Source organism: Erythrobacter sp. 3-20A1M (genome assembly GCF_018636735.1).
In the GTDB taxonomy this organism is placed as follows: Bacteria; Pseudomonadota; Alphaproteobacteria; order Sphingomonadales; family Sphingomonadaceae; genus Alteriqipengyuania.
The window spans coordinates 841801-894741 of the sequence record NZ_CP045200.1 but is presented as its reverse complement, the minus strand read 5'-3'; the positions used below and the strand labels follow the sequence as shown (position 1 = coordinate 894741).

General features: G+C 66.9%; 64 protein-coding genes and 1 pseudogene (2 of these 65 cut by a window edge). 26 read left to right on the top strand and 39 right to left on the bottom strand.

Features of this window, described 5'->3' with window-relative positions:
- From F7D01_RS04405 to F7D01_RS04345, 13 genes are all read right to left on the bottom strand, one after another.
- On the bottom strand, nt 1-1236 hold the 5' portion of the coding sequence (locus F7D01_RS04405; protein WP_215229017.1) for a TonB-dependent receptor. The gene continues 1233 nt to the left of window position 1, outside the view; the window shows 1236 of its 2469 coding nt (coding positions 1-1236); the start codon lies at nt 1234-1236; its stop codon lies off the left edge, out of view.
- Nucleotides 1237-1446: 210 nt separating this feature from the next.
- Nucleotides 1447-1794 (bottom strand): YbaN family protein, encoded by a 348-nt coding sequence (locus tag F7D01_RS04400; RefSeq protein ID WP_215229016.1) that lies wholly within the window; start codon nt 1792-1794, stop codon nt 1447-1449.
- A 2-nt stretch (nt 1795-1796) separates the two neighbouring features.
- Nucleotides 1797-2204, bottom strand: coding sequence for a SufE family protein (locus F7D01_RS04395; protein WP_215229015.1), 408 nt, complete (start codon nt 2202-2204; stop codon nt 1797-1799).
- A 58-nt stretch (nt 2205-2262) separates the two neighbouring features.
- Nucleotides 2263-2439 carry a hypothetical protein gene (locus F7D01_RS04390; protein WP_215229014.1) on the bottom strand — a complete coding sequence of 59 codons (177 nt, stop codon included), beginning with the start codon at nt 2437-2439 and terminating at the stop codon, nt 2263-2265.
- Complete coding sequence (locus tag F7D01_RS04385; RefSeq protein WP_215229013.1) at nt 2436-2675, bottom strand: hypothetical protein; 240 nt, start codon at nt 2673-2675, stop codon at nt 2436-2438. The genes F7D01_RS04390 and F7D01_RS04385 overlap by 4 nt, the downstream gene beginning before the upstream one ends.
- Before the next feature lie 32 nt (nt 2676-2707).
- Nucleotides 2708-2950, bottom strand: coding sequence for a hypothetical protein (locus F7D01_RS04380; protein ID WP_251567060.1), 243 nt, complete (start codon nt 2948-2950; stop codon nt 2708-2710).
- A gap of 11 nt (nt 2951-2961) precedes the next feature.
- A complete protein-coding gene (locus F7D01_RS04375; protein ID WP_371819708.1) occupies nt 2962-3294 on the bottom strand; it encodes a hypothetical protein in 333 nt (110 codons plus the stop codon).
- The gene (locus F7D01_RS04370; protein WP_215229010.1) at nt 3294-3605 is read right to left on the bottom strand and encodes a hypothetical protein; all 312 of its coding nucleotides are present in this window, start codon (nt 3603-3605) and stop codon (nt 3294-3296) included. Before F7D01_RS04370 ends, F7D01_RS04375 begins: the two co-directional genes overlap by 1 nt.
- A 28-nt stretch (nt 3606-3633) precedes the next feature.
- Nucleotides 3634-3918, bottom strand: coding sequence for a hypothetical protein (locus tag F7D01_RS04365; protein WP_215229009.1), 285 nt, complete (start codon nt 3916-3918; stop codon nt 3634-3636).
- Between the two features lie 34 nt (nt 3919-3952).
- Nucleotides 3953-4285 (bottom strand): envelope stress response membrane protein PspC, encoded by a 333-nt coding sequence (gene pspC / locus F7D01_RS04360; RefSeq protein ID WP_215229662.1) that lies wholly within the window; start codon nt 4283-4285, stop codon nt 3953-3955.
- Between the two features lie 50 nt (nt 4286-4335).
- Nucleotides 4336-4632 carry an envelope stress response membrane protein PspB gene (gene pspB / locus F7D01_RS04355; RefSeq protein ID WP_215229008.1) on the bottom strand — a complete coding sequence of 99 codons (297 nt, stop codon included), beginning with the start codon at nt 4630-4632 and terminating at the stop codon, nt 4336-4338.
- A 3-nt stretch (nt 4633-4635) separates the two neighbouring features.
- Complete coding sequence (gene pspA / locus F7D01_RS04350; protein ID WP_215229007.1) at nt 4636-5475, bottom strand: phage shock protein PspA; 840 nt, start codon at nt 5473-5475, stop codon at nt 4636-4638.
- Nucleotides 5472-5627, bottom strand: a complete 156-nt coding sequence (locus tag F7D01_RS04345) for a hypothetical protein (RefSeq protein WP_215229006.1) — start codon at nt 5625-5627, stop codon at nt 5472-5474. The genes pspA and F7D01_RS04345 overlap by 4 nt, the downstream gene beginning before the upstream one ends.
- Nucleotides 5628-5793: 166 nt before the next feature.
- Here F7D01_RS04345 and pspF point away from each other — a divergent pair, with 166 nt between their 5' ends.
- The 6 genes and pseudogenes from pspF (at nt 5794) to F7D01_RS04315 (ending at nt 13084) form a co-directional block, all read left to right on the top strand.
- On the top strand, nt 5794-6828 hold the full coding sequence (gene pspF / locus F7D01_RS04340; RefSeq protein WP_215229005.1) for a phage shock protein operon transcriptional activator: 1035 nt from the start codon (nt 5794-5796) through the stop codon (nt 6826-6828).
- Between the two features lie 146 nt (nt 6829-6974).
- A complete protein-coding gene (rimP, locus tag F7D01_RS04335; protein WP_215229004.1) occupies nt 6975-7553 on the top strand; it encodes a ribosome maturation protein RimP in 579 nt (192 codons plus the stop codon).
- Entirely contained in the window at nt 7553-9235 is a 1683-nt protein-coding gene (gene nusA, locus F7D01_RS04330) for a transcription termination factor NusA (RefSeq protein ID WP_215229003.1), read from the top strand. The genes rimP and nusA overlap by 1 nt, the downstream gene beginning before the upstream one ends.
- On the top strand, nt 9216-9908 hold the full coding sequence (locus F7D01_RS04325; RefSeq protein WP_215229002.1) for a DUF448 domain-containing protein: 693 nt from the start codon (nt 9216-9218) through the stop codon (nt 9906-9908). The genes nusA and F7D01_RS04325 overlap by 20 nt, the downstream gene beginning before the upstream one ends.
- Nucleotides 9909-9982: 74 nt before the next feature.
- Nucleotides 9983-12552: pseudogene (gene infB / locus F7D01_RS04320) on the top strand (translation initiation factor IF-2).
- A 4-nt stretch (nt 12553-12556) separates the two neighbouring features.
- Entirely contained in the window at nt 12557-13084 is a 528-nt protein-coding gene (locus tag F7D01_RS04315; RefSeq protein WP_215229001.1) for a DUF1697 domain-containing protein, read from the top strand.
- A gap of 62 nt (nt 13085-13146) precedes the next feature.
- Here F7D01_RS04315 and F7D01_RS04310 read toward each other — a convergent pair whose 3' ends face one another.
- Nucleotides 13147-13509: an RcnB family protein gene (locus tag F7D01_RS04310; protein ID WP_215229000.1), complete on the bottom strand. Its 363-nt coding sequence runs from the start codon at nt 13507-13509 to the stop codon at nt 13147-13149.
- A gap of 141 nt (nt 13510-13650) precedes the next feature.
- Here F7D01_RS04310 and rbfA point away from each other — a divergent pair, with 141 nt between their 5' ends.
- Nucleotides 13651-14046: a 30S ribosome-binding factor RbfA gene (gene rbfA, locus F7D01_RS04305; protein WP_215228999.1), complete on the top strand. Its 396-nt coding sequence runs from the start codon at nt 13651-13653 to the stop codon at nt 14044-14046.
- Here rbfA and truA read toward each other — a convergent pair.
- Nucleotides 14043-14786: a tRNA pseudouridine(38-40) synthase TruA gene (gene truA, locus F7D01_RS04300; RefSeq protein ID WP_215228998.1), complete on the bottom strand. Its 744-nt coding sequence runs from the start codon at nt 14784-14786 to the stop codon at nt 14043-14045. The two genes, rbfA and truA, sit on opposite strands and share 4 nt — an antisense overlap.
- Nucleotides 14783-15712: a methionyl-tRNA formyltransferase gene (fmt, locus tag F7D01_RS04295; RefSeq protein ID WP_215228997.1), complete on the bottom strand. Its 930-nt coding sequence runs from the start codon at nt 15710-15712 to the stop codon at nt 14783-14785. Before fmt ends, truA begins: the two co-directional genes overlap by 4 nt.
- Nucleotides 15713-15839: 127 nt before the next feature.
- Between fmt and recR the strand changes: the two genes are divergently transcribed.
- The 3 genes from recR to def are packed head-to-tail and all read left to right on the top strand — an operon-like array spanning nt 15840 to nt 17718.
- Complete coding sequence (gene recR / locus F7D01_RS04290) at nt 15840-16436, top strand: recombination mediator RecR (protein ID WP_215228996.1); 597 nt, start codon at nt 15840-15842, stop codon at nt 16434-16436.
- 33 nt (nt 16437-16469) lie between these two features.
- Nucleotides 16470-17120, top strand: a complete 651-nt coding sequence (locus F7D01_RS04285; RefSeq protein ID WP_215228995.1) for an alpha/beta hydrolase — start codon at nt 16470-16472, stop codon at nt 17118-17120.
- A 31-nt stretch (nt 17121-17151) separates the two neighbouring features.
- Nucleotides 17152-17718: a peptide deformylase gene (gene def / locus F7D01_RS04280; RefSeq protein WP_215228994.1), complete on the top strand. Its 567-nt coding sequence runs from the start codon at nt 17152-17154 to the stop codon at nt 17716-17718.
- Between the two features lie 27 nt (nt 17719-17745).
- Here def and F7D01_RS04275 read toward each other — a convergent pair whose 3' ends face one another.
- Complete coding sequence (locus F7D01_RS04275; protein ID WP_215228993.1) at nt 17746-18141, bottom strand: four-helix bundle copper-binding protein; 396 nt, start codon at nt 18139-18141, stop codon at nt 17746-17748.
- A 608-nt stretch (nt 18142-18749) separates the two neighbouring features.
- Here F7D01_RS04275 and F7D01_RS04270 point away from each other — a divergent pair.
- Entirely contained in the window at nt 18750-20159 is a 1410-nt protein-coding gene (locus F7D01_RS04270) for a DNA recombination protein RmuC (RefSeq protein WP_215228992.1), read from the top strand.
- Between the two features lie 14 nt (nt 20160-20173).
- Here F7D01_RS04270 and F7D01_RS04265 read toward each other — a convergent pair whose 3' ends face one another.
- Together F7D01_RS04265 and F7D01_RS04260 are read right to left on the bottom strand one after the other, a co-directional pair.
- On the bottom strand, nt 20174-20905 hold the full coding sequence (locus F7D01_RS04265; RefSeq protein WP_215228991.1) for an ATP-binding cassette domain-containing protein: 732 nt from the start codon (nt 20903-20905) through the stop codon (nt 20174-20176).
- The gene (locus F7D01_RS04260; protein WP_215228990.1) at nt 20902-21894 is read right to left on the bottom strand and encodes a hypothetical protein; all 993 of its coding nucleotides are present in this window, start codon (nt 21892-21894) and stop codon (nt 20902-20904) included. Before F7D01_RS04260 ends, F7D01_RS04265 begins: the two co-directional genes overlap by 4 nt.
- A gap of 200 nt (nt 21895-22094) precedes the next feature.
- Here F7D01_RS04260 and F7D01_RS04255 point away from each other — a divergent pair, with 200 nt between their 5' ends.
- Both F7D01_RS04255 and F7D01_RS04250 read left to right on the top strand, forming a co-directional pair.
- Nucleotides 22095-22556 carry a hypothetical protein gene (locus tag F7D01_RS04255; RefSeq protein ID WP_215228989.1) on the top strand — a complete coding sequence of 154 codons (462 nt, stop codon included), beginning with the start codon at nt 22095-22097 and terminating at the stop codon, nt 22554-22556.
- Nucleotides 22556-22801, top strand: coding sequence for a helix-turn-helix transcriptional regulator (locus tag F7D01_RS04250; RefSeq protein WP_215228988.1), 246 nt, complete (start codon nt 22556-22558; stop codon nt 22799-22801). The genes F7D01_RS04255 and F7D01_RS04250 overlap by 1 nt, the downstream gene beginning before the upstream one ends.
- 54 nt (nt 22802-22855) lie before the next feature.
- Here the strand turns inward: F7D01_RS04250 and F7D01_RS04245 are convergent, their stop codons facing one another.
- A complete protein-coding gene (locus tag F7D01_RS04245; protein ID WP_251567058.1) occupies nt 22856-23596 on the bottom strand; it encodes a TetR/AcrR family transcriptional regulator in 741 nt (246 codons plus the stop codon).
- Here F7D01_RS04245 and F7D01_RS04240 point away from each other — a divergent pair.
- Together F7D01_RS04240 and F7D01_RS04235 are read left to right on the top strand one after the other, a co-directional pair.
- On the top strand, nt 23572-24663 hold the full coding sequence (locus tag F7D01_RS04240; RefSeq protein ID WP_215228987.1) for an aldo/keto reductase: 1092 nt from the start codon (nt 23572-23574) through the stop codon (nt 24661-24663). The two genes, F7D01_RS04245 and F7D01_RS04240, sit on opposite strands and share 25 nt — an antisense overlap.
- A gap of 90 nt (nt 24664-24753) precedes the next feature.
- On the top strand, nt 24754-25218 hold the full coding sequence (locus F7D01_RS04235) for a hypothetical protein (protein WP_215228986.1): 465 nt from the start codon (nt 24754-24756) through the stop codon (nt 25216-25218).
- Nucleotides 25219-25294: 76 nt separating this feature from the next.
- Here the strand turns inward: F7D01_RS04235 and F7D01_RS04230 are convergent, their stop codons facing one another.
- From F7D01_RS04230 to F7D01_RS04195, 8 genes are all read right to left on the bottom strand, one after another.
- Nucleotides 25295-25927 carry a hypothetical protein gene (locus tag F7D01_RS04230; protein WP_215228985.1) on the bottom strand — a complete coding sequence of 211 codons (633 nt, stop codon included), beginning with the start codon at nt 25925-25927 and terminating at the stop codon, nt 25295-25297.
- Between the two features lie 73 nt (nt 25928-26000).
- Nucleotides 26001-26804 carry an RNA methyltransferase gene (locus F7D01_RS04225; RefSeq protein ID WP_215228984.1) on the bottom strand — a complete coding sequence of 268 codons (804 nt, stop codon included), beginning with the start codon at nt 26802-26804 and terminating at the stop codon, nt 26001-26003.
- Between the two features lie 4 nt (nt 26805-26808).
- Nucleotides 26809-27087 (bottom strand): HPr family phosphocarrier protein, encoded by a 279-nt coding sequence (locus tag F7D01_RS04220; RefSeq protein ID WP_215228983.1) that lies wholly within the window; start codon nt 27085-27087, stop codon nt 26809-26811.
- On the bottom strand, nt 27084-27539 hold the full coding sequence (locus F7D01_RS04215; protein ID WP_215228982.1) for a PTS sugar transporter subunit IIA: 456 nt from the start codon (nt 27537-27539) through the stop codon (nt 27084-27086). The genes F7D01_RS04220 and F7D01_RS04215 overlap by 4 nt, the downstream gene beginning before the upstream one ends.
- A gap of 40 nt (nt 27540-27579) precedes the next feature.
- Entirely contained in the window at nt 27580-28470 is an 891-nt protein-coding gene (gene rapZ / locus F7D01_RS04210) for an RNase adapter RapZ (RefSeq protein WP_215228981.1), read from the bottom strand.
- A gap of 69 nt (nt 28471-28539) precedes the next feature.
- Nucleotides 28540-28953, bottom strand: a complete 414-nt coding sequence (locus F7D01_RS04205) for an HPr kinase/phosphorylase (RefSeq protein ID WP_215228980.1) — start codon at nt 28951-28953, stop codon at nt 28540-28542.
- The gene (locus F7D01_RS04200; RefSeq protein WP_215228979.1) at nt 28950-30539 is read right to left on the bottom strand and encodes a stimulus-sensing domain-containing protein; all 1590 of its coding nucleotides are present in this window, start codon (nt 30537-30539) and stop codon (nt 28950-28952) included. Before F7D01_RS04200 ends, F7D01_RS04205 begins: the two co-directional genes overlap by 4 nt.
- Complete coding sequence (locus tag F7D01_RS04195) at nt 30532-31296, bottom strand: response regulator transcription factor (RefSeq protein ID WP_215228978.1); 765 nt, start codon at nt 31294-31296, stop codon at nt 30532-30534. Before F7D01_RS04195 ends, F7D01_RS04200 begins: the two co-directional genes overlap by 8 nt.
- A gap of 238 nt (nt 31297-31534) precedes the next feature.
- Between F7D01_RS04195 and F7D01_RS04190 the strand changes: the two genes are divergently transcribed.
- From F7D01_RS04190 to F7D01_RS04180, 3 genes are all read left to right on the top strand, one after another.
- Nucleotides 31535-33139: a phosphoenolpyruvate carboxykinase gene (locus tag F7D01_RS04190; protein ID WP_371819707.1), complete on the top strand. Its 1605-nt coding sequence runs from the start codon at nt 31535-31537 to the stop codon at nt 33137-33139.
- A 123-nt stretch (nt 33140-33262) separates the two neighbouring features.
- A complete protein-coding gene (locus F7D01_RS04185; protein WP_215228976.1) occupies nt 33263-33583 on the top strand; it encodes a hypothetical protein in 321 nt (106 codons plus the stop codon).
- 87 nt (nt 33584-33670) lie between these two features.
- Nucleotides 33671-34525: a glutaminyl-peptide cyclotransferase gene (locus F7D01_RS04180; RefSeq protein WP_215228975.1), complete on the top strand. Its 855-nt coding sequence runs from the start codon at nt 33671-33673 to the stop codon at nt 34523-34525.
- A 14-nt stretch (nt 34526-34539) separates the two neighbouring features.
- Here the strand turns inward: F7D01_RS04180 and F7D01_RS04175 are convergent, their stop codons facing one another.
- From F7D01_RS04175 to F7D01_RS04165, 3 genes are read right to left on the bottom strand one after another with little or no spacing between them, the layout of a single operon-like run.
- Nucleotides 34540-36093 carry a hypothetical protein gene (locus tag F7D01_RS04175; RefSeq protein ID WP_215228974.1) on the bottom strand — a complete coding sequence of 518 codons (1554 nt, stop codon included), beginning with the start codon at nt 36091-36093 and terminating at the stop codon, nt 34540-34542.
- Between the two features lie 21 nt (nt 36094-36114).
- Nucleotides 36115-37965 (bottom strand): DUF885 family protein, encoded by a 1851-nt coding sequence (locus tag F7D01_RS04170; RefSeq protein ID WP_215228973.1) that lies wholly within the window; start codon nt 37963-37965, stop codon nt 36115-36117.
- Nucleotides 37966-38001: 36 nt separating this feature from the next.
- Nucleotides 38002-38340 (bottom strand): DUF3597 family protein, encoded by a 339-nt coding sequence (locus F7D01_RS04165; protein ID WP_215228972.1) that lies wholly within the window; start codon nt 38338-38340, stop codon nt 38002-38004.
- Between the two features lie 106 nt (nt 38341-38446).
- Between F7D01_RS04165 and F7D01_RS04160 the strand changes: the two genes are divergently transcribed.
- On the top strand, nt 38447-38656 hold the full coding sequence (locus F7D01_RS04160; protein WP_215228971.1) for a hypothetical protein: 210 nt from the start codon (nt 38447-38449) through the stop codon (nt 38654-38656).
- Here F7D01_RS04160 and F7D01_RS04155 read toward each other — a convergent pair.
- Together F7D01_RS04155 and F7D01_RS04150 are read right to left on the bottom strand one after the other, a co-directional pair.
- On the bottom strand, nt 38653-39348 hold the full coding sequence (locus F7D01_RS04155; RefSeq protein WP_215228970.1) for a TonB family protein: 696 nt from the start codon (nt 39346-39348) through the stop codon (nt 38653-38655). The two genes, F7D01_RS04160 and F7D01_RS04155, sit on opposite strands and share 4 nt — an antisense overlap.
- A gap of 151 nt (nt 39349-39499) precedes the next feature.
- The gene (locus tag F7D01_RS04150) at nt 39500-40156 is read right to left on the bottom strand and encodes an alpha/beta hydrolase (protein WP_215228969.1); all 657 of its coding nucleotides are present in this window, start codon (nt 40154-40156) and stop codon (nt 39500-39502) included.
- A 172-nt stretch (nt 40157-40328) separates the two neighbouring features.
- Between F7D01_RS04150 and F7D01_RS04145 the strand changes: the two genes are divergently transcribed.
- From F7D01_RS04145 to F7D01_RS04130, 4 genes are all read left to right on the top strand, one after another.
- Nucleotides 40329-41318 (top strand): aminotransferase class V-fold PLP-dependent enzyme, encoded by a 990-nt coding sequence (locus F7D01_RS04145; RefSeq protein ID WP_251567052.1) that lies wholly within the window; start codon nt 40329-40331, stop codon nt 41316-41318.
- Between the two features lie 135 nt (nt 41319-41453).
- Nucleotides 41454-42545, top strand: a complete 1092-nt coding sequence (locus tag F7D01_RS04140; protein WP_215228968.1) for a cysteine desulfurase family protein — start codon at nt 41454-41456, stop codon at nt 42543-42545.
- Nucleotides 42542-42871, top strand: a complete 330-nt coding sequence (locus F7D01_RS04135; protein ID WP_215228967.1) for a 2Fe-2S iron-sulfur cluster-binding protein — start codon at nt 42542-42544, stop codon at nt 42869-42871. The genes F7D01_RS04140 and F7D01_RS04135 overlap by 4 nt, the downstream gene beginning before the upstream one ends.
- Nucleotides 42872-43127: 256 nt before the next feature.
- Nucleotides 43128-44579: a DEAD/DEAH box helicase gene (locus F7D01_RS04130; RefSeq protein ID WP_215228966.1), complete on the top strand. Its 1452-nt coding sequence runs from the start codon at nt 43128-43130 to the stop codon at nt 44577-44579.
- Between the two features lie 132 nt (nt 44580-44711).
- Here the strand turns inward: F7D01_RS04130 and F7D01_RS04125 are convergent, their stop codons facing one another.
- Entirely contained in the window at nt 44712-45254 is a 543-nt protein-coding gene (locus F7D01_RS04125; RefSeq protein ID WP_215228965.1) for a type 1 glutamine amidotransferase domain-containing protein, read from the bottom strand.
- A gap of 100 nt (nt 45255-45354) precedes the next feature.
- Here F7D01_RS04125 and parC point away from each other — a divergent pair, with 100 nt between their 5' ends.
- The gene (parC, locus tag F7D01_RS04120; protein WP_215228964.1) at nt 45355-47658 is read left to right on the top strand and encodes a DNA topoisomerase IV subunit A; all 2304 of its coding nucleotides are present in this window, start codon (nt 45355-45357) and stop codon (nt 47656-47658) included.
- Nucleotides 47659-47857: 199 nt separating this feature from the next.
- Here the strand turns inward: parC and F7D01_RS04115 are convergent, their stop codons facing one another.
- From F7D01_RS04115 to F7D01_RS04095, 5 genes are all read right to left on the bottom strand, one after another.
- Nucleotides 47858-49039 carry a CCA tRNA nucleotidyltransferase gene (locus F7D01_RS04115; RefSeq protein WP_215228963.1) on the bottom strand — a complete coding sequence of 394 codons (1182 nt, stop codon included), beginning with the start codon at nt 49037-49039 and terminating at the stop codon, nt 47858-47860.
- Nucleotides 49032-49649: a CoA pyrophosphatase gene (locus F7D01_RS04110; protein ID WP_215228962.1), complete on the bottom strand. Its 618-nt coding sequence runs from the start codon at nt 49647-49649 to the stop codon at nt 49032-49034. Before F7D01_RS04110 ends, F7D01_RS04115 begins: the two co-directional genes overlap by 8 nt.
- On the bottom strand, nt 49646-50194 hold the full coding sequence (locus tag F7D01_RS04105) for a DUF1285 domain-containing protein (RefSeq protein WP_215228961.1): 549 nt from the start codon (nt 50192-50194) through the stop codon (nt 49646-49648). Before F7D01_RS04105 ends, F7D01_RS04110 begins: the two co-directional genes overlap by 4 nt.
- A 48-nt stretch (nt 50195-50242) precedes the next feature.
- Nucleotides 50243-50770, bottom strand: coding sequence for a GNAT family N-acetyltransferase (locus F7D01_RS04100; RefSeq protein WP_215228960.1), 528 nt, complete (start codon nt 50768-50770; stop codon nt 50243-50245).
- Nucleotides 50771-50842: 72 nt separating this feature from the next.
- Nucleotides 50843-52054 carry a PQQ-dependent sugar dehydrogenase gene (locus F7D01_RS04095; RefSeq protein ID WP_215228959.1) on the bottom strand — a complete coding sequence of 404 codons (1212 nt, stop codon included), beginning with the start codon at nt 52052-52054 and terminating at the stop codon, nt 50843-50845.
- Between F7D01_RS04095 and F7D01_RS04090 the strand changes: the two genes are divergently transcribed.
- Nucleotides 52053-52694 carry a ribonuclease HII gene (locus F7D01_RS04090; protein WP_215229659.1) on the top strand — a complete coding sequence of 214 codons (642 nt, stop codon included), beginning with the start codon at nt 52053-52055 and terminating at the stop codon, nt 52692-52694. The genes F7D01_RS04095 and F7D01_RS04090 overlap by 2 nt on opposite strands.
- Nucleotides 52691-52941 carry the 5' end (the start) of an oxidoreductase gene (locus tag F7D01_RS04085; protein ID WP_215228958.1) on the top strand. 667 nt of this gene lie beyond the right edge of the window, so 251 of the gene's 918 nt are visible here — the first part of the coding sequence; the start codon lies at nt 52691-52693; its stop codon lies beyond the right edge, outside the window. The genes F7D01_RS04090 and F7D01_RS04085 overlap by 4 nt, the downstream gene beginning before the upstream one ends.

The window sequence follows — 52941 nt, the reverse complement described above, 5'->3', positions numbered from 1 at the left end:
GCTGCCGGTGACGACCAGCTTTGTCTCGACCGTGCGCGTGCGCTGATGCGTCACATCGGTCTGCCGCGCTGCGAGCAATGCCGGGTCGAGCGGCGCGAAGGGGTTGGCCCCCGCCGCGATCGCCGCGTTGGCCGTGGACAGGTCGATGCCGCGCTCGCTCGTGCCGTCGGTGACAGTCTGGTTGAGCGAGGCAGTGGCATCCCATTGCCAACCCGAGATCGCGCCGCGCAGGGTGCTGCCCGCTGCGATTGTGGTGGTGTTCTGCCGATCGCGCAGCGTGCCGACCTCGGTCAGGTAGCGGTTGAGCACCACGGTATCGTCGAAGGGTGAGAACGCATTGTCGCCCGGTACGATCAGCCGCGCGCTGGCCGGACCGTTCAGGGTGCGCGTGCGGCTGTGCGCGACCGACAGGGTGAGCGATCCCGCCAGCGTTTCCCCGACCCGGTCGGCCAGCACCGCCTCTCCCGTGATCGTATCCTTTCCCGGTGCCAGCGTCTGGAGCGTGCCGGGCTGGAACAGCCGCGGATCGCCCGCCGCCGCGGCATAGGCGGCCAGCTGCGAGCGCTCGCCTGCCAAACCGGGCACCGGGGCGATGGTGACGATCCGGCCAGCGAGGGCGGACAGGGCCGGGTCGATCTGGCCGCCGCCGATCCCGGTAATGTTGCCCAGCGCATCGAAGGGGATATCGGGATCGAGCGCCAAGTCCCGCTCGGACCAGTCGAGCGCATCGGTATGCGCATATTCGAGATTGGCGGTCAGCCGGGCTTCGCCGCTCAGCCGCGTGTAACCGGCGCGCGCGCTCTCGGTCGCGCTGCCGAAGGGAACGGTCGACGCGGCCGCGACCCGGGCCTCGACCTGCGAGAAGGGCCGTTTGGTGATGAAATTCACCACCCGCCGCGTCGGGGGATAGCCAAACCGCAGCGCTGCCTCCTCCGGCAGTACCTCGACCTTCGCGATCGCTTCGGGCGGCAGCGAGCCGATTTCCTGATAGCCCGAGACGCGCTGGGAATTGAGGAGGAAGATGGGCTCGCCCCCGCTGGCCGACTGCGTCTGCCCCTGGATCGCCTGGCGGATATCGTCGATGCTAGTCGCCCCGATGGCGGCGAGCGCATCCTGGTCGAGCTCCGCGATCGGCGCGATGTCGGTGATGGCGGAACCGCGCTGCCCGATCACGACGATAGTGGAGGCGTCATCGGGGGCCTGCGTGTTCGCCGCCGGTTCCGGCTCCTGCTCCACCTGTGCCACTGCGAGCGTAGGCAGCGACGAGGCGAACAGTAGCGCCGCGACGCGCGCGGCCCGTGCCGCTCGCCGACGATCCGCCAGGTATCGGATAGGACCCTCCGTCCGAATCACACCCCGATCCGGCAGGGGCGAGCAAGAATGTGCCGCACGCCCGGCGTTCGTGCCAGTCAAATCTCCGGCCCGGTGCGCTTCACGCGAGGTGCCTCATTCCGGCCGGGTGGCGATCCACGCGCCGACCACGACCAGGATCGCGATCGAGAAGAAATACCATGGCTCCCCCAGCGTCAGGTAAGTGAACACCGCACCCGCCGCCATGCCGACGATCGCGAGTGTCTTCGCCTTGCGGCTGATCGCGCCGCGTTCTCGCCAGTCGATGATGTACGGACCCCAATGCGGGTGGTCGAGCAGGCGGCGCTCCCATTCCGGGTTGCTGCGCGCGAAGCAGTAGGCGGCCAGCAGCAGGAACGGCACCGTCGGCATCAGCGGCAGCACCGCGCCGACAATGGCGAGGCCGACCGCGACCAGCCCGCCCGCTAGGTAGAGCGGGCGCACCCTTATCCCGCCGCGATCCGCGCGGCGTGCTCCTTCACCAGCGCGATCATATTGGGCACCCCTTGCGTCCGGTTGCTCGACAGCTGGTTCCTGAGGTCGAAAGGTTCGAGCGCGCCCGTCACGTCCATCGCCGCGACTTCGCGCGCCGGCTTGTCCTGAACCGCGGCGATCACCAGCGCCACGATCCCCTTGGTGATCGCGGCATTGCTGTCGGCCAGGAAGTGCAGCTTGTCGCTTTCGCCGGTCGGATAGACCCACACCTGCGCCGAACAGCCGCGCACCAGCGTGGCATCGGTCTTCAGCGCGGGCGGCATCGGCTCCAGTTCGCGGCCGAGCTCGATCAGCAGGCGATAGCGCTCGTCCCCTTCGAGGAAATCGTATTCTTCGGCGATGTCGGACAGGGTTCGCATGGCTGCGCAGTTAGAGGGTGGCCAGAGGATTGGAAACCCATATCCCCTTCGCATGAACTCAGCCCGACAGCCCGCCGGGCCGGGTGACGGCATAATAGATAACGTAGAGCCAGCCGAGTACGCCGTGAATGATCGCCCACAGGATCGACTTGTGCAGGCTCCAGCTGATGGCGACCGCGATCGCGCTGCCCAGGCCGATACCGGCCTGCGTAGCGGTGTTGCGGGTGTCGCTCACAGATCGACGCCGCTGGCGATCGCTTCCAGCTTGCGGATGCGCTCTTTCAGATCCGCGATCTCGATCCGCGCTGCCCCTTCGGGAGCGACGCGATCGGGGTCGCGGCGCGGGGCCCCATGGTCGAGCTCGCTGCGCTTGTAGGCCAGCCAGGAGCGCCACGCATGCAACAGGGCGGCGATGATGACGAGCAGGCCAGCAAGGACGCTGAGCGCTATCGTCAGGGTCGGGTCGGCCATTTCCATCTCCTCTACTTGGCGTGCGCCGCCGCTCAGCGGTCGTCGCGCAGTTTCTCGATTTCGTCGGCGGTCCGGCGCGAAGGGTCGGTGGCGATGCGTTCGAGGACCTTCACCCGGTCGCGCAGCTCGTCCAGCTCGGCGCGGGCGGCGTCGCGGTCGTCACGCAGCATCCGCCGCTCGTCCTCAGCCTCGCGGCCGCCAGTCTTGCGCATCGTCTTGTAGCGTTCGGTGATAATGGCGGTCAGCATGCTCATCGCAACGATCAGCACGATCATGGTCCACAGGTTCACTGCACCTTCTCCTCGTCGCTACGCAGGGCGTCGAATTCGCGGGAAAGCTGATAGCCGCGGTCGGTCACAATCCGCTCGACCGTGGCGAGCCGGTCTTTCATCGATCCGATCTCGGCACGCAGCTCGGCGTTTTCCTTGGTCAGCAGCTTGACCCGCTCCACCGCCTCGTCGCTCTTGGGATAGACTGCCTGGCCCCACGCCCCGTCGAGCGGATAGCCGTGCCGGATGCGCAGCCATGTGTTGATGACCCAACCGCCGGTGCAGACCACCGCGATGATGCCGATCAGCGGCGCGATGGGGGTGAGGGCTTCGATCAGGCTGGTATCCATCATGCGTTCTCCCGGTTGCGGATGTCGAGGGGCGTTCCGGCACCCTGTTCATCGACCCGCTGCTGATCGCGCAGCGCCTCGATCTGGCTGGCGACGTCGTAACCCTTGTCGGTCACGATCCGTTCGAGCACGCGGACCCGGTTCTCGAGCTCCGCCACCTGCGTCGCGTGCCGCGCGGCGGCCTCGGCGCTGTGATTGGCTGCCGCATCGAGCCGCTTTTCTTCGAGGCGCCGCTGGTTCTTCATCCACACTATGGCCACGACCATCAAAAACGGTGCCAGGGGGATCATGAGGGCGAGAATTTGTTGCATCTGGATGAAGCTCCTGTGCTCGGAAAGATCAGCTCAATTGCCGCGGGCGTTCGCTGGTTTCGACCGCGCGGGTATCGCGCAGCGCCTCTATCTGTGTCGCGACGTCGTAGCCGCGGTCGGTCACGATCCGCTCCAGGACCTGGAGCCGCTGCTCTAGCTCCTTGTTGTCGGCGGCATATTGCGCGGCTTTTTCGGCGGTCATCGCGGCCTGGGTCTCGGCGATCTTGAGCTGGTGCTTCGACCAGATGGCGACCATCGGGATGCCGCAGCCCATGATGATGCCGACGATCGGTATCAGAATTCCCCATTCCATCTCTCAGTCCCCCTGTTCCGGTGGCAGGCGCCGCTCAGCGCAGCCGTTCGATTTCGGCGTTGAGCCGCGGATTGCTGGACACGTAGTAGTTCTCGACCTCGGCCAGGCGGCGATCGATGTCGCGGAACTTGCCGCGCACCTCGCGCACCGTGCGCTTGGGATTCTGGCGCACGCCCTGCCAGTATTTCTGCTCTTCCCGGTCGGTGTAGAGATAGGCCGGCTTCTTCTCCAGGATGAGCCCGGCGAGGAAGTAGAGCGGGAGCACGATGCTGGCGAGCGCGCCGGTAAGGACGGCGATGACCACGCCGATGCGGATCAGATTGACGTCGAGGCCGGTGTAATCCGCGATGCCCGAGCATACGCCCATGAGCTTAGCATTCTGCTTGTCGCGATAAAGCTTGGTGCGCGGTGTATTGGTCACGGGCGGGTTCCTTTCTTCTCGGCCAGCAGGCTCTCCAGTTCGGCCAGCTTGGCGTTGTCTTCCTCACGGTCGTGGACGATCCGCGCGGGCTTGAAATCGACGTGGTCGTTGGCGACCAGGCGCTCGACGGTGTCCATCCGTTCGTCGAGCCGCTTGGCGAGCTGGTACATCTCTTCCAGCAGCGCCTCGTCGTCGTTGGTAATCGTCGCGGCGGTCTTCCACTTGGTGATATAGTGCAGCACGATCCACGGCAGGGCGACGAACAGGACCAGCAGGACAGGTACGGCTTCCATCGATCAGTCCTCCTTCTTTTCGCTGTCGGGGGCATCGCTCCTGCCCAGGGCGCGCTTCATCTCGGCGAGCTCGTCGTCGATCTTGTCGCCGCCTTCGAGTGCGGCGATCTCGTCCGACAGGCTGGGCTTGCCCGGCTGGTCGGCGATCTGCAGCGCGTCGGCGCGCCCCTCGGCATAATCGACCCGCCGTTCGAGCTGGTCGAAGCGGTGCAGCGCATCGTCGACCCGCTCGTTGGTCATCAGGCTGCGCAGCTTGACGCGGTTCTCCGCGCTCTCGAGCCGCGCGGCGATCGCGCTCTGGCGGCTGCGGGCCTCGCGCAGGCGCTGCTGCAGCTTCTCGATGTCCTTCTCGTAGGCGCGCAGCGCATCGTCGAGCACCGCGATCTCTTCCTTCAGCTGATCCGACATGTCGGCCGCCTTCTTCTTCTCGACCAGCGCGGCGCGGGCCAGATCCTCGCGATCCTTGCTGAGCGCGAGCTGCGCCTTGTCGGCCCAGTCGGCCTGCAGCTTGTCCAGCTTCACCGTGTGGCGATGCATTTCCTTCTGGTCCGCGATGGTGCGCGCGGCGCTCGCACGGACCTCGACCAGTGTCTCCTCCATTTCGAGGATGATCATGCGGATCATCTTGGTGGGGTCGTCGGCCTTGTCGAGCATGTCGTTGAAATTGGCGGCGATGATATCGCGGGTACGGCTGAAAATGCCCATGAAGGGTGCTCCGATGGTGAAGGGGTCGGTGCGCTGCTCGCGCGTCCGGGAGGTGGGGGTGGGGCTGCGGCGCAGGCGCTCGACCTCGGCATCGAGGCGCGAAGGCGAGCGTTCGGGGGTCAGATCGGGGCCGCTCATGCGCGGTCGGTCCACGTCGTCGCGGCCGGGGCCTGGATCGCCATGCCCGGCTGGACGAACGAGCCGTGCGACAGGGCGAAGACGGTCATCGCGACCATCGAGGCCAGCGATGCCTGGCCGAGCCGGGTGCGAAGGAAAGAGTGGAAGTCCATGGGATGATCCCCTGATCGAAACGAGTGATTTGGTGCCTGTCCCGATATTTGCAGGAGCCGTGCCAAACCTTCGGAATGGCGGAAATGCTTGGTTTTTGAGCGATCACATTGTCCGCAGTGAGGTAACGATTGCCAAGATGTGGGGGAATGTCCTAACTCTCGGGTCATGGAGCGCGAAGGGCAATTGGTCGGGCAATCGGGGGCCTTTCTCGATTCGGTCGAACGCGCCAGCCGCGCGGCGCCGCTGAGCCGCCCGGTGCTGGTGATCGGCGAGCGTGGGACGGGCAAGGAACTGATCGCCGAGCGCCTGCATCGCCTCTCCACGCGGTGGGGCGAACCCTTCATCATCATGAACTGCGCCGCGCTGCCCGAAACCCTGATCGAGGCGGAGTTGTTCGGGCACGAGGCGGGCGCCTTCACCGGCGCGACGCGGGCGCGGGCGGGGCGGTTCGAGGAGGCGGACAAGGGCACGCTGTTCCTCGACGAACTGGGCACGCTGTCGATGGCGGCGCAGGAACGGCTGCTGCGCGCGATCGAATATGGCGAGGTCGCCCGAATTGGTTCCAGCCGCCCGATCCGCGTCGATGTGCGGATCGTCGCCGCCACCAACGAGGATCTGCCGCGCGCCGCGGTCGAGGGCGCCTTCCGCGCCGACCTGCTCGACCGCCTGAGCTTCGAAGTCATCACCCTGCCGCCCTTGCGCGTGCGCGAAGGGGATATCGGCGTGCTGGCCGACTGGTTCGGGCGGCGCATGGCGGCGGAACTGGGCTGGGACGGCTGGCCCGGTTTCGCCGATCCGGTCGCGACCCAATTGGAAACGCATCCGTGGCCGGGCAATGTGCGCGAGCTGCGCAACGTGGTCGAACGCGCGGTCTATCGCTGGGACGATGCCGAGAACCCGGTCGGTGCCGTGCAATTCGATCCCTTCGACAGCCCATGGGACCCGCTGCCGGGCGAGAATCGCGGACCCACGCGTTCCAAGCCGCAGGTCGCGCCGAAACCGGCGGGCAAGCCCGCCTTCGATTTCGATTCGATCGACGATCTGCGCGGCGCGGTCGACGCGCACGAGCGCGCCATCGTGGAGGCGGCGCTGGCCCGACACCGCTGGAACCAGCGCCAGACGGCGAAAGCGCTTGGCCTCAGCTACGACCAGCTGCGCCACTGTATCAAGAAGCACGCGATCGGGGAGGACGGGGACTGACGGCGCGAAGCCGCTTGCAATCGCCGCTCCTTGCGCGTACCTAGCCAGCAATCCCGACATTGTCGCGACACTGAAGGGGCTGGCGCCGCAAGGGGCCGGCACCAAACCCCGTTGTCGCATCCGTCGCGTATCATTTGGAGAACCGCTTGGCCGACCTGGCACGCCTGAACGCAATCATCGAACCCGAAGCGAAAGCGCTCGGCTTCGAACTCGTGCGCGTGAAGATGATGCCGTCCGAAGCGGGCGATGGCGGGCAGGCTCTGCAGGTGATGGCGGAAGACCCGGCGACCGGGCAGCTGATCATCGACCAATGCGCCGCGCTCAGCCGCCGCATTTCCGATGCGATCGACACGGCCGAGGAGAACGGCGAGACGCTGATCGAGGGGGCCTATCACCTCGAGGTGTCCAGCCCGGGCATCGACCGCCCGCTGACCCGGCCGAGGGATTTCACCGCCTGGGCCGGGCACGAGGCGCGCATCGTCATGACCAAGGGCTGGTCGGGCGACGACAAAGGGCGGCGCGCGTTCAAGGGCGTGCTGACCGGGATCGATGACGGCGTGGTGATGCTGGACGATGCGAAGCACGGCCCCGCGACCCTGCCGTTCGACGATATCCATTCGGCGAAGCTGGTCCTGACGGACGCGCTGATCGCCGCGACCCCACCGCTCGACACCGCCGGTGCCGAGGAAGTTTTTGAAGACGAAGAAGAAAAGGCTGACGACTGATGGCCACTGCAATTTCCGCCAACAAGGCCGAGCTGCTCGCGATCGCGAACTCGGTCGCGTCCGAAAAGATGATCGACAAGGCGATCGTCATCGAGGCGATGGAAGAGGCGATCCAGAAGAGCGCGCGCAACCGCTACGGCGCCGAGAACGACATTCGTGCCAAGCTCGATCCGCAGACCGGCGACCTGCGCCTCTGGCGCGTCGTCGAAGTGGTCGAAGAGGTCGAGGACTACTTCAAGCAGATCGACCTGAAGGCGGCGAAGAAGCTGAAGGACGATGCCAGCGTGGGCGACTTCATCGTCGATCCGCTGCCGCCGGTCGATCTCGGCCGTATCGACGCGCAGAGCGCCAAGCAGGTGATTTTCCAGAAGGTCCGCGATGCGGAGCGCGAGCGCCAGTACGAGGAATTTAAGGACCGCGCGGGCGAGATCATCACCGGCGTCATCAAGTCGGTCGAATTCGGCCATGTGATCGTCAATCTGGGCCGGGCCGAGGGCGTCATCCGCCGCGATCAGCAGATCCCGCGCGAAGCCGCCCGCGTGGGCGAGCGCGTGCGCGCGCTGATCAGCAAGGTGGAACGCAACAATCGCGGCCAGCAGATCTTCCTGACCCGCGCCGCGCCCGATTTCATGCGCAAGCTGTTCGCGCAGGAAGTGCCCGAGATCTACGACGGCATCATCGAGATCAAGGCCGCCGCCCGCGATCCGGGCAGCCGCGCGAAGATCGGCGTCATCAGCCATGATTCCAGCATCGATCCCGTCGGCGCCTGCGTCGGCATGAAGGGCAGCCGCGTGCAGGCCGTCGTGCAGGAACTGCAGGGCGAGAAGATCGACATCATTCCGTGGAGCGAGGACCAGGCGACCTTCATCGTCAACGCGCTCCAGCCCGCCACTGTTGCCCGCGTGGTGCTGGACGAGGACGAGGGCCGGATCGAGGTCGTCGTGCCCGACGATCAGCTCAGCCTGGCAATCGGCCGCCGCGGCCAGAACGTGCGGCTCGCCAGCCAGTTGACCGGTCACCAGATCGACATCATGACCGAGGAAGAGGCGAGCGAGAAGCGGAGCAAGGAATTCGCCGAGCGCTCCAAAATGTTCGAGGAAGAGCTCGACGTCGATGAAACTCTGTCGCAGCTGCTGGTCGCCGAAGGCTTCGCCGAGCTGGAGGAAGTGGCCTATGTCGAGCTGGCCGAACTCGCCAGCATCGAAGGGTTCGACGAGGAGCTGGCCGAAGAGCTGCAGAGCCGTGCGACCGAGGCGCTGGAGCGGCAGGAGGCCACGCATCGCGAGGCCCGCCGCGAACTGGGCGTGGAGGACGACCTCGCCGAGCTGCCGCACCTCAACGAAGCGATGCTGGTCGTGCTCGGCAAGGCGGGGATCAAGACGCTGGACGATCTGGCCGATCTCGCCACCGACGAACTGATCCAGAAGAAGCGCGAAGCGCCGCGTCGCCGGGCTCCGGCACCCGGCACCGAAAGCGGGCCGCCGCAGCGCCGCCCGCAGCGCGAGCAGGACAAGGGCGGCGTGCTGGGCGAATTCGGCCTGTCCGAAGAGCAGGGCAACGAGATCATCATGGCCGCCCGCGCACACTGGTTCGAGGATGAGGAAGGCGCGGCTCCCGCCGAGACCGAGGATGCCGCATCCGCCGACACGCAGGAGGCCGCCGATGCGGACTCCACCCAATGAGCGCCTGACGTCCGACATTGCTGAAGCCCCTGCGACGCGGACTGCGAAGTCCGCGCCGGAGCGGCGCTGTATCCTGAGCGGGGAGCACGGTTCGCGTTCCGCGCTGATCCGGCTCGCCGTCTCGCCGGACGGCGACGTGCTGCCCGATCTGCTGGCGCGCGCGCCGGGGCGGGGTGCCTGGATCGGCGTGACCCGCGCCGAGCTGGTGCAGGCGATGGAGAAGGGCCGCCTGCGCGGCGCGCTGGCTCGCGCGTTCAAGGGTGCCCCCTTGAGCGTGCCCGACGATCTGCCCGACCGGATCGAAAGCGGGCTGATTCGTCTGTTGCTCGACCGGTTGGGGCTCGAAATGCGCGGCGGACATCTTATCTTGGGCTCGGACCGGATTGCGGAGCATGCCCGCGGCGGTGCGGTGGAGCTGTTGCTTCATGCCGCCGACGCGAGCGAGGACGGGGCGCGAAAGCTCGACCAGGCGTGGCGCGTGGGGCAGGACGCGGAAGGCTCCGGCCTGACCGGCACGCGCCTGCCACTGGACCGCGAGGCCCTGTCTGTGGCATTGGGCCGCGCGAATGTCGTCCACTTGGCGCTGGCCGACGCTGCGGCGGCGGAGCGGGTCGATCTGGCCCTCCAGCGCCTGTTGCATTTCAGCGGAGCGCCCGCGCCGGGCACCGGCTAACCGGCGAACGATGCCGGTGGGGCCCGGACAACGGGTTCTGGACGATTTGGATTTGAAGGAAATACGGTAGGTATATGAGCGACGACGACAACAAGACCCGCACCCGCAAACCGCTCGGCCTCAAGCGAGCGGTGGACGCGGGCGAGGTCAAGCAGACCTTCAGCCACGGCCGCACCAACAAGGTCGCGGTCGAGGTGAAGCGTCGGCGCAAGCTGGTGAAACCGGGCGAGGAGCCCGCCGCCGCGCCTGCTCCGACGCCCGAACCGGCGCCCGCGCCCGCCCCGACTCCCGCGCCCGCGCCCGCCCCCGCTCCGGTAGAGGCGAAGCAGCCCGCGCCGAAAAGAGGCCCGCGCCCAGCGACGAGACTCCGCAGGAGCGGGTCGCGCGCCTGCAGCGCGAGGCGGAGGAAGATCGCCTGCGCCAGGCCGAGGAAGCCCGCCGCCGCGAAGATGCCGAGGCCAAGGAAGCGGCCGAGGACGAGCGCCGTCGTGCCGAGCAGAACCGCAAGGCCGAGGAAGAGGCCGACAAGCAGCGCCAGGCCGAGGCCGAGGCTGCCGAGCAGCTCGCCGCGGAGCGTGAGGCGCAGGCCGACGCCGCCCCCGAGGCCGGCGAAGCGGAGGCAAAGCCAGAGGGAGATGCGCCAAGCGGTTCGGACCGGCCCGCTCCCCGCCGGTTCACCCCTGTCGCGCGGCCCGAGCCCAAGAAGCCGGAACGCAAGAAGCCCAAGGAAGAGAAGGTCGAGCGTCCCGACAAGCGGCGCTCCGGCAAACTGACCGTCAACAAGGCGCTGAACGAGGACGAGGGGCGCCGCGCGCGCAGCCTCGCCGCGCTGAAGCGTGCGCGGGAGAAGGAACGCCGGACCCATGGCGGGCCCAGCCGCCCGCGCGAGAAGCAGGTGCGCGACGTTATCGTGCCCGAGGCGATCACGGTGCAGGAGCTCGCCAACCGCATGGCGGAAAAGGGCGCCGACCTGGTAAAGGAGCTGTTCAATCTCGGCATGATGGTCACCGTCAACCAGACGATCGACCAGGACACCGCGGAACTGCTGGTCGATCAGTTCGGCCACAATGTGCAGCGCGTGTCCGCCAGCGATGTGGACATCAATACCAGCGAGGATACCGATCCGGAGGAAACCCTCCGTCCGCGCCCGCCGGTGGTCACCATCATGGGCCATGTCGATCACGGCAAGACCAGCCTGCTGGACGCGCTGCGCGGCACCAACGTCACCCGCGGCGAAGCGGGCGGCATCACGCAGCATATCGGCAGCTATCAGGTAAAGACGAAGGGCGGCGACACCGTCACCTTCCTCGACACGCCGGGCCACGCCGCCTTTACCGAAATGCGCCAGCGCGGTGCCAACGTCACCGATATCGTGGTGCTGGTGGTCGCGGCAGATGACGGGATCATGCCGCAGACGATCGAGGCCATCAATCACACGAAGGCCGCGGGCGTCCCGATGATCGTGGCGATCAACAAGGTCGACAAGGAAGAGGCGAACCCGCAGCGGATCCGCGAGCGCCTGCTCGAACACGAGGTGATCGTGGAAGAGATGTCGGGCGACGTGCAGGACGTGGAAGTCTCGGCCAAGAACAAGACCGGGCTCGACGATCTGCTGGAAAAGATCGCGCTGCAGGCCGAACTGATGGAGCTGAAGGCGCGGCCCGACCGCGATGCGGAAGCGACCGTGATCGAGGCGCAGCTGGACAAGGGCCGCGGCCCGGTCGCCACCGTGCTGATCACGCGCGGCACGCTGAAGCGCGGCGACACCTTTGTCGTCGGCACGCAGAGCGGCAAGGTGCGCGCGATCGTCGATGACCAGGGCAAGCAGATCAAGGAAGCCGGCCCCTCCATGCCGGTCGAGGTCCTGGGCCTGGGCGGCGTGCCGATGGCGGGCGACAACCTGACCGTGGTCGAGAACGAGCAGCGCGCCCGCGAAGTCGCGGAATATCGCCAGGAACGCGCGACCGAGAAGCGGACCGCGCTGGCTCCGACCAGCTTCGACACGATGTTCAACAACCTCCAGAACAACGTGATCGAATTCCCCGTGCTGGTGAAGGCGGACGTGCAGGGTTCGGTCGAGGCGATCGTCTCGGCGCTGCACAACCTTTCGAACGACGACATCAAGGTCCGCGTGCTCCATGCGGGTGTGGGTGCCATCACCGAAAGCGATGTCGGCCTTGCCGCGGCGTCCAACGCGCCGATCATCGGCTTCAACGTGCGCCCCAATGCGAAGGCGCGCCAGCTGGTCGAGCGCGAGAAGGTGCGGATGATGTATTACGACGTCATCTACCACCTGACCGAGGAGATCGCGAAGGAGATGATCGGCGAGCTTGGTCCGGAACGGGTCGAGACCGTCGTCGGCCGTGCCGCGGTCAAGGAAGTGTTCCGTTCGGGCAAGCGCGACAAGGCGGCCGGCCTGCTGGTCGAGGAAGGCGTCATCCGCAAGGGGCTGCACGCACGCCTCACGCGCGAGGACGTCATCGTCTCGGCCACGACCATCGCCAGCCTGCGCCGGTTCAAGGACGATGTCGACGAAGTCCGCGCCGGGCTCGAATGCGGCGTCGTGCTGGCCGATACCAACGACATCAAGGCGGGCGACCAGCTCGAGGTGTTCGAGGTGACGGAGCGCGAACGGACGCTGTAACCGCGTGACCCGCTACGCCGCCCTGCTCGGTTCGATCAATGTTGGTGGAAACCAGCTGAAGATGGCCGAGCTGAGGGCGGCGCTGGCCAATCGTGGGTTTGCGAATGTTGCGACCGTGATCGCCAGCGGCAATGTGCTATTCGACCACGCACCCGCCACCGACGCGGAACTCGCGGCGCGGATTGCCGAAGTCGTGAAGAACGACTTCGGGATCGAAAGCCTGGTGGTGGTGCGAACGGCCAACGAACTGCGCGCCGCGATCGACGACAATCCGTTTGTCGGCGAGAACGAAGATCGGTTCGTCCACACGCATTTCGTGCCCGGACCGCTCGACCGGCCGGCCTTCGAGGCTTCCTTCGCTGCGTACGACGGGCCTGAGCGGGTCGCAGTCGGAGACCGCGCCTTCTTCGTCGATTATCGGGGCGGGGTGGGCGATTCCAAACTTCACCAGAAGATGCGCCCACTCGGGCTGCGCAACACCGCACGCAATGTCGGCTCGTTGCAACGCATCCTCGACAAAATGACCGGCTGAGATACGCAAAAAAGGGCGGGCCCTGGTAGCGAGGGGCCGCCCTTCTTCGTTTACGGCCCGGCCTAGCGGATCAGGCCGCCGATAACCGCGCCGATTATGCCGCTGGTGATGCCCACCAGCAGGACGTCGTTGCCCGAGCGGACATATTGGTATCCGCGCGGCGGAGCGCGCAGGCCGCGATAGTCGCGGTAGTTTACCACCCGATAGTTCGGGGCGTAGCGCCGGTCGAAGCGCTGGCCGCGCTGCCAGTGCCGCCGGGCGACGTAGCGGGACTGACCGTAATGGTTGCCGCGATCGTTCTTTACCACCACGCGGGTCACTTCGGTGCGGTGATGGCCCCTGTCGCGGTAATGGTCGCGCGCTTGCGCCATGCCGGGAACGGCGAGCGAGAGCGCCGCCACGAGAGGGATCAGGGTTTTCTTCATCGGTCGTCTCCTGGTCTGGTTGACGATCCATCAATGCCCCGAAACGCGTGGGAGTTGCGTCGCGAATGGTCGCGGAATGTCGCCGACGCGCCCGAATGCGCGCCCCTGTAAATTCGCGGGCAAAGCGCCTAGATCGGGGGCATGGCACGCCAGCAATTCACTCCCGAACAGCACTCGATCCGCGTCCTCAAGGTGGGCGAGCGGGTGCGGCACATCCTCTCCGAACTGCTCGCGCGGCAGGAGGTGCACGACGAGACCGTCAGCGCCGCGAACATAGCGGTGACCGAAGTCAGGATGACGCCCGACCTGAAGCAGGCGACGGCCTACGTGAAGCCGCTGCTGGGGATCGAGGAGGACGATATCGTCACCGCGCTGCGGCAGAACACCGCCTATCTCCAGCGCGAAGTGGCCAGCCGGCTCGGCCTGAAATTCGCGCCCAGGCTGCGCTTCCGCCCTGACGAGAGCTTCGAGGAAGCCGACCGGATCGAGAAGCTGCTCAACGATCCGCGCGTGGCCCGCGATCTCGACGAAGACTAAACGGGGTACACCGCCTCCACGAAATACAGCCCGTGCGGCGGGGCGTTGAGGCCGAGCGCCTGCCGTTCGCGCGCCGCGAGCGACTCGCCGACGCGATCCTCGCTCCACCGACCGAGACCGACCAGCGCCAGGCAACCGACCATCGAGCGCACCTGGTGGTGAAGGAAGCTGCGCGCGGCGGCGTGGATCAGCACCTCGTCGCCCTCGCGCTCGACATCGAGCCGGTCGAGCGTCTTCACTGGGTCGCGCGCCTGGCACTGGACCGAGCGAAAGGTGGTGAAATCGTGCCGTCCGACCAGCGCCTGCGCCGCGCGGTGCATCGCGCCCGCATCCAGATCGCGCGCGACGTGCCACACCCTATCGCGCGTCAGCGTGGGTGGGGCGCGGCGGTTGAGGATGCGATAGGTATAGCGCCGCCCGACGCAGGAGAAGCGGGCGTGCCAGTCGTCCGCCACCGCCTCGCACGCGGTCACCGCGATCGGATCGGGGCGCAGATGCGCGTTCAGCGCCTCCATCAGACGGAACGGCGTCAGATCCTTTGCGATATCGCAATGGCTGCGCATCGCCAGCGCATGCACGCCCGCATCGGTGCGGCCCGCGCTGTGGAGCGTTACCGCCTCGCCCGTGATCCGCTCGGCTGCCTCCTCCACCGATTGCTGCACGCTCGCGCCCGTCGCCTGCCGCTGCAGGCCGACGAAGGGAGTCCCGTCGAATTCGAGCGTAAGCGCGAAGCGGGTCACGCCAGCACCGTCCCCTCGGGCACCGCGCGCCCGCGCAGGAAATCGGCGCGGTCCATCGCCGGCTTGCCCGCGCGTTGTAGCCGCAAGGGCCGGATCGCGCCGGTGCCGCAGGCGATGGTGAGCTCGTCGTCCAGAACCGCGCCGGGCTCCCCCGAACCCTCGACCACTTCGGCCAGCAGCAGTTTCACCCGCTCGCCACCTGCCCCGGACTGCGATCCGGGGGCGAGTTCGAACCAAGCGCCGGGAAACGGGGCCAGCCCGCGCACCTTGCGCTCGATCGCCTCGGCATCTTCCGACCAGTCGATCCGCGCTTCGGACTTGTCGATCTTCGGCGCGTAGACCGCATCCGCGTCCTTCTGCGCCAGCGGGCGGTGGTTGGCGAGTTCGCGCAGGGTTCCCACCATCAGCTGCGCGCCCTTGTCGGCCAGTTCCGCCGTCAGCTCGCCGGTGGTCTTGCGTTCGATCGGCACGCGCACGGTCGCCAGCATCGGCCCGGTGTCGAGCCCCGCCTCCATCTGCATGATCGTGACGCCGGTCACCGGATCGCCCGCCATCACCGCGCGGTGGATCGGTGCCGCCCCGCGCCAGCGCGGCAGAATGCTGGCATGGACATTCAGGCAGCCATGCGCGGGCGCGTCGAGGATCGGCTGCGGCAGGATCAGGCCATACGCCGCGACCACCGCCACGTCCGCCTCCAGCGCCGCGAACCGCTCCTGCTCCTCGCCTGATTTTAGCGAGGTCGGGCAGCGCACCTCCAGCCCCAGCCCTTCGGCGGCGCGCTGCACCGGGCTCGGCTGTTCCTTCTTCCCCCGACCGGCGCGGCGCGGCGGCTGGGTATAGACCGCCACGATCTCGTGCGCAGCCTTGTGCAGCGCGCGCAGCGTCGGCACGGCGAATTCGGGCGTTCCCATGAAGATGATGCGCATGGACATGCTTCCTTTCCCGGCCCCCGCTCGTTCTGAGCTTGTCGAAGGACCGCTTTTTCTTTGGGAGCGGCGCTAGAAGAAAGTACGGCCCTTCGACAAGCTCAGGGTGAGCGGTTAGGTAATCTGGATGGCATCGCAAGAAATCGAGACGCTGGCCTCCGCCCTCGCGCGCCTGCCCGGGCTCGGCCCCCGCAGCGCGCGCCGCGCGGTGTTGTGGCTGGTCAAGAAACGCGAGAGCGCGCTGCCCGCGTTGTTGGATGCTTTGACGCAGGTGCAGGGGCGGCTGGTCGAGTGCCACATCTGCGGCAATGTCGACACGCAGGACCCGTGCGGCATCTGCGCCGATCCCCGCCGCGACGCGAAGCAGCTATGCGTGGTGGAAGATGTCGCCGATTTGTGGGCGCTCGATCGGGCGAAGCTGTTCACCGGGCGCTATCACGTGCTGGGCGGGCGGCTGTCGGCATTGGACGGTGTGCGGCCGGAGGATCTGGCGATCGACACCCTGCTCGGCCGGGTGGAGGAAGGCGGCGTGGACGAGGTCGTCCTCGCCATGAACGCCACGCTGGAGGGGCAGACGACCGCACACTACATCGCCGAGCGGCTGGAGGACTACCCGGTCCGCATCACCCAGCTGGCCCACGGCCTGCCGGTCGGCGGTGAGCTCGACTATCTCGACGAGGGCACGCTGGCCCAGGCCCTGCGCGCGCGGCGACCCCTGGGTTGAGCCGACACTCGACCGAACTTAGCGGGTAACGCGATGAAATACCTGTCTCTAATCTTTTTCGCGGCGCTGCTGGCGGCCTCCACGCTCGGCAGGGTCGCTTCGGAGGATCGATCGATGCAAGGCAAGACGGTCTATATCGTCCATGGCTACATGGCCGGACCCACCGATCACTGGTTTGCGTGGTTGAAGGACGAGATCGGGCACGAGGGCGGATCGGCGAAAATCCTGAGTATGCCTGATTCCGACGATCCAAATCCGGCGCTATGGGTCCGCACGCTGCGAATGGAGATCGGTCCGCTCGATGAGAACACTTTTATCGTCGCGCATAGTCTGGGGACCGTGGCGAGCATGCGCTATTTGCAGGAGTATCCGGATGCCCGCATCGGGGGATTGATCCTCGTTTCCGGCTTTGACCAACGGCTTAGCAATATTCCGGAACTGGACAGATTTATGGACTGGCAGCCAATCGACCATTCCACCATCCGGCACATGACCGCCCACCGCGCGGTCATCACCGCGAAGGACGACGAGATTGTCGCGCCTGAACTGTCGGTCGCGCTTGCCAGGTCGCTCGATGCAGATCTGATCGAGCTGGATCGCGGCGGGCACTTCTTGGGATCGAACGGTTTCGACACCTTCCCGCAAGTATGGCAAAAACTGCGCCAGCAAGCCTCGGCGCGTTGAACTCACTGCAATTGCAGCTTATATTCCCGCCATGGCTATCCGCGAAATCCTCGAAGTGCCGGACCCCCGGCTCAAGACCGTATCGACCCCCGTCACCGTGTTCGATGACGAGCTGAAGAAGCTGGTCGCCGACATGTTCGAAACCATGTACGACGCGCCCGGCATCGGGCTCGCGGCGATCCAGGTCGGGGTGCCCAAGCGCGTGCTGGTGATCGACCTCCAGCCCGACGATCCGGATGCGGAGCCGGAGGTGTGCAACCACGGCGGTCACGAGCATACGCACCAGCCGACCAAGCGCGAGCCGCGGGTGTTCGTGAACCCCGAAATCCTCGATCCGGCGGAAGAGCTGTCGACCTATCAGGAAGGCTGCCTCTCGGTCCCCGAGATCTACGCCGACGTCGACCGGCCCAAGACGTGCCGCGTGCGCTATCAGGATGTCGAGGGCACCACGTACGAGGAAGACCTCGACGGCCTGCTCGCCACCTGCATCCAGCACGAGATGGACCACCTCGAAGGCATCCTGTTCATCGACCATCTTAGCCGGCTGAAGCGCAACATGGCGCTCAAGAAGCTGAACAAGATGCGGGCAGCGGCGTAACCTTCCGCGCCCGGCGGGCGGGGCCGTTCAGTCCAGCCCCTGCACCGCCTTCTTCACATCCTCGATCACTTCGCGGCACATCTGGGCGCAGCGTTTGCAATGCGCGTCCGTATGGCTCTCACATTCGGCGAGGCACTGCTCGCACGCGATCACCGTCGCCGCGCCGATCGCCTTGATCGCGGGCACGTTGCGGCCGGTCCGGCGGCTCGCCATGCGATAGAATGCGGTGCAGGCGTCGGAGGCATCGAGGCATGTGCGGATGCACTGCGCCCGCTCGCCCGCGTTCTCCTCGGCGAGACACGCGTCGGCGCAGGAATTCATGATCGCCGCACCGTACAGCGCGTGCTTCACCGCCTCGCCCAGCTGCTCGTTGTAATCCGCGCCCACCTGCGGGTGCTCAGAGATCATTTCCTTGATCGACATGCTTTTCTCCTTCTGTGGGTGGGAGCGGTCCGGACCGGGGATTGGTTCCGCGGATAGGCACCAGTACAGGGGACATCCGCTCTCTGTGTGGTAGTCCTCATAATCCACATCGAATTCGGACCGATCCGCTTGCATAATTGTTCGACTGTGGCATGTTCCATCTCTGTTCCAAGAGGGAGGCGCCTATCGAGTAAAAAAAGCACACGCCATGTTGGGTGGTAAGTAAGCCTCTTTCATCGAATCGAAGCTGACGGCGCTAGTCGGAACAGGGCACCAAGAACCCTGACACGGATCGTAATCGATCTCTTGCTCGCTGCGTCTATATGTTGAAGCACTCGTACGTTTGAATCCGAAAACCTCCCAGATTGGCTTTCACCAATCATCACAGGAGGTTGCCGTGAAAAATCGGCTCTATTCTGTGTATGAGGAATATTCCCTCTTCTTTTGGGCTATCTGTCTGCCGTCAGGTGCGATCATTGATCGTGCCCGCCAGGGATTCCGGACGGAAGCTGAGGCGAGGAGGGATCTGGAGTTCTATCTCTAGAAAAACCTTATACCGGAAGGCTGGCGGGGATTTTGTCCTCGTCAGCTGACGGTGGAGCATTCTCATGGACCCGACCCTCATCACCATCATCGCGCTCGTCATCGGCCTCGGCATCGGGGGCGCGGCGGGCTGGTTCTTCGGCTCGCGCCCCGCGGCGGAGTGGCGCGCGCGCCACGCGGCGCGCGATGCGGAGGCGAAGGAGCTCGACGCGAAATATCTGCGCACCTTTGCCGATCTGGAGGCCGCGCGCGAGCGGGCCGGGCGGGTCGACGGGCTGGAGCGCCAGTTGGACGACGCGCGCGAGCAGCTCTCCACCCTGCGGGCCGAGCGTGCAGCGTTCGACGAACAGAAGCGCCTGCTGGAAGAAAGCCGTGCGAACCTGCTCAAGGAGTTCGAGAACACCGGGGCCAAGGTGCTGGGCGCGGCGCAGGAGCGGTTTCTGGAGCGGGCGAGCGAGCGTTTCGGCCATTCGGAGAAGACCAGCGAGGAGAAGATCCGCGCGCTGCTGCAACCGGTCGGCGAACGGCTGGCGAAATACGAACGCCAGGTCGCGGAGCTGGAGGAGAAGCGCGGCGACGCCTTCTCGCGCCTCTACGAGCAGATCACCGAGATGCGGCGCGGGCAGGAGGATGTCCGGCGCGAGGCGCAGCGGCTGGGCAATTCGCTCACCAACGCGCCCAAGGCCCGGGGCCGCTGGGGAGAGCGGGCGCTGCAGAACGTGCTGGAACAATGCGGGCTCTCCGAACACACCGACTTCATCCTCGAACACTCGGTCTCGACGGACGAGGGCCGGCTCCGACCCGACGCCATCGTCAACGTGCCGGGGCAGAAGCGGCTGGTGATCGATGCCAAGGTGTCGCTGAACGCCTATCAGGCCGCGTTCGAGGCCGACGACGAGGAGGAGCGGGCACGGCAGCTGGGCCTGCACGCCAAATCGATGCGCGGCCATGTCCAGACGCTCGGCTCCAAGAGCTATCAGAGCCAGTTCGACGACACGCCCGATTATGTCGTGATGTTCGTGCCGGGCGAGCATTTCGTCGCCGCCGCGCTCGAACACGATCCGGAACTGTGGGACTTCGCCTTCCGCAACAAGGTGCTGCTGGCGACGCCGACCAACCTCGTCGCAATCGCGCGCACCGTGGCGCAGGTATGGCGGCAGGACACCATCGCTAACGAGGCGATGGAGATCGGCAAGGCGGGCGCGGAGCTTTACGACCGGCTCGCCATCGCCGCCGAGCATATGAAGCGCGTGGGCGGCGGGCTGGAAACCGCGGTCAACAATTACAACAAGTTCGTCGGCAGCTTCGAACGCAACGTCCTGTCTGCCGGGCGTCGGCTGGCAGACAAGGGCATCGAGATCGGCAAGCGTGAGATCGAGGACGTGCCCAAGGTCGAGGCGAGCCCGCGCTACAACAACGAGGATGCCGCCGCGATCGAGGACGGCACCGGCGAGGAGCGCGAGGCGGCGGAGTAAAGCCGCGCGAAGCCCTACCGCCCGGCGGTTCGCGATCTCAGCCGATCGATCGTCGCGCTCTCGAACGCGAGCGGATCGCGCCGCGCCGCCGCCAGCATCTCGCGCGAGAGCTCCATCGCGCACCGCCCGTCCGCCAGCATCAGCCCGGTGTCGCACGCGGCCGCCAGCGTGCCCAGATCGTGCAGCGCGGTGATCAGGGTCAGTCCATCGTCCACCATCGCGCGCAAGGCCCGGCGCAGGTCGAAAGCGGCGACCGGGTCCAGCCAGTTGAACGGCTCGTCCAGGATCACCGCGGCATGCTCCCCGGCAAAAGCGGTCGCGATGGCCGCCCGCTGGCGCATTCCGGCCGAGCATTCGCCGATCCACCGCTCCATCAACCCGTCGAGCCCCAGCGCCTGCCACAACGGTTCGAGGCGCGCGCGATACGCTTCCCCCGACCCGCTCACCAGCTCGAGGACCTCGCGCACCCGCAGCATGTCGGGCAGCGTGTCCGGCGGTGGGGCGAAGCCGAAATGGCGGGCACGCCCCGCGCGGTCGCCCGCCACTTCGAGTCCGTCCAGCAGGCACGATCCGCCTGCGAAGGGCAGCCGGCCGCCCAGCGCCCGCAAAAGGCTGGTCTTGCCCGAGCCGTTCGCGCCGATCAGGCCGAACCAGGAGCCGGGCGAAACGGACAGCGCGATCTCGTGCGTGACGCTCGCCCCGCCGCGCTTCACCGCCGCATTGCTGAGCGCCACCGCCGCGGTCATGTGAGCAACCAACACGCCTGGCGCGCCCGGCGATGCAGATACCACAGCATCGCCGCCGCCAATGCCGGGCTGAGCGGCGGGACCGACAGGGCGGAGATGGCTAGCACGCCCAGCATGACGGACACCAGCAGGTTGGCCTGCTTCCTGCGATAGAGGCGGTAGGCCATGATCCGGATCGTCGCCACCAGTGCGAAACCCCCGCAGATCGCTGCAACGATGCCGGCCACGACGGGCTCCACCAGGGCCAGGCAGGCCGGTACGGCGATCCCTGCGAACCATGCGATGGCCGTGCAGCGATCGGCGACGATGGCACCCGACCCATGGCCGACGATCGTGCGGAACCGTACCAGTTCGGCATCGACCGCCGTCATAGGAAGCATGCATGCGATCGATCCGCAGATAGCAATTCCGGCCACGGTGTCGTTGGACACGAGGCGGCTCGCGGCCAGCATCGTAACGGTCAGCAGCGCGGCGCAGATCATGCCGAAGCGCGGACGCCCCGCTTCGTTCAGCACCCACCGGCGCAGGTTGCCCGTCCGGTACGCCGGGCCGAATGGCGTGAGCGCCGCAACCGCGTATGCGCCCGCCGCACCGGCGCCGTACCCCACCAGCGCTCCGCCGATGAGCACAGAGCGGATGACGAGCGCGACCGCGAGCGCGACGAAGGCGGCGATCGCGTGCCAGCCCAGCGTGTAGCGAAGCGCGTCCCCCCGCATCAGCGCGCGGGACGGCATGGGGCCGTCGAACGCGTGGAACGCCAATCGGCGCGCGATGGTGCTTCCGACTAGGAGGCCGGCGAGCGCACCCGAACCGGCCGCAATCCGGAAGGCGACCTGCGGTGGGCGAGACCCGATCCAGCCGCGCAGGATGGCGAACCCGACCGCCGCCGCGACCACGATCGTCAGCGCATCGCGCCATCGTGTGAGGATCGCCCTTGTCGCATTCGCGGCGATCCTGGCGTCGTATCGGAAAAGCCTGCCCAGCGACATGTAACCCCTTTCGCCGCAGCACCGAGTGGGGGCAACCGCTAACTTCGGGCGCTCTTTCTGCCGAAGCGGAGCCGCCGGATCCGACCTCGCAACCCTCCATCGTTGGATCGACGCAACTGCCAACGACCCTACGGCAAATTTAATTTTTGCTTAAATTGTGTGGAAGGTTTAACTCAGACTTGAATTAGAAGGAGGACAAAGTGAACCGCTTCACCACAGCCCGCAACGCGCGCTTCGCCACGATCGCAGTTCTGGTTTGCACGATCAGCGGACTGGCGCTGAACAGCACCGGATTGTTCAGCGACCACGCTGGCCAGGATGCGCAGATCCGGCAGGCGGTGGGTCTGATACCCTCCTTGTGTTACGTCGCGGCGATCTGGATGGTGGAGCGGGCGTTCCGTTCGATCGAAAGGGGGCAGCGGATCGAGGTTGCTCTCGGCAATCTGATGCAGAACCTGGGCCTGTGGCTGTTCCTGGGGGGCATTGCCTTCGTCTTCGTGCAGCCCCTGTTGCTGAAGGCGCTGACCGTCAGCTGGGGCGCGTGGGCGTGGTTCGACGTCCCTTCGATCACGCTGGGGTGCTTGGGGCTCCTGCTGTTCGTGATGGCCCGACCCCTGCGTGACGCCGCCGTAGCCCGCGCGGAAATCGAGGGTATCCTTTGATGCCGATCACCATCACGCTCGACCGCCTTCTCAAGGACCGCGGCCTGCTGGGCAAGGAGGTGGCGGAGACAGTCGGGCTGAGCGAGACCCAGCTCTCCCTGTTCCGCTCGGGCAAGGTGCGGGGCATACGTTTCTCGACCCTGGCGCGGCTATGCTTCGCCCTGGACTGCGAGCCGGGCGATCTCTTGGGGTATGCGAAGGACCCTGCCGATATGGCGGCGGATCGGCCCGGCGAAAGTTCCTGATACCGAGCCGTGAGGGCATTGGGGCGCTGGCTATGAAGCCCTTAGTCGGTCCGGTCAGCTTTCCTCACGGGTAGGCCAGGCTTTCATGGCGGCGTTGACGACGCATGTGAGCGAAGCGCGATCGGCACCATCACGGGCCATGACGGACAGCCCCTGTATCAATGCGACCACCATATTTGCCAAAGCGGCGGCGTCCGTATCGCGTGGCAATGTACCGTCGGAAATGTCGCGCTCGACACGTGTCTGGAGGGCGTCACGCAATTGGCCGCGATACTGAGCGACAGCGGCACGAACGTCGGCCGATGCGGCGGATCCGCTGGCGGTGGAACTCGCTAGCAGACAGCCGGGGGGCGTGTCCGCACCGGTGAAGGTATCGACCGAGTTGGCCAGAACCGAGAGTGCCGCTTCATAGGCGCTGGGTGCGGCATCGATCGCCGCGCGAACCTCTTGCGTGTCGCCAGCGTAGAGCCGGACCGCCTCGAGGAAGAGGTGCTTCTTATCCCGGAAAGCCGCGTAGAGGCTCGGTGCGCTTATTCCCATCGTGCGTGTCAGGTCGCTGATGGAGGTCGTTTCGTAACCATACTGCCAGAATGCCAGCATAGCCTTTTCGAGGGCGGCGTCGCGATCGAACGACAGCGGTCGGCCGCTCTTGCGCCGAACATCCGAAACCCGATCGCCTGCTACTTCCGTATCGTTCACTACAATATCCATTGACATCGGTCTACCAGAGACCCAGATAGTTCTGTAACGATCATTATAAAGGTTTTTCCATGTCTTTGACAGATTTCCGTACACTCGGTCGCTCCGGCCTCGTCGTCAGCCCGCTCGCCTTGGGCACCATGACCTTCGGACTCGGTGAATGGGGGGCGGACGAAACGTCCTCTCGTGCCATCTTCGACGCGTATCGCGAGGCCGGAGGCAATTTCGTCGATACGGCGGACATCTATTCGGGTGGCCAGAGCGAGCAACTGGTCGGCAAGTTCATAGCAGAAGCAGGCCTGCGAGACGAAATCGTGCTCGCAACCAAGTTCGGCTTCAACGGATCGGCCAGTCCGCTCACCGCGAACCAATCGAGCGCGGGCAATCCGAACGCGGGTGGAGCGGGTGCGAAGAACATCCATCGTGCCCTGGAAGGATCGCTGAAGCGCCTCGGGACGGATTACATCGACCTTTACTGGATGCATATCTGGGACGGGGTCACCCCGATCGGGGAAATCGTCCAGACGCTCGGCGACCTCGTCCGCTCAGGCAAGATCCGGTATTACGGCTTCTCCGACATGCCGGCATGGGTCGGCAGCAAGGCCGCCACGATTGCGGCGGAGCGGGGCGTTCCGGGGCCGATCGCAATGCAGCTCGAATATTCTCTGGTCGCGCGCGATGTCGAAGCCGAACATTTCCCGGCGGCGCGCGACGGGGGCATGGGCATCATGCCCTGGAGCCCGCTGGCGGGTGGCTTTCTAACCGGCAAGTATCAGCGCGACGACACGTCCGACACCGGAAGGCTGAGCGGTGCCAACCCGTTCGGCGATAGCAAGTTCACGGATCGCAACTGGAAAATCCTCAGCGCCGCCGAGAGCATTGCCCGGGAGATCGAACGCCCGGTTGCTCAGGTTGCGCTCGCATGGACGTTGGCGCAGCCCGGCGTCACTTCGACCCTGGTCGGCGCGAGCAAGGTGTCGCAGCTTGAAAGCAATGTCGCGGCCACCGAACTCGACCTCAGCCCGGATCAGCTCAAGCGGCTCGATGACGCTAGCGCCCCGACGCCCGGGTTCACCGCTTCGCTCACGTCCCGCGATACGCGGCGCATGGTGCATGGCGGACATGCGGTGAGCGGTTGGGACGACTCGGCCGGAACGCGCTGAGGACCCTGTCGCGTTCCTTATCCAGCTTGGCCGATACGGCGGTTTCGCACCCGCTTTCCTACACGCGCTCAACCTGTCTTACCCTGCGCGATGCCAAAGCGCCTCGCCCATCGCTGCCGCCGCAGGCCGCCGTTCTTCCATCCCGTGCCGCTGCGCGCGCGGCGCGACGGGTGGAGTATCGAGCGGCAGTGCGCATTTCTGGCGCAGCTCTATCTCACCGGCTCGGTCGGCGCGGCGGCGCACCGCGTGGGGATGAGCCGTCACAGCGCCTATCGGCTGCGGACGCGGGAGGGAGCGGAAAGCTTCGCCCATGCCTGGGACAGCGTCCTGACGCCGCCCGGAACCGGTCGCCGCCACGCGCCGCGAACCGATTGGCGGAAGGTGACAGTTCCGCAGCTGATCCGTCGGATCGAGACCGGTCTGGTCCAGCCGGTCATCCATCGCGGCCGGATGACCGCGCTGCGGCGCAAGGCCGACATTTGCGCGCTTCTGCGCCTGTTGCGCCGGATCGACGCGAACGAGCCCGGCGCTTCCGATGGACCGCTCGGATGCTGAGCCGCGAGTTTTGCAAAGACCCCCGGTCGGCGTTCCATCCTCCGCCGCTTGCCCGCTCTCGCCGGGCGCGAAGTTCCTACCGGATGTCGAAATCCAGCACGGTGAAGCGCGCCGGGCCGGTGGCGTACACGCCGTGGCCGCGCCCGCCCGCCGATCCGAATACGAAGCCGACGCGTCCCGCATCGTCCAGCGCCTCTTGGAACGCCGCCGGATCGTTGCGCGCGGTGGTGTGCATCACCGCGCCCCAGCTGCGATCGAGCGGCACCGCGATCTCGTGCGTGCCGGGCGACAGCGGCATCATGGTGGCGGGGGCGGCGTACCAGCGATAGGCCTCGAACCGTCCCCGGCCGCTCCAGTTGTCGCCGCGGCGCTGGAAATAGAGCGTGATCGCGGCCTGCGCCTTCGGGTTCTCGGCGGCGACGAAGCGCGTGCCGGGCGCGGCGTCGATGCGATAGCGCAGGCGGAGTTCCTTCGCGCCCGCCAGCGAGCGGACCGGCAGGGTGACGTAATGCACGCTGCCTTCGCGTGCGCCGGTAGGGAAGGTGAACTGCGGCCCGTCACGGCCCGCGCTCAGGTGGCCGGGCATGCCGGGCGAGTAGTTGCGCCCGCGCACCACCGGGCCGATCTCCCAGTCGGAAGCCGACTGCGCGATCGCGACGCCCGAGGCGAGCAGGGCGGGAATGGCGAGGAGAGAGAGGTATCGGCGCATGGCGGAAAACTAGGGCGCGAACGCTGCATCGCCCGTGAATGCCTCCGCCGCGTCCCGTTCAGGCAGCGGGGGGTCAGCTATCCAGGCTGGCGAGCACTTCGTAGGCCAGCACCGCGGCGGCGACCGCGGCGTTGAGGCTGTCGGCGCGCCCGCGCATCGGCATGGTGACACGCAGGTCGCACGCGGCCTCGTAATCCTCCGGCAGCCCTTGCGATTCGTTGCCGACCATCACGAAGCAGGGCGCTTCGTACGGTGCGCCGCGATAGGGCACCGCGTCCCGAAGCGATGCGGCGACCAGCTGGCCCGGGCCGTTGCGCAGCCATGGGACGAAACCTTCCCAACGCGTCTGGACGATCGCCTGCGTGAAGACGGCCCCCATGCTTGCGCGAACCGCCTCCACGCTGAAGGGATCGGCGCAATCGTCGATCAGGATCAGCCCGCCCGCGCCGACCGCATCCCCGGTGCGCAGCATCGTGCCCAGATTGCCCGGATCGCGCAGCGCCTGCGCCACCAGCCAGATCGGCGCGGCGGAGCGATCGAGCGCGGCGAGGGTCGTGCCCCATTCGGCGAAGGCTCCCACCACGGCCTGCGGATTGTCCTTGCCGGTGATCTTGGCGAGAATCTCCACCGGCACCTCGATCACCTCGCCCCCCAGGCGCTCGACCGCCTGTTCGAGCGCGTCGATCAGCGGGTGCGGATCGCGCCCCTCCGCCATCACCAGCGTCTCGGGAATCCGGCCGTTCTCGCGCGCATCGGTGAGCAGGCGCAGTCCCTCCGCCAGGAAGCGGCGCTCTCGGCGGCGATGCTTCTTTTCGCGCAGGGCGCGCAGCGCTTTTACCGTCGGATTGGAGAAGCCGGTGATCCGGCGGCGCGCCATGGCGCTATTCCTCGCCGAAGCCGTTTTCGACCAGCTGGCAGAGCCCGTTCAGCACCGTCTCGTCACCCGCGCCGTCGACCATGATCTCGATCGTGTCGCCCTTCGCCGCGCCCAGCATCATGAGGCCCAGGATCGATCCGCCGGCGGCCTCCGATCCGTCCTTCGCCACCGTCACCTCGCACCCCTCGGGCAAATCGGAGACGGCGGAGACGAACTTCGCGCTCGCCCGCGCATGCAGGCCGCGCTGGTTGACGATCGTGACGGTGCGCCGATGCTCGCTCACGAGGCCTTCTTCTCCGCCTGCGCCACATCTCCGTGACCAAGAAATTCGGACGCGACCGTTATGTAGTTGCGCCCGGCCTCCTGCGCCGCGGTGGCCGCAGCGCGCACATGCATGGTCTTGCGCACTCCGGCGAGGCGGATCAGCATAGGCAGGTTGATCCCGGCGATCACCTCTATCCGCCCGGCGTCGAGCAGCGAGATGGCGAGGTTGGACGGCGTGCCGCCGAACAGGTCGGTCAGCAGGATGGCGCCCTGGCCGCTATCGACGGCGGCGACCGCGTCCGCGATTTCGCGGCGACGCTCCTCCGCATCGTCGTTCGGGCCGATACACACGGTGCGGACAGCGGCCTGCGGCCCGACCACATGTTCCATCGCGGCCACGAATTCCTCGGCCAGCCGGCCGTGGGTGACGAGGACGAGTCCGATAAGGGGAGGGGTGAATTCTTCTAACATCACGTCGTGCCCGGCGCTGTCCCGCTTGTGGTTCCCGGCCTTACTGGCTTTCGATCCGGTCCGCGGTGCGCGACGCCAGGTTGCGGTGAATGACAGTGGGCGAAATTCCCCCCTCGCGCAAGGCCTGCGCCATGCGTTCGGCGGTATAGACCGAACGATGTCTCCCTCCGGTACAACCGAAGGCGACGTGGACATAGGCCTTGCCCTGCTTGCGATAGCGCGGGAGCAGGTCGATCACGAGGTCGCGCATGCGGGGAAAGGTTTCGGCGAAGGCTCCGTCGCGCTCGATATATTCGCCCACCGCCTCGTCCCTGCCGGTCTGTTCACGCAGGCCCTCCGCCCAGTGCGGATTGTCGAGATAGCGCATGTCGAAGACGAGATCGGCCAGGGGCGGCATGCCGCGGGCGAAGCCGAAACTGCTGACCGTCACGGTCAGGGCGTCGGGGGCGACATCCTCGAACCGCTGCCGGACGAACTGCTGCAGCTCGTTGCTCGACAGCGTGGTGGTGTCGATTACCATGTCGGCCCAACTGCGCAGCGGTTCCATCAATTCGCGTTCCGCGCGGATACCGTCGAGTGCGGCCCGGCTTTCGGACAGGGGGTGGCGGCGCCGCGTCTCGTTGTAGCGGCGTTCCAGTTCGCCGCTCCCGCAATCGAGAAACAGAGTGGCGATCGAGAGGTCTTCGCGCTGTGCCAGACGCCCGACCAGTTCGATGATTTCGGCCGGTACGAAACCGCGCGTCCGGGCGTCGAACCCGATCGCCAGCGGGCCGGGATCGCCCGCCGCCTCACTGACGAAGGATTCGAGCAGGCGGATGGGGAAATTGTCGACCGCTTCCCACCCCAGATCCTCCAGCACATGAAGCGCGGTGGTCTTGCCCGCGCCGGACACACCGGTGACGAGCAGGATCTGCTGCCGTTGCCCGGTCATCGGGCGGTGCGGGAATCGCGGAACGTCATGGCGCGGTTCATCGCCGATTTGCCGGTGGGTGGGAAGGGCTCACGCAAGACCGTAACGCCGCAGGGCGATTTCGGCGCGGATCGCCGCTGCTGGAATGCCCGGATCGAAGGCGAGCGCGGGTATCGCCGCCCCGGCCAGTTCCTCCCTGTCCGCCGCCTCGACATAGCGCGGAGCCTCTCCGGTCAGTCGCAGCAGCAGGGCGACGGTGGCGGGGGACGCGGGCAGGGTATGGATCCCGACATTGCGCACCTCTATCAGCCCGACCGTAGCGGCGACCGGATGCGCGATCAGGCGCGTGCCCTCGCGCGCCAGTTCCACCCCGTCGTCACCGACCAGCGTTGCCCCGCGGTCGATCAGTTTCAGCGCCAGCGTGCTCTTGCCGCTGCCCGGCGGCCCCGCGATCAGCAGACCGCGTCCGCCAACCGCCACGCAGCTCGCCTGGAATCGCGTCACGGCTCGTTCTCGTCGGAGCGGGCGGCGGGCAGGCGCACGACCAGGCACGCCCCGTATCCGCCATCGGCGCGGTCCTCCACGCTCAGCGTCCCGCCATGCGCTTCCACGATGGTGCGCGCGATGGCGAGGCCAAGGCCGCTGTGATTGCCGAAATCCTCCGCCTCCGGCCGGTCCGAATGAAACCGTTCGAAAACCTTGGCCCGTGCGTCTTCCGGGATGCCCGGCCCCCGGTCGCAGATCACGAGGTCGGCGGTCCTCCCGCTCGCGCGCACGGTCAGCTCGACCGGCGCACCGGGGGGGGAGAAGGACACTGCGTTGTCGATCAAATTGTCGATCACCCGCTCCAGCCGCAGCGGCACGCCCATGACCGCCACAGTGCGTTCCGGCCGTTCGATCGTAATCTCGTGACCGCGATTGAGACCCCGTCCTTCGCGCGAGACGGCGATATTGGCCGCCAGCGAAGCGAGGTCGATCGGCTCGAAGGTGGCGCGCGACAGCTCAGCATCGATGCGGCTGGCCTCGGAAATCTCGGTGACCAGTCGATCGATCCGGCGCACGTCGTGCGTCGCGATCTCCAGCAATTGGGCGCGCAGGTCCGGATCGTTCACGGTGCCGAGCGATTCGACCGCGCTGCGCAGGGACGCGAGCGGGTTCTTGATCTCGTGCGCGACATCGGCGGCAAAATGTTCGACCGCATCGATCCGCTGGCGCAGCGCATGCGTCATGTCGGAAACTGCGCGCGCCAGAACGCCGATCTCGTCCGGCCGGTCGGGCAGGCGCGGGACCTCCACCTCGCGTTCGCGCCCCAGCCGGACGCGCTGCGCCGCCTTGGCGAGCGTCTGCAGCGGCTGGACGATGGTGCGGGCCATGAACAGCGACAGCATAATGGAGGCGAACAGCGCCAAGAGCACGCCGAAGCCCAGCGTACTGCGCGCGGCGCGCACCGCCTCGGTAATGTCCACCGCGTTGCGGGTGGTGAGCAGCGTCGCGCCCTGCAGGCCCACCGGCGCGGCGGCGGTGATGACCGGGGTGCGGTCGCGTGCCTGGCGCAGCTCGATCTGGGAAAGCCGCTGTTCGCGCGCGCGAACCAGTTCTGGCCACGCATCGGCGGTTTGCGCCTCCGGCTCGATATAGCGCGGCACGGGTTGTGCGCTGACGAGCGTGTCGACCACCTGGTCGAGCAGCCGTGCGAAGCGCAGGGAGAACGGATCGTCGTCCGGATTGTCGAGTGTGAAGCCGGGCTCGTCCAGCTTGAAGCTGTCGGCGATCAGCCGCCCCTTCGGGTCGAACAGGCGCAGGCGCATCTTCTGTTCCTTGCCGATCTGGATCAGCAGCGCGTCCTGCCGCTCGCGGCTCGCACCCGCCAGCGCCTCGGCGGTGATCTGCGCCTCGATCCGGGCGAGCTTGTAACGCTCGTCGAGCAGCTGCGCACGGTAGGAATCGAGGTAGAAGATGCCGCCGCCCAGCAAGGCCAGCGGCAGGATGTTCACCGCCAGAATGCGAGCGGTGAGGGAAAGCCGTTCCAGCGGGCGGATGCGGGCGAGCGGCCGGACCAGCCGGTCCCGAACCGTCGGCGCGTCAGCCATCGGAGAAGCTGTACCCCGCGCCGTAGAGCGTCTCGATCGCGGAAAACTCGCGGTCGATCTGGCGGAACTTGCGCCGGATGCGCTTGATATGGCTGTCGACCGTGCGATCGTCGACGAAGATGTCGTCGGGATAGGCCGCGTCCATCAGCTGGTTGCGGCTCTTGATGATGCCGGGGCGCAGCGCCAGCGCCTCCAGCAGCAGGAACTCGGTCACGGTCAGCGCCACCGGGCGGTCCTCCCATGCGACCTTGTGGCGCGCGGGATCCATGGTCAGCCGTCCGCGTGAGAACGGTTCGCGCGGCGGACCCGCTTCCTCGCCCTCGACGCCATCCTCCTCCAGCCCGCTGCGGCGCAGGATCGCGCGGATACGGGCGAGCAGCAGGCGCAGGCTGAACGGCTTGGCGATATAGTCGTCCGCGCCCATTTCGAACCCGGCCTCCTCGTCGCGCTCGTCGTCCTTGCTGGTCAGGAAGATCACCGGCAGATCGGATTCGGCGCGCAGGCGGCGCAGCAGCTCCATCCCGTCCATGCGCGGCATCTTGATGTCGAACACGGCGAGGTCGGGCGGGCTCTCCAGCAATGCCTTGAGCGCGCCTTCGCCGTCGGAATAGACCCGCGTGGCGAAACCTTCCGCCTGCAGCGCGATCGAAACGGTGGTCAGGATGTTGCGATCGTCGTCGACCAGCGCGATCTCGCGCCGCCCCCTGCGCGGGGCGGGCGGTTCGCCCGTGTCGCTCGTCCGCACCTCGCTCGTCATGATCGCCTTTCCGCACCTTTGCTCGCGATCCGGCGTAAACGGAAGTGCAGGCCGACACAATGCGAGAGCGCGGCACAAACCCGCGCCGCAGGGCATCTTTTCGTCGCGCTTCGTGCACAAGCCGTTTGACGGGATCGCCAGCCCGCACTATGCGGTCGCGCATACCTATGCATAACCACGCCGGAGGCCCGCTGCGATTCGTTCGATGCAGCGTCCCGGAGGAGATTTCGTTCACGTGATCAATGGCTTGTCGCACTCGCTCGCCGACCAGGGCATTCGGACAAATGCGGATGTCCGCGCCAATCTCGGCACAGACGAACTGGTCGAGCGTGCGGTGGCCGACAATGAAGGTCGCCTGTCGAAGCACGGCGCGCTGGTGGTCGAAACCGGGGAGCACACCGGGCGCAGCGCGAACGACAAGTTCATCGTGCGCGACGGCGAGACCGAGGACACGGTATGGTGGGGCAAGGTCAACAAGCCGATGGCCCCGGAACACTTCGCCGCGCTGAAGGAGGATTTCCTCGCCGCCCTCGCGGACAAAGATCAGCTCTACGTCGCCGACCTGTTCGGCGGTTCCCAGCCGGAACACCGTGTTAAGGTACGGGTGGTGAACGAACTCGCCTGGCACAACCTGTTCATCCGCACCCTGCTGTGTCGGCCGACGGCGGAAGAGCTGGAAGGCTTCGCACCCGAATACACCATCATCGATCTGCCGAGCTTCCGGGCCGATCCCGAACGGCACGGGACTCGCAGCGAGACCGTGATCGCCGTGAACCTGTCGGAGAAGCTGATCCTGATCGGCGGGACGCGCTATGCCGGCGAGATGAAGAAGAGCGTTTTCGGCATCCTCAACTACCTGCTGCCGCCCAAGGGCGTGATGCCCATGCATTGCAGCGCCAATATCGGCCCTGACGGCAAGACGGCGGTTTTCTTCGGCCTGTCGGGCACCGGCAAGACCACGCTGTCCGCCGATGCCAGCCGCACGCTGATCGGCGACGACGAACATGGCTGGTCCGACACCGCGGTCTTCAATTTCGAAGGCGGCTGCTACGCCAAGATGATCCGCCTCGATCCCGCGGCGGAGCCGGAAATCTTCGCCACCACCAAGATGCCGGGCACGGTGCTGGAAAACGTGGTGATGGACGCAGACGGCGAGCTCGATCTCGACGACAACTCCTTGGCGGAGAACACGCGCGGTGCCTATCCGCTCGAGTTCATTCCCAATACCAGCGCGGACAATATGGGGCCCGTGCCGAGCAATGTGGTGATGCTGACCGCCGATGCCTTCGGCGTGCTGCCCCCGATCGCGCGGCTGACCCCCGATCAGGCGATGTATCACTTCCTGTCGGGCTACACCGCGAAGGTCGCCGGGACGGAAATCGGCGTGACCGAGCCCGAGGCGACTTTCTCCACCTGCTTCGGCGCGCCCTTCATGCCGCGCCATCCCAGCGTCTACGGCAATCTGCTGAAGGAGCGGATCGCGAGGGGCGAAGTGCAGTGCTGGCTGCTCAATACCGGCTGGACCGGGGGCAAATACGGCACCGGCAACCGCATGCCGATCAAGGCCACGCGCGCGCTTCTGAATGCTGCGCTCGACGGCGATCTGGACGATGTCGAATATCGCAAGGACCCGAATTTCGGGTTCGATGTGCCGGTTTCCGTTCCTGCGCTGGCGGATAAGGGGAACGATCAGACCATCCTCGCTCCGCGCAGTACCTGGGCCGATGCCGAGGAATATGATCGCACCGCACAAAAGCTGGTGCAGCTGTTCGTGGATAATTTTGCCGAGTTCGAAGCGCATGTCGACGAGGGTGTGCGCAACGCCGCCCCGCAGGCGGCCTGACCCGCTTCGCCACCCGGCCACGAGTTGGAGAGGAGAGCCCCCGCCCGGGAAACCGGAGCGGGGGCCAATCGTATCTGGAGGGATGGACGGCCCGTCGCCGTCCGACCACAGGAGAACGAGACGATGGGCCTTTTCGATCAGGTCATGGGCGCAGCCCGCAATCACCCCACGGTCAAGAACATGGCCGACAAACTCGGCATCGAACCCGAAACCGCCGAGAAGGCGATCGCCGCCCTTGCCGAGGCGCATCACCAGGATGGTGACACCATCCGGACGGCGGCGGACAAGACCGGCATCGACGCCGATATCCTCAGCCAGATTCGCGATCAGATCGGCGGCGAAGGCTCGCTGGCCAAGTTCGCCTCCATGCTCGACCAGGACAACGACGGTAATCCCTTCGACGACGTGGCGAACTTCGCCAGCGGCCTGTTCGGGAAGAAATGACCCGCGCAAGGTGAATGCCCGGCCCGCGCGCACTGCGTGCGGGCCTTTCATGCTGCGCTCATCTCGCGCGCGTGATATTGCGCGCCCATGACCCGCTTCGCCGCGCCGCTTTCGCTCCTATTCGCACTCGCCGCCGCGGCGGCGTGCACCGCCCAGCAACCGAGCCAAGCTGCCGCGCAAGAGGCTGCTGCTACCGAGATGCCCGCCCCGGTGGCGACGCTCGATCGTCCACAGGTGCTGGAAGCGCAGGTGGTCGCGACCTATCCGCACGATCCGAACGCGTTCACGCAAGGGCTGCTGTGGCATGACGGCGCGCTTTACGAAAGCACGGGCCAGATCGGCGAATCGAACATCCGCAAGGTCGACCTGACAAGCGGCAAAGTGCTGGCCGAAAAGCCGATCCCCTCGGGCGAATTCGGCGAAGGGATGGCGCTGGTGGGCAAGGAGCTCGTCAGCCTGACGTGGAAGGACGGCATCATCCATCGCTGGAAGATGGACGGGCTGAAACCGGTCCGCTCGCAGGAAGGCTATCCGTATGAAGGCTGGGGCCTCACCACGCTGGGCGACGAGCTGATCGCTTCCGATGGAAGCGCGAACCTGCATGTGCTCGATCCGAACACCTATGCGTGGAAGCGCGACATCGCCGTCACACTCAACGGACGCCCGCTGCGCCAATTGAACGAGCTGGAGACGGTGGACGGCATGATCCTGGCCAATGTCTGGATGAGCCCCTTCATCGTCGCGATCGATCCCGACACGGGCAAGGTGCGTCAGCTGTACGATCTGCGTGGGATCGTGCAGCAGGTCGCGGCGAGCGACCCGAACGCCGTGCTCAACGGCATCGCATGGGACCCGACAGGCAAGCGCCTGTTCGTGACGGGCAAGCGCTGGCCCAGTCTGTTCGAGATAACCCTCGTGCCCAGCGATCAAATGGTTCAGTAGGCCGATCGCCGAACCTAGCTCTCCGGACCATCGCCCTCCGGCGGGGAAACCAATGTCGGCAGATCGGCAGGACCGACCGGCGTTCCTTCCTCGAACCCGGCAAGCGCCTCATGCAATTGCCTGGCCTTTTCCGCCAGTCCCCCGCCATGCGGGTTGGAAGCGACCGAGAGCAGGTTCGCCTGCGCGAGCGCGATCTTGCCTTCGCCCGCCTGCATGAGAGCGGTCTGGAAGGTAAGGCCAAGGTCGAACGGTGCGAGCTGCGATGCCCATTCCAGCGCGCCTCGGGCCAGTTCCGGGACCTCGCCGCCGCGCATCTGCGCAATGCGATAGAAATAGATCAACGGCAGGGGATGGTCGTTCTCCAGCTGGTTGAGCGCGGTCCACGGTTTGAGCGCGGCGGCCCAGTCCGCATCCGCGCCCGCTTCGCTCGCCTCGGCGAACAGGGCATATCCCTTCTGGACGTAGGGATTGGTCAGCGTGGGATCGAGTGCGATCGCCCGGTCCGCAGCAGCGATCGCCGCATCGGGGTTGCCCGCGTCGTATTCCGCCTCCGCCAGCTCCGCCAGGACGCCGGGATCGTCCGGGTATTTCGCCGCGATCCTGCGAGCGTCCTCGACGATGGCGAGCGCCTGTTCGCGATTGACGCCGCGCTGCGAGCGCATCTGAACCTCGATCATCTCGTCCATCCCCTCGCTCAGTTCGCTGACCGTCACGGGCCGGATTTTCAGCCACTCCGCCGGGAGGGAGATCTGCATCATCTTGGACGAACCGAGATAGTCATCGAGTTCGTCCTCCAGCTGGTCGAGGTCGCCGAAGCCCGCGCGCGCCGCTTCGAGCGGTGCCTTGCCATCGAGGAGCGCGGTCAGATAAGCGGCGAACTGGCCGCGCCGCTCTTCGTTGAAGGTCAGGTAGTGATAGAGCAGCCAGCTGCGACCGTAGAACGCGTCGTAGCCCTTCTTGCGCTTCTTCTCGTAGAGTTCGGGATCGAACAGTTCCTCGATCGACACTTCCCGCGCCCGATAGAGCTCGGGGCCGCGATGCTGTGCAGGCTTGCCGATATTCACGCTGCCGTCGCGGGGGAAGTCCGCCGAGGCGTAGAACTCCGCCGCGCCTTCGTTCATCCAGCGCGGCAGGGCGAAACGCGAACTGCTCATCAGGAAGTGGTGGGCGTATTCGTGCAGCAGGATGATTACGGAAAAATCGGGGTCGCGCCCCATTGACCGTATCTTCTGCACGAACGCGCGAGAGCCGCCCGCGCGCGGAATGTAGAAGCCGCCGACATATTTCGAATCGCCTCCGGCCAGTTTCTGCACATCGCGCTCGCTGCCGACCACGTAGATCGTGACCCGGTTGGACGGGCTCGGCGCGGCTTGATCGCTCTTGGTAAGGTATGCCATCGCCGCGTGATAACGCTCCAGCGTCTCGCCGAACTGTTGCAGATCGCGCTCGCTGTCGTCGGCGTAGATGACGAAATGCTCGCTCGACGCCTTGCGCCAGTGCGCCTGCGCGCCGGCGGGTATCGCGGCGAGCAGCGCCGCCAGAACCAGCTTCCTGAAAAACATCTGCATCCCCCCGGTTGCCTCAGCCTATTATGCGCGCGCCCTCTCGATATAGCGACCCACATTCTTCGCCATCACGTCGAGCGGGGAATTGCCGCCCAGCACGACCGCATCGTCGAACGCTTTCAGATCGTAGGCCGCGCCCAGCGCATCCTTCGCCCGCATGCGCTGACGCACGATCTCGCTATGGCCGACCTTGTAGCCGCAGGCCTGACCGGGCCAGCTGCAATAGCGGTCGACCTCGCTTTCGACCTCCTCGCGCTTCGAACCGTTGCGCTGCACGAAGAAATCGACCGCCTGCGCGCGGCTCCACCGCTTGTGATGGAGCCCGGTGTCGACGACCATACGGCAGGCGCGAAAGGCCAGGCTCTGGAGATAGCCCAGCCGCCCGACCTTGAAATCGTCGTACGCACCCAGCTCGTCGGCCAGCTGCTCGCCATAGAGCGCCCACCCTTCGGAGAAGGCGTTGAAGGCGAGGACCGAGCGGATCAGCGGTAGCCGGTTCGAGAATTCGCCTTCCCACACATGGCCGGGGATCGTCTCGTGATAGACCAGGTCGGCGAGGTCGTATTTGCGGTGCAGGTCGGTGGTGCGAAGGTTGATCCACATCCGCCCCGGAATGCTGCCGTCCTTGCTGCCCGCGCCGCCATAGGCGCCCGGCGCGCCCGGTTCCTCCGCCAGCGGCAGACGCCTTACCACCAGCCGCGGATCGACCAGCGTGTCGAAAGCGCGCGGCATCTGCGCGGTGATCCAGTCGATCCGGTCGTGGATGAAATCCAGGATCTGCTTGCGCCCGGGATCGCCGGGAGCGAACTTGTAGCGCGGGTCCTGGCTCAACGCCTGCATCCGCTGCCCGACCGAGCCCTTGGTATAGCCGATTTCCTGCAGGATCGGCTCCATGCGTGCGTGCAGCGCGGCCAGCTCTTCCAGCCCGCGCTCGTGCACCTCGTCGGGCGTCAGGGGAGTGGTGGTGCTGGCGCGCAGGCCCCAGCGATACCATTCCTCGCCGCGCGGGCGCGCCCACATGCCGGGGTCTGACGTGGCGATGGCGGCCTGCGCGCGCAGCTCCTCCAGCTGGGCGGCCAGCCCGGCGGCGATCGGCCCGGTCACCGCGCGCTCCGCCGCGTCGACCTGCGCGGTGGGAAGCCCGGCCTTGGCAAGGCGCTCCTTCAGCGCCGCGACGAACAGCGTCCCGCCGCGCGCGTCGGCGAGCGTGCTTTCCATCTGCCCGATCGCCTTCTTCAACAGGAAGTCGGGAGGCACCACGCCCATCGCGCGGGCGGACTGGATACGGCCCAACTCGCCCGCCAGCACGCCGGGAATGGCATTCAGCCGCGACATGTAGAAATCGACGTCCTGCGCGCTCGACAGCGGCTGGTCGGTATCGAGGAAGCGCGGCAGGTCGAGATAGCTGCCGACGTTCTGGATCACGACATAGGGTGCGTTGCGCCAGCTGCCGACGGCAACATCGCCATAGGGCAGGGCGAACCCGTCGATCGCGGTGCGGAAGGCGCTGCGCACCACCTCGAAACTGGTCAGCTGGTCGGCATTCAGCGACCCTTCCGGATAGCCGTCCATCTGGTCGACGACCCAGCGCAGATATTGCGCGTATTCCTGCTGCCCCTGCGCCGACTGATCCTCCAGCCGTCCGCGCAAGCCGGCGTGCTCGCCCGTGTCGACGCCCGCCGAGGTGGCGCGCTCGGGCTCGTGCTCGAACATGCCGTACGCGATTTGATCGAGCCTTTCGTCGGGGGCCGTGGCGACCGGGCGGGTGGAAGGGGCCGCCCGGGTGGCGGCGCATCCGGTCAGGGCGAGGGCGGACGTCGCGCCGACCCCGTGGAGGATCTGGCGACGCGAGATGTCGAAGGTTTTGTAGCTCATTCCAGCGGTTTGGCCCGGCCCCCGGAAGCTGTCAAATCACTCCGTGAATTCGGGCGGGACCCGCGCGCCGTTATGTTCGATCCCGCGCATCAGCCGCGCGTGCAGCCAGGCATCGTCTTCCGGTGTGCCGGTCCACTCGGTCGCACCCAGCTCTCGCGCCAACGCGGCGCGGCTTTCGGGATCGTGCTCCACGCCCAGCAATTCGAGCAGGTCGCTGACCGAGGTGCGCCAGTTCAGGTGATCGGCCCCCGGCATTGAATCGAAATGGTTTTCCAGATCGATCAGCTGCGGGTCCTCCACCGGCGGGGCCGAAGGGGGCGCGGTCGTGTGGTCGTCGCCGAAGATCGCCCGGGTGATGGCGGTGAAAGTACTCATGGTCTCGCTCCTGTCATGGCGCGCGCACGACGCGCCGCTTGCCGACAGAAGCGCTCGGTATGGCTTTCGGGTTCCTTGGCGGGCCCACGCGGGCTATGCGCGGGCAATGCTGTCCGCCGTTCTCTCGCTCCTCGTCCTCGCGACCATCGCCCTGACCCTGGGCGCAGTCGTCCTGTGGCGGCGCGGGGTGCGCAAGCAGGCGCTGCTGATGCTGGTCCTCGCCGCGATCGCGGTGGTCAATATCGCCATCTGGACCCTGCCCGGGGCGGACGGTGCCGCCCCGGTGGATCGCGTTCCGGGCCGGGAAGCACCCTAGCGCGGAATCTGCCAGCGCACCGAGCCGGTGTAGCTGCCCGCCACCTTCGCGCCGCTGCTGCCGGTCGCGGGCTTGAACTTCGCCCGTTTGCTGACCAGCGCGCAGGTCGCATCGTCCAGCGCGGCGTGGCCGGTGGAGCGGGTGATGGAACATTGCTTCACCTTCCCGTCGGTGCCGATGCTGAGGCGGAAGCTCGCCGTGCCCGCCCATTCGCGCGTGATCCACGACGTGCGGTAATCGCTCTGGGTGACCCAGCTGCCCGCGTCGTTGGCGACGCGCGCCGGGACCGGGTCGAAGCTAGGCTGGGGCGTGGGTAGCGGCGTCTCGCCTACGCCCGTGCCGCCGATGCCGCCGCTGCCCGCAGTCGGGAAACTGGTGGGCAAGGGTTGCGGGAACACATCCGTGGTGTCGACTGCCGGACCGGGCGTGAAGGTAAGGACGGGGGTCGGCGCGTATGGCTTGGGCGCGGCCGCACTGTCTTTCGGCTGGACCTGCTGCGTCGGCGTGGGATCGGGCGGTGGCGGCGGGGCGATGGGAATCTGCCCGCCGACCAGTTTCGGCTCCTCGATCTTGATGACGCCGTTCGCCGCCAACCCGTATAACAGCAGCGCGCCGAGCCCCCCGTGGACCGCGACGACGGTCACGACAGCGGTCGCGCGGCTGCGGGGATCGCCCGATTGTGCGTAAGCCATGGCAACTCTCCTCTTTGCGGCGCCGGTTCGAGCCGGCGTCTCCTAAGGAGAATGTTACATCGTTACGTCGTTTCACCAAGCGCAATCGCGTGGCAAATCGCCACTTTACGCTACGGTAAGGCGGGTCAGCGGCGTGTGCGCAGCCGCCCGATCAGGTGATCGGGCAGCTCGGATCGAGACGGAAGTCGAGGTAATTGTCGACCGAGGCCATCAGTTCGGCCTGCTCGTTTTCGAAGAAATGGTTCGCGCGCGGGATTTCCTCATGGTGCACGGTGATGTGCTTCTGCGTACGCAACTTCTCGACCAGCTTGGTCACCGCGTTGGGCTGCACGACGGTGTCCTGTGCGCCGTGGATGAAGATGCCGCTGGCCGGGCAGGGGGCGAGGAAGCTGAAATCGTACATGCTCGCCGGCGCGCCGACGCTGATCCAGCCGCGGATTTCGGGGCGGCGCATCAGCAGCTGCATGCCGATCAGCGCGCCGAAGCTGACGCCCGCGACCCAGGTCACCTGCGCTTCCTCGTGGATCGACTGAATCCAGTCGAGCGCGGCGGCGGCATCGGACAATTCGCCCACGCCATTGTCGAAGCTGCCCTGGCTGCGGCCGACGCCGCGGAAATTGAAGCGCAACGTGGCGAAGCCGCGATCGACGAAGGTCTTGTAGAGACGCTGCGTAATTTGCTCGTTCATCGTGCCGCCGCCCTGCGGGTGTGGGTGCAGGATCATCGCGACCGGCGCGCGTGGGCGCGGCGGCGGGGAGAAACGGCCTTCGAGGCGGCCTTCGGGGCCGGGAAAGATGACGGTGGGCATGGGAGAGGCACCTGACGAGATTGAGCCGGCGCGGGGTGACGCGCCGAGGGTGCGCGCTATATAGGTTTTTCTCACGATTTCGCAATTGGATTGAAGGGCGCCGCCGATCCCCGATCGCATCTATCTCGACCATGCCGCCACCACGCCGCTGCGCCCCGAGGCACGGGCGGCGATGGAGGAGGGGTTCCGGCTGTGGGCCAATCCGTCGAGCCCTCATGCGGAGGGGCGCCGCGCGCGCGCCGCGCTGGAGGACGCGCGCGAGCGGGTGAAGACGGCGCTGGGGTGGGATGGCGAGGTTATCTTTACCAGTGGTGCGAGCGAGGCGGCTTCGCTGGCGCAAGGTCATGCAGCTGCCCCGGTAACCTATATGTCCAGCGTCGAGCATGATGCGTTGATGTCCGATATGGTCGATTTCACCTTTCCGGTCGGGAAGGACGGAGCCGTGGATGCCCAGCTGCTCAGCACGTCCCTGACCGAACATCGCACCCTCGTCGCGGTGCAGCACATCAATTCGGAAACCGGCAACCGGCAGGGGCTGGCTCGGATCGGACAAACCATCCATGACAACGGTGCCCTGCTGCTGACAGATTGCGCCCAGAGCGCGGGAAAATTCGCGGTCCCGCCATCCGACATGGCCATCGTCTCGGCGCACAAGTTCGGCGGCCCTATCGGCGTCGGTGCGCTGCTAGTGAAGGATTATGCCCTGCTCCACCCCAGTGGAGGGCAGGAACGTGGCTATCGCCGGGGGACCGAGAACCTGCCCGGCGCGCTCGGAATGGTTGCGGCGCTAGAGGCGTGCGGGAGCCCCTATATCGACCCGGGAGTGCTCGAACCGCTCGACCGCCTTGCCAGCGAATGCCGCGCCGTTGGCGGTACATGGCTGTCCGATGATCTGTCCGACCCGACCCCCTACATCCGCGCCCTTGCCATGCCGAACATGTCGGCTACCGCGCAGGTCATGCGCTTCGATATGGCAGGGATCGCGGTGTCTCAGGGCTCTGCCTGCTCGAGCGGGACGATGAAGACGAGCCGGGTGCTGGAGGCGATGCAGGTCGAACCCGAGGTCGCTACCAATACGATTCGCGTCAGCTTTGGCTGGAACACCACACGCGCTGAGGTGGAACGCTTCTGTGAGGTCTGGCTTGATCTGGCAAAGGCATGATCTTCCCTATTCCCCTCTATCTCGTCGCCCCGGACTTGATCCGGGGCAAGGCTACCTTCGGGCGCAGTGCGAAAGGTAAAGCCCAGCCCCGGATCGAGTCCGGGGCGACGGTTAGGGCAGGGTGAGCACGATATTATGATCTACCTCGACTACCAGGCGACTACCCCCCTCGCGCCCGAGGCGCGCGATGCGATGCTGCGCTGGCTCGACGGGCCGGGCGGGACCGCGTTCGGCAATCCCAACAGTCCGCACCGGATGGGGCGGCAGGCGGCCGCCGCGGTGGAGTTCGCGCGCGATCAGGTCGCGGCGCTGTACCCGGCAGGCGGGCGGGTGATCTTCACCAGCGGGGCGACCGAGGCGATCAATCTCGCCATTCGCGGCACCGCGCGGCCTGAAGGCGAGCCGCAGGGTTCCATCTCCGTCTCCGCGATCGAGCATGCCGCGGTGCTCGACACCGCGCACGCGCTCGGCCGGTGCCACGAACTCAATGTGGCCAAGAACGGCCAGTGCAATACGAAGCAGGACCTGCCCGACGACACCCGGCTGGTCGCGGTGATGCAGGTCAATAACGAGATCGGCACGGTGCAGCCGACGGTCGACTGGCACCGCAAGGCGAAGGCCGCGAACGCGCTCTATCTGTGCGACGCGGTGCAAGCTTACGGCAAGGTCGAGGTGACCGGCGCCGACATGATCGCGGTCAGCGCGCACAAGATCCATGGGCCCAAGGGCATCGGCGCGCTGTGGGTGCGCGGCGGGCTGGAGCTGAACGAGGTGCAGACCGGCGGCGGGCAGGAGGCCGGCCTGCGCTCCGGCACGCTCAGCCCGGCATTGTGCGCAGGGTTCGGCGCGGCGGCGCAGGAGGCGAAGGAGCGGATGACGCGCGACGCCGAGCATGTCGAGGAGCTGTGGCAGCGCGCGCGGGCGCTCTTCGGCCAGAACTGGGCATTGAACGGCAGCGAGGAAGCGCGCTGGCACGGCAATCTCAATCTGCGGCAGAAGGGGCTCGACGTGAACCGGCTGATGAGCGATTGCCGCGACGTGATGTTTTCCGCCGGATCGGCCTGCGCCAGTGGATCGGGGCGCCCCAGCCATGTGCTGAAGGCGATCGGCCTGTCGGACAAGCAGGCGAAGAGCTCGATCCGCCTCGGCTTCGGGCGCTACACCACGATCGAGGAGATCGAGGAAGCCGCGCATCTGATCAACGCCGCGGCGGATGCCCAGCGATGAAGGTCGTCTTCACTACCGCGAACGACCGGCGGGTCGAAGCGCAGGCGGAGCCGGGCGACAACCTGCTGCGCGTCGGGCAGGCAGCGGGCCTGCCGCTGGAGGGGACGTGCGAAGGGCAGATGGCGTGCTCCACCTGCCACGTCGTCGTCGCGCGCGACTGGTTCGCTAAATTGCCCGCAGCAAGCGAGGACGAGGAAGACATGCTCGACCTCGCCCACGGCGTGCGTCCAACCAGCCGCCTGTCGTGCCAGATCGACCTGACCCCGGACCTCGACGGGCTGGAGGTGGAGATTCCGTCTGAGAGCCGGGACATGCGCGGGGTGTGAGCCGGGTAGAAGCGCCCAGGGCTCGTCTTTCGGCACCGCGGGTTTGGACTTCATGCGCTTTTCATTGACTTTCGCGCCGTTCGCGCCCATCTGCCCGTCAACTCGCGGGGACCCGATAGCGTGAAGCGGCCCTTTCCCGCACCGGCCCCGCCTCCAAACCTCTTTCAAAGCTTCCTTTCACGCGGGCGCTTCCAACCCCCGCTTCCCGCGTGAGCACTCGCTCGTGCGCGACGCATATTTTGCGAGTCATAAACACATGAAATTCGAAGATCTCGGGCTGTCGCAGCCCATCCTCCAGGCGCTCGACCTGAAGAACTACACCGCCCCAACGCCGATCCAGGAACAGGCGATTCCCACCGTGCTGGAAGGGCGCGACCTTCTCGGCATCGCGCAGACCGGCACCGGCAAGACGGCGGCGTTCATGCTGCCCTCGATCGATCGCCTGTCGGCGGGCGAGCACGGCGCGCCAGCCAAATCGTGCCGCATGCTGGTGCTCGCACCGACGCGCGAACTCGCCGGCCAGATTGCCGAAAGCGCCCGCGATTACGGCGCGCTGTCGGGCCTGACCGTGGCCAGCGTGGTCGGCGGCACCTCCGTCGGCAAGGATCGGCAGAAGCTGTCGCGCGGGGTCGATATCCTCGTCGCGACACCGGGCCGCCTGATCGACCTGATCGACCAGCGCGTGCTGACGCTGCGCGCGGTGGAAATCCTGGTCCTGGACGAGGCCGATCAGATGCTCGACCTCGGCTTCATCCATGCCCTGCGCAAGATCGTCGACCTGCTGCCCGAAGGGCGGCAGACCTTGCTGTTCTCCGCCACCATGCCCAAGCAGATCAAGGATCTCGCCGCCAAGTACCTGCGCAATCCCGCGCATGTCTCGGTCGCCCCGCAATCCACCACGGCCGAGCGGGTCGAGCAGTTCGTCACCTTCGTCAACCAGCCGGAGAAGCAGGCGTTGCTGACCCTGATGCTGCAGAAGGGTTTTGCGAGCGGCGACATGGATCTGGTGCTGGTCTTCACCCGCACCAAGCATGGCGCCGACCGCGTGGTGAAGAAGCTGGGCCAGGCCGGTATCCGTGCCAATGCCATCCACGGCAACAAGAGCCAGCCCCAGCGCGAGCGGGCGCTGGACGAGTTCCGCCGCGGCAAGGTGAAGATCATGGTCGCGACCGATATCGCCGCGCGCGGGATCGACATTCCGGGCGTCAGCCACGTGTTCAATTTCGAGCTGCCCAATGTGGCCGAGCAATATGTCCACCGCATCGGCCGCACCGCGCGCGCCGGGCGCGAGGGCATGGCGATCTCGCTGTGCGCGCCGGACGAACGCGATTACCTGCGCGACATCCAGCGCCTGACCAAGGTCACGCTGACCAAGGTTCCGCTCCCCAGTGGCTTCCGCGCCGTGGTGGAGGAAGAAGAGGAGCGCACGCGCTCCGCCCCGCAGGAGCGCGCACCGCGCGGCGGTCGTGACGGTCAACGCGGTGGCGGCAATCGTGGCCCGCGCCGCGAGGGTGGCCAAGGCGGCCAGGGACGCGGCGGCCAGCGCAACAATGCGCGTGGCGGCAAGCCCAATCCGAACCGTCGCCGCGATGGTGAAGGCGAGGGCCGGTCCGAAGGGCAGCCCCGCCGCGTCGAGGCGACCCCGCGCGGGAACAGCCAGAAGCCCAGCCCCCATGCGCGTGGGCGCACCGGCCGCCAGCCGCGCTAGACGCTACTGCGCCCGGTCGCTAGCCGCAGGCTAGATGGCCGGGTGGCGGGGGCAAAGCCGCCAAAGGCAAGAAACAAGAAACCCCGCCGCAGCGATGCGACGGGGTTTTCTCTTGTTGGCTGTTCGATCGGATTAGGCGTTCTCGGTTACCTTCTCTTTAACGCGGGCAATCAGCGCCTCGGAAAATGCCGGAATATCGTCCGGATTGCGGCTGGTGATCAGATTGCCGTCCTGCGCGCATTCGGTATCGACCACGTTCGCGCCCGCGTTTTTCAGATCGGTGCGGATCGATTTGTAGCAGGTCGCCGTCTTTCCCTCGACGATGCCCGCCTCGATCAGCATCCACGGTGCATGGCAGATAGCCGCGATCGGCTTGCCTGCCATGTCGAATTCGCGGACCAGCGCAACGGCGCGGTCGTCGACGCGCAACAGGTCGGGGTTGATCTGGCCACCGGGGATCATGAGCGCGTCGTAGCCTTCGCAGCTCTTCACTTCATCCAAGGTCTTGTCGACCTTGATCGTCTTGCCCCAGTCGTCCTGGTCCCAAGCCTTGATCTCGCCGCTCTCGATGCTGACCACCTCGGTCTCGATTCCGGCGTTCTCCAGGTTCTCCTTCGGCTTGAACAGTTCCGACTGCTCGAAGCCATTGGTGGCGAGAATGCATACCTTGCTCATGTGGGGGTACTCCTTGATTGTGTGTTCCCCCTTTGAACGCACGGGAAAAGCGCCTCGTTCCGGGCTTACAGGCGAAGCGTGGCGGTGGTAGGGCGAATGCATGGCGACAACCCTGGACGACGATAAAGACCCCTTCGACGCGATCGTCGATGCCCCTTTCGACAGCGCGCTGGAGGAGCGGTATCTGGTCTATGCGCTCTCCACCATCACCGCGCGCAGCCTGCCCGATCTGCGTGACGGGTTGAAGCCGGTCCACCGCCGTCTGCTGTGGGCGATGCGGCAGCTGAAGCTCAATCCGACCGACGCATTCAAGAAATCGGCCCGCGTCGTGGGCGACGTGATCGGCAAGTATCACCCGCATGGCGATGCCAGCGTGTACGACGCGATGGTCCGCCTCGCGCAGGACTTCGCTCTGCGCTATCCGCTAGTGGAGGGGCAGGGGAACTTCGGCAATATCGACGGCGATAACGCCGCCGCCTATCGTTATACCGAGGCGCGCCTGACCCGCACCGCGCTGCGCCTGATGGAGGGGCTGGACGAGGGGACGGTCGACTTCATCCCGACCTATAATGGCGAGGAGCAGGAGCCGGAGATCTTCCCCGGCTTGTTCCCCAACCTGCTCGCCAACGGGGCCAGCGGGATCGCCGTGGGCATGGCGACCAACATCCCGAGCCACAACGTTTCGGAGATCGTGGACGCGACGCTGGAGGTGATCGACAACCCGCACGTCGAGCATGCGCGGCTGATGGAACTGTTCAAGGGGCCGGACTTCGCGACCGGCGGGCTGATCGTCGACAGCCCTGAAACGATCGCCAACGCCTACGAGACCGGGCGCGGCTCGTTCCGGGTCCGCGGGCGCTTCCATGCGGCGGAGGCCGGAACGGCGGCGGACCGCGCGGCGGGAATCGAGCGGATGGGTGGCGGGCAATGGCAGCTCGTCATCGACCAGATCCCCTACCAGGTGCAGAAAGGCAAGCTAATCGAGCAGATCGCAGCTGCCATCGCCGACCGGAAGGTCCCGATCCTGGAGGATGTGCGCGACGAAAGCGACGAGGCGATCCGCATCGTGCTGGTCCCGCGCAGCCGCAAGGTCGATCCCGAGCTGCTCAAGGAATCGATCTACAAGCTGACCGATCTCGAAACCCGCTTCGGCCTCAATCTCAACGTGCTCGACACGCAGCCGGGCATGGGCCGCACGCCGATGGTGATGGGGCTGAAGGAGCTGCTGGAAAACTGGGTCCGCAGCCAGATCGAGATCCTGCAGCGCCGCAGCCAGCACCGGCTCGACCAGATCGCCCGGAGGCTGGAGCTGGTGGAGGGCTACATCGTCGCCTTCCTCAACCTCGACCGGGTGATCGAGATCATCCGCTACGAGGACGAGCCCAAGGCGGTGATGATGGCGGAATTCTCGCTCACCGACCGGCAGGCAGAGGCGATCCTCAACATGCGGCTGCGCTCCCTGCGCAAGCTGGAGGAAATGCAGCTGCGAGCCGAGAAGGACGAGCTGCTGAAGGAGCAGGACGAGCTCGAGAAGCTGCTCGGCAGCCCGGCGCGCCAGCGTACGCGGCTGAAGCGCGATCTGAACGCGCTGAAGAAGGAATACGGCCTCGACACGCCGCTGGGCGCGCGCCGCACGCATATCGAGGAGGCGGAGCCCGCGGTCGAATTCAGCATGGATGCGATGATCGAGAAGGAGCCGGTGACGGTCATCCTGTCGCAGAAGGGCTGGGTCCGCGCGGCGAAGGGGCATGTCGAGCTCGACCAGGACTTCAAGTTCAAAGAAGGGGACGAGCTTGCCTTCGCGATCCACGCGCAAACCACCGACAAACTGCTGATCGCCGCCGACGACGGGCGGTTCTACACCATGGGGGCGGACAAGCTGCCCGGCGCGCGCGGCTTCGGAGAGCCCATTCGCAACACGCTGGACCTCGACGCGAACGCGCATATCGCCGCGCTGCTGGTGCACCGCGATGGCGCGCGCGTCCTGCTGGCGGCGGATAGCGGCAAGGGGTTCGCGGCGGAAACCGGCGAATTGCTGGCCGAAACGCGCAAAGGGCGCCAGGTGATGAACCTGAAGGGCGATGCGAAGCTGGTGGTCGCGCGACCCATCGGCACCGGGGACGATCACGTCGCCGCTGTGGGCGACAACCGCAAGCTGGTGGTGTTCAACCTGGAGGAAGTGCCGGTGATGACGCGCGGGCAGGGCGTCCAGTTGCAACGCTACCGCGACGGGGGGCTGTCCGATGCCATCACGTTCAAGCTGGAGGACGGCCTGAGCTGGCCGATGGGCGGCGAAACCGGGCGCACCCGGACAGAGACCGACATCTGGCAATGGAAGGTTGCGCGCGGCGCGGCTGGGCGCATGCCTCCCAACGGCTTCCCGAAGGACAACCGTTTTCACTGAGGTACCATTTTATGGAATGGGAAACGGGCCGAACCCAAAGGCCCGACCCGTCCCGCGACCCTGGACTTGGTGGCGCCAGGGAACAGTCGATGCGGGGGAATGAGGGGAACTCTTCCGAACACCGCATCATGCAAGGGTTATGCCACACACCGGATGAAGGGTGCCTTAACCCGAGCTGGGACTGACTTGTCGTGCGGGGTTAGCTCCCGCCAGTCAGGTCGCCGAGTTCGTCTTCGAGCAGTTCCTGGACCCGCCGGCGATCCGGGAACCCCTCCGCCACCCAGCGCGCCTCGACCGCGCGCAGCACGCGCGCAACCTCCGGCCCGGCAGCCACGCCACGCGCGACGATCTCGCCACCTTTCAGCGGGAAGACGGGGGGCACGAAATCGCGCAGCGCGCTCGCATCCCGTCCGGCCAGCAGCAGTCGGTCGATGGCGCTCTGCGTCCCCAGCCGATAGGCGAGCGCGCGCGGATCGTCCGCATCGCCCGCCTCGCGCGCGGCGGCGGCGACCAGCCGCTTCTTCTGCGCGTTCGACAGGCGCAGGCGGCTGGCGACACTGGCGGCGGTCTCGGGTTCGGCGGGCAGCAGCGCGGCGAGGTGCCGGATCGGATCGGCGGCGATGCCATGCGCCCGCTCCTCGCGCGCGATGTCGTAACGCGCGACATCCGCCTCGGGCAGCACCACCGCCAGCACGCCGAGCTCGGCCATCCAGCGCACCGTCTGCTCTGCGCCGTCGGCGCCCAGCAGCCGCAGCAGCTCATTCGCGATCCGCTCGCGGCTGATGCCTTTCAGCATCGGGGCGAGTTCGGCGCATGCCTCGGCCGCCTCCGCGTCGGGCGGGAAACTGCCGAAGCGCGACTGGAAACGGAAATAACGCAGGATGCGAAGGTGATCCTCGCGGATACGCTGCCGCGCGTCGCCGATGAAGCGCACCCGGCGGGCCGCCAGATCGGCCAGCCCGTCGAACCAGTCGTGGACCGCCAGCGTCTCCGGATCGGCGTAGAGCGCATTGATCGTGAAGTCGCGCCGGCTGGCATCTTCGCGCCATTCGGTGGCGAAGGCGACGGTGGCGTGCCGCCCGTCGGTGGAAACGTCGCGGCGCAGCGTGGTGACTTCGACCGGCCCTTCCGGCAGCACGGCGGTGACCGTCCCGTGCTCGATCCCGGTGGGGACGACCTTGATTGCCGCCGCCTTCAGCCGATCGATCACGGTTTGCGGCAGCAGGGGCGTGGCCGCGTCGACATCGTTGACCGGCAGGCCGAGCAAAGTGTCGCGCACCGCCCCGCCGACCCAGCGCACGTTTTCGGCCCCCAGCGCGGCGACGAGTTGCGGCAGATCCTCGCGCCGCAGCCATGGGGCATCGGGCAGCCGATCAGGCATCGAACAGCTCGGCATAGGCGATTCGGCGCGACAGGTTTGCGATGATCGCCGCGGTCACGCCCCAGATGCGATAGCCATCGTGATGGTATTCGAGATAGCGCCGCTCCACCCCGCGCCAGAACGCGGAATGCTCTTCCCAGCTTGCCCGGTCGAGCAGGGTCGCCAGCGGTGCCTCGAACCACGCGGCGACCTCGCCCGGATTGGCGACCAGCGGCAGATCGGGGGGGATCACGCCCAGCACCGGGGTGATCTCGAACCCGGTGCCGGTCTGGTAGCGGTCGGTCGCGCCGATCACGCGCACGTCGGCAGGCGACAGGGCGATCTCCTCCTCAGCCTCGCGCAAGGCCGCCGCGATCGCATCTTCGCCCGCGTCGATCTTGCCGCCGGGGAAGGCGACCTGGCCCGGATGGTCGCGCATATCCTGGGGCCGCTGCGTCAGGATGACGCCCGGATTCTCGCGTTCGGTGACGGCGATCAGCACCGCTGCATCGGTGGAGCGGGCGGTGTGGGCGAAGCGCTCGTCGGTCAGAAGGTCGGGAATATCGGCGCGATGCCCCTCCTCGAACAGGGCCGCGAGGCGATCGAATAAAGCGCTTCCTGGGGCGCTCATTCCGGCACCAGCGAGAAGCGCTCTCCCTCGCTCGTCACCCTCCAGTCGTCACCCTGGCCGAGTGCGATCTGCGCCAGCTGTTCGTAGGTCGAGCGATTGAGCCGCGCTTCCAGCCTGCGCCGGACCTGCAGATAGAGCGCGGGACGCTCCGCATCGCCGCGCGCGACGATCCGGTTGTCCGGCCCCGCCACCACCAGCTCGTCGGTGTTGAGGCGGAACGCGAGCGCGCCATCTCTCTCGCCCACATCGGTCGCGATGAACGCGGCGTCCTCCACCGCGATCGTGAGCTTTTCGAACGGGGTGACGAGGAAATGCGCGCCGTCCGCGTCGCGGGTCAGCAGGCCGGAGAACGCGCGCACCATGCCCGCGCGCGCGATGGGGCTATCCTGGTGAAACCAAGTGCCGTCGGCGGCGATGCGCATCTCGCTGTCGCCTTCGCGCTCGGGCGACCATTGTTCGACCGGCGGCAGTTTGCGCGCCGCGACCTGCTCGGCGATTTGCGCCAGCGTCAGTCCGGCAAGATCGGGGGGCGGCTGATAGGGCATGGGCGGCAGCGATGGCAGATCGCGGCGACGCGCTCAATACGGGACCGGTCAGGACGCCTCGGGCCACGGCCCCAGCATGCCTTCGGCGGGCAGCACCGCCGGGTTGGGGCACCGCAGCAGCAGGCGCGCGCGGTCGTAGGGGCCGGGGCAGCGCCAGCCGGCGGTATGCTCCGCGGAGAAGCCCCAGCGGCCGTAATAGTCGAGATCGCCGATCAGCACCTGTGGCAGTGGCGGGCGGCCGGGCGATGTCTCCACATCCAGCGCGCCCAGCGCGGCGGCGAGCATGGCCTTGCCGAACCCCTCGCCCTGGCGGCCCGGCATGACCGCCACGGGACCGACCATCAGCAGCGGATGCGCGCGTCCCTCGCGTGTCATCAGCGCGATCGGCCAGAGCTGGATCGTGCCGACCAGCAGGTCGTCCTCGTCCAGCGTGGCGAAGCTGAGCGCGGGCAGCCAGTCCATGCCGGCCCGGATGCGATAGGCGGTGCGTGCATGGCGATCCTCCCCGAACGCCGCGTCGAGCAGCTCTTCGAGCATGGCAGGCTCGACCGCGGAAAGGGGGATCAGCGTCGTCATCGTGGCGGCGCGCGGTAGGGTGAGGCGCGCGGCCTGTCGATCAATTTTGCCTTCGCCGCGCTGCCGGTCCGGCTATCGGCCGGACGGCGTCAGCTTGCGCAACCGGCCGCCATCGCCATCCTCCAGCAGCCACAGCGCACCGTCCGGGCATTCCTCGATCTCGCGCAGGCGATGGCCGAACTTGTACCGTGCGGCCTCGGTCGCGCTGGTGCCGTCCATCTTCACCCGGATGATCGCCTCGGTCGCAAGCCCGGTGATAATCGCATCGCCCGTCCATTCGGGCCACAGCTTTCCGTCGTAGAACACGAAATCGCCCGGCGCGATCACGGGGGTCCAGCCGATCGCGGCGGCCTTGAACTCGGGCCGCGTGGAATGATCGGGGATCGGCGAACCGTCGTAGTTCACGCCATCGGAGACGATCGGCCAGCCGTAATTCTCGCCGCGCACGACATGGTTCAGTTCGTCGCCGCCCTTCGGCCCGTGCTCCAGATCCCACAGCCGCCCGGCGCTGTCGAAATGCAGGCCGAGGAGGTTGCGATGGCCGTAGGACCAGATCTGGTCGGAGGGGCTGCCCCGGTCCGCGAAGGGGTTACCCGCCGCGGCGGAGCCATCGAGATTGAGGCGCAGCACCTTGCCCAGATTGACCGACAGGTCCTGCGCGGGCGAACCCTTCTGCCGTTCGCCGCTGGACAGGAACAGGTATTTGCCGTCCGGCGAGAAGGCGATGCGGTGCGAGAAGTGGCCGCGACCCGTCACCTTCGGCTCCTGCCGCCAGATCACGTTCATGCCGCGGATCGCGCAGGCATCGGCCTGCTCGCACACCAGCTCGCCGCGCCCCAGCACCGCGCCGCGCGTGTCGCCGTCGCCCGCCTCGACCCAGGTCAGGTAGATCGTGCGCCGGTCGAGCGTGGCCGAACTTTCGGAAGGCAAGAAGGCGACGTCGCCCAGCCCGCCCTGGCCGCCGTAATCGACCTTCGGCACGCCGCTGACGGTGCCGATTCGCCCGGTGGCGGTGTCGACGAACTTCATCGTCCCCGCCTTCTCCGTGACGAAGAGCGTGTACGTGCCCGGCGCGAAGGCGGCGGCCCACGGCTCATCGAACGTGCCCATGTCGGTGATCGCGAAGGGGCCGATGGTCTCGTCCGGCGCCTGCGACGTGGAGCCGACGGGCGGCGGGGTGGATTGCGAGGTCGCGCCATCCCCGGATGTCGTGCCCCCGCAGCTTGAGATCAGCGCGGCGGGGAGCGATAGGGCGAGCGAGATGGAAAGCGAGCGTATCGTCATGCTGTCGGGAACGCCCCACGCCGCATTCGGTGCCGGGTTCGGCGCGGGCGAGCTGGTGGTGGGCGTGGACGAGGCCGGGCGCGGGCCGCTGGCAGGGCCGGTGGTCGCCGCCGCAGTAGTGCTGTGCAAGCCGTGCCCCGGCGGCCTCGCCGATTCGAAAGTGGTTGCTGCGCCCAAGCGGGCGAAGATCGACCTCGCGGTGCGCGCCCGCTGTGCCTGGGGTGTCGGCGTGGTGGAGCCGGACGAGATCGACCGGCGCAACATCTTCGGCGCGACCATGCTGGCCATGAGCCTGGCGGTCGAGCGGCTCGTCGCCTCGCTTGGCCGGGCCCCGGACATCGCGCTGATCGACGGCAATCTGACGCCCATCGGCCGGTGCGAGCGCTGGGCCTGGCCCGCCCGCGCGATCGTGCGCGGCGATGCGAAGGAGCGCGCCATCTCCGCCGCCAGCATCGTCGCCAAGGAATGGCGCGACCGGATCATGGTGGCGGAGGCCGCGCGCCATCCGCATTACGGGTGGGACCGCAACAAGGGCTACGGAACCGCCGATCACCTCGCTGCATTGCGATTGCACGGGCCGAGTCCGCTGCACCGGCGCAGCTTCGCTCCGGTCGCGCAGACGGAGATGTTCCCCACATGACCGGTTTCACGTTTGACGACATTCCCAAGCAGGCGGGCGTCACCGCGCTCGTGACCGGTGCGAATACCGGCATCGGCTACCACATCGCGGACGAGCTGGCGCGGCGCGGCGCGCGCGTCCTCCTCGCCTGCCGCAGCGAGGACAAGGCGCGCGATGCGATGGCGAAGATCGCCGCGCACACCCCCGCTGCCGATCTGGCGTTCGTCGCATGCGATCTCGCCGACCTGTCTTCGGTCGAGGCGGCGGC

What these genes read in the sequence shown, in the direction of transcription:
- F7D01_RS04395 (WP_215229015.1), bottom strand. Translation starts at nt 2,204, where the DNA reads ATGCGAACCCTGTCCGACATCGCCGAAGAATACGATTTCCTCGAAGGG.
- F7D01_RS04385 (WP_215229013.1), bottom strand. Translation starts at nt 2,675, where the DNA reads ATGGCCGACCCGACCCTGACGATAGCGCTCAGCGTCCTTGCTGGCCTG.
- F7D01_RS04380 (WP_251567060.1), bottom strand. Translation starts at nt 2,950, where the DNA reads ATGATCGTGCTGATCGTTGCGATGAGCATGCTGACCGCCATTATCACC.
- F7D01_RS04375 (WP_371819708.1), bottom strand. Translation starts at nt 3,294, where the DNA reads ATGGATACCAGCCTGATCGAAGCCCTCACCCCCATCGCGCCGCTGATC.
- F7D01_RS04370 (WP_215229010.1), bottom strand. Translation starts at nt 3,605, where the DNA reads ATGCAACAAATTCTCGCCCTCATGATCCCCCTGGCACCGTTTTTGATG.
- F7D01_RS04365 (WP_215229009.1), bottom strand. Translation starts at nt 3,918, where the DNA reads ATGGAATGGGGAATTCTGATACCGATCGTCGGCATCATCATGGGCTGC.
- pspC (WP_215229662.1), bottom strand. Translation starts at nt 4,285, where the DNA reads ATGGGCGTATGCTCGGGCATCGCGGATTACACCGGCCTCGACGTCAAT.
- pspB (WP_215229008.1), bottom strand. Translation starts at nt 4,632, where the DNA reads ATGGAAGCCGTACCTGTCCTGCTGGTCCTGTTCGTCGCCCTGCCGTGG.
- pspA (WP_215229007.1), bottom strand. Translation starts at nt 5,475, where the DNA reads ATGAGCGGCCCCGATCTGACCCCCGAACGCTCGCCTTCGCGCCTCGAT.
- F7D01_RS04345 (WP_215229006.1), bottom strand. Translation starts at nt 5,627, where the DNA reads ATGGACTTCCACTCTTTCCTTCGCACCCGGCTCGGCCAGGCATCGCTG.
- pspF (WP_215229005.1), top strand. Translation starts at nt 5,794, where the DNA reads ATGGAGCGCGAAGGGCAATTGGTCGGGCAATCGGGGGCCTTTCTCGAT.
- nusA (WP_215229003.1), top strand. Translation starts at nt 7,553, where the DNA reads ATGGCCACTGCAATTTCCGCCAACAAGGCCGAGCTGCTCGCGATCGCG.
- F7D01_RS04325 (WP_215229002.1), top strand. Translation starts at nt 9,216, where the DNA reads ATGCGGACTCCACCCAATGAGCGCCTGACGTCCGACATTGCTGAAGCC.
- F7D01_RS04310 (WP_215229000.1), bottom strand. Translation starts at nt 13,509, where the DNA reads ATGAAGAAAACCCTGATCCCTCTCGTGGCGGCGCTCTCGCTCGCCGTT.
- rbfA (WP_215228999.1), top strand. Translation starts at nt 13,651, where the DNA reads ATGGCACGCCAGCAATTCACTCCCGAACAGCACTCGATCCGCGTCCTC.
- fmt (WP_215228997.1), bottom strand. Translation starts at nt 15,712, where the DNA reads ATGCGCATCATCTTCATGGGAACGCCCGAATTCGCCGTGCCGACGCTG.
- recR (WP_215228996.1), top strand. Translation starts at nt 15,840, where the DNA reads ATGGCATCGCAAGAAATCGAGACGCTGGCCTCCGCCCTCGCGCGCCTG.
- F7D01_RS04285 (WP_215228995.1), top strand. Translation starts at nt 16,470, where the DNA reads ATGAAATACCTGTCTCTAATCTTTTTCGCGGCGCTGCTGGCGGCCTCC.
- def (WP_215228994.1), top strand. Translation starts at nt 17,152, where the DNA reads ATGGCTATCCGCGAAATCCTCGAAGTGCCGGACCCCCGGCTCAAGACC.
- F7D01_RS04275 (WP_215228993.1), bottom strand. Translation starts at nt 18,141, where the DNA reads ATGTCGATCAAGGAAATGATCTCTGAGCACCCGCAGGTGGGCGCGGAT.
- F7D01_RS04270 (WP_215228992.1), top strand. Translation starts at nt 18,750, where the DNA reads ATGGACCCGACCCTCATCACCATCATCGCGCTCGTCATCGGCCTCGGC.
- F7D01_RS04265 (WP_215228991.1), bottom strand. Translation starts at nt 20,905, where the DNA reads ATGACCGCGGCGGTGGCGCTCAGCAATGCGGCGGTGAAGCGCGGCGGG.
- F7D01_RS04260 (WP_215228990.1), bottom strand. Translation starts at nt 21,894, where the DNA reads ATGTCGCTGGGCAGGCTTTTCCGATACGACGCCAGGATCGCCGCGAAT.
- F7D01_RS04250 (WP_215228988.1), top strand. Translation starts at nt 22,556, where the DNA reads ATGCCGATCACCATCACGCTCGACCGCCTTCTCAAGGACCGCGGCCTG.
- F7D01_RS04240 (WP_215228987.1), top strand. Translation starts at nt 23,572, where the DNA reads ATGTCTTTGACAGATTTCCGTACACTCGGTCGCTCCGGCCTCGTCGTC.
- F7D01_RS04235 (WP_215228986.1), top strand. Translation starts at nt 24,754, where the DNA reads ATGCCAAAGCGCCTCGCCCATCGCTGCCGCCGCAGGCCGCCGTTCTTC.
- F7D01_RS04230 (WP_215228985.1), bottom strand. Translation starts at nt 25,927, where the DNA reads ATGCGCCGATACCTCTCTCTCCTCGCCATTCCCGCCCTGCTCGCCTCG.
- F7D01_RS04225 (WP_215228984.1), bottom strand. Translation starts at nt 26,804, where the DNA reads ATGGCGCGCCGCCGGATCACCGGCTTCTCCAATCCGACGGTAAAAGCG.
- F7D01_RS04215 (WP_215228982.1), bottom strand. Translation starts at nt 27,539, where the DNA reads ATGTTAGAAGAATTCACCCCTCCCCTTATCGGACTCGTCCTCGTCACC.
- rapZ (WP_215228981.1), bottom strand. Translation starts at nt 28,470, where the DNA reads ATGACCGGGCAACGGCAGCAGATCCTGCTCGTCACCGGTGTGTCCGGC.
- F7D01_RS04200 (WP_215228979.1), bottom strand. Translation starts at nt 30,539, where the DNA reads ATGGCTGACGCGCCGACGGTTCGGGACCGGCTGGTCCGGCCGCTCGCC.
- F7D01_RS04195 (WP_215228978.1), bottom strand. Translation starts at nt 31,296, where the DNA reads ATGACGAGCGAGGTGCGGACGAGCGACACGGGCGAACCGCCCGCCCCG.
- F7D01_RS04185 (WP_215228976.1), top strand. Translation starts at nt 33,263, where the DNA reads ATGGGCCTTTTCGATCAGGTCATGGGCGCAGCCCGCAATCACCCCACG.
- F7D01_RS04180 (WP_215228975.1), top strand. Translation starts at nt 33,671, where the DNA reads ATGACCCGCTTCGCCGCGCCGCTTTCGCTCCTATTCGCACTCGCCGCC.
- F7D01_RS04175 (WP_215228974.1), bottom strand. Translation starts at nt 36,093, where the DNA reads ATGCAGATGTTTTTCAGGAAGCTGGTTCTGGCGGCGCTGCTCGCCGCG.
- F7D01_RS04170 (WP_215228973.1), bottom strand. Translation starts at nt 37,965, where the DNA reads ATGAGCTACAAAACCTTCGACATCTCGCGTCGCCAGATCCTCCACGGG.
- F7D01_RS04165 (WP_215228972.1), bottom strand. Translation starts at nt 38,340, where the DNA reads ATGAGTACTTTCACCGCCATCACCCGGGCGATCTTCGGCGACGACCAC.
- F7D01_RS04160 (WP_215228971.1), top strand. Translation starts at nt 38,447, where the DNA reads ATGCTGTCCGCCGTTCTCTCGCTCCTCGTCCTCGCGACCATCGCCCTG.
- F7D01_RS04155 (WP_215228970.1), bottom strand. Translation starts at nt 39,348, where the DNA reads ATGGCTTACGCACAATCGGGCGATCCCCGCAGCCGCGCGACCGCTGTC.
- F7D01_RS04150 (WP_215228969.1), bottom strand. Translation starts at nt 40,156, where the DNA reads ATGCCCACCGTCATCTTTCCCGGCCCCGAAGGCCGCCTCGAAGGCCGT.
- F7D01_RS04145 (WP_251567052.1), top strand. Translation starts at nt 40,329, where the DNA reads ATGGAGGAGGGGTTCCGGCTGTGGGCCAATCCGTCGAGCCCTCATGCG.
- F7D01_RS04140 (WP_215228968.1), top strand. Translation starts at nt 41,454, where the DNA reads ATGATCTACCTCGACTACCAGGCGACTACCCCCCTCGCGCCCGAGGCG.
- F7D01_RS04135 (WP_215228967.1), top strand. Translation starts at nt 42,542, where the DNA reads ATGAAGGTCGTCTTCACTACCGCGAACGACCGGCGGGTCGAAGCGCAG.
- F7D01_RS04130 (WP_215228966.1), top strand. Translation starts at nt 43,128, where the DNA reads ATGAAATTCGAAGATCTCGGGCTGTCGCAGCCCATCCTCCAGGCGCTC.
- F7D01_RS04125 (WP_215228965.1), bottom strand. Translation starts at nt 45,254, where the DNA reads ATGAGCAAGGTATGCATTCTCGCCACCAATGGCTTCGAGCAGTCGGAA.
- parC (WP_215228964.1), top strand. Translation starts at nt 45,355, where the DNA reads ATGGCGACAACCCTGGACGACGATAAAGACCCCTTCGACGCGATCGTC.
- F7D01_RS04115 (WP_215228963.1), bottom strand. Translation starts at nt 49,039, where the DNA reads ATGCCTGATCGGCTGCCCGATGCCCCATGGCTGCGGCGCGAGGATCTG.
- F7D01_RS04110 (WP_215228962.1), bottom strand. Translation starts at nt 49,649, where the DNA reads ATGAGCGCCCCAGGAAGCGCTTTATTCGATCGCCTCGCGGCCCTGTTC.
- F7D01_RS04105 (WP_215228961.1), bottom strand. Translation starts at nt 50,194, where the DNA reads ATGCCCTATCAGCCGCCCCCCGATCTTGCCGGACTGACGCTGGCGCAA.
- F7D01_RS04100 (WP_215228960.1), bottom strand. Translation starts at nt 50,770, where the DNA reads ATGACGACGCTGATCCCCCTTTCCGCGGTCGAGCCTGCCATGCTCGAA.
- F7D01_RS04090 (WP_215229659.1), top strand. Translation starts at nt 52,053, where the DNA reads ATGCTGTCGGGAACGCCCCACGCCGCATTCGGTGCCGGGTTCGGCGCG.
- F7D01_RS04095 (WP_215228959.1), bottom strand. Translation starts at nt 52,054, where the DNA reads ATGACGATACGCTCGCTTTCCATCTCGCTCGCCCTATCGCTCCCCGCC.